This is a genomic window from Streptacidiphilus sp. EB129 (assembly GCF_041262645.1).
Lineage (GTDB): Bacteria > Actinomycetota > Actinomycetes > Streptomycetales > Streptomycetaceae > Streptacidiphilus.
In genome coordinates this window covers 1-56,201 of the sequence record NZ_JBGCCS010000040.1, presented here as the reverse complement: position 1 = coordinate 56,201, position 56,201 = coordinate 1, and the positions used below count along the sequence as shown (strand labels likewise).

Sequence of the window (56,201 nt, the reverse complement as noted above, 5' to 3'; positions counted from 1 at the left end):
GGGCGGGGGGCGCGGGGCCGGGCCCCCCCGGGGGGCGGGGGGGGGGGGGGGGGGGGCCCCCGGGGGGCCCCCCCCCCCCCCCCCCGGGGGGCGCCCCCCCCCGGGGGGGGGGGGGGGCCCCCCCCCCCCCCCCCCCACCACGGTGTGTCTGGATCGGCCTGCGCGCGAGCGCGAGCGGCAGGTTCTACGTTGGCGTTCGAACGGAATTCACTGAGACCCGTCCCCAGCCGACAGGGCGAAGGCGGCGTTGATCAGCGCGACGTGGGTGAACGCCTGCGGAGTGTTGCCGAGCTGACGCTGTGTCACCGGGTCCCACTGCTCCGACAGCAACCCCAGGTCGTTGCCGGTGGCCACGGTGCGGGCGAAGAGGTCCCCGGCTTCCTCGGGGCGGCCGATCGCGACCAGTGCCTCGGCGAGCCAGAACGAGCAGGCCAGGAACGCGCCCTCACCGCCGCGTAGCCCGTCACACTGCGCTCCGGCGTCGGGCGAAAGGGCGTAACGGCGGACTTGCCCGCCGTGGTCCAAGCCGCTGAAGACCGCCTCCACGGTGCGGACCACCCGGGGATCGTCAGGCGGCAGAAAGCCGGTCTTGGCGATGAAAAGCGTGGCCGCGTCCAGCTCCCGTCCCCCGTAGTGCTGGACGAACACGCCGAGCCCGGCATCGTAGCCGTGGGCGCACACGTCCGCATGGACGGCGTCGCGCAGCGCCCGCCAGCGGCCCAGCGGCGCAGGAAGACCAGTGGCCTCGGCCATCCGCACCGCGCGGTCCGCGGCGACCCAGCACATCACCTTCGAGTGAACGTAGTGACGCCGCCCGGCGCGGACCTCCCACAGGCCTTCGTCCGGCTGCTGCCAGTGCTGCTCCACGAAGGACATCAAGCTGCGGAACAGGCTCCAGACCTGACGCTCCATCGGAACACCGGCCAGCAGCGCCAGATAGAGGGTGTCGGCCACCTCGCCATAGACGTCCAGCTGCAGCTGGTCGACCGCGGCATTGCCGATGCGCACCGGACTGGAGCCCTGGTAACCGGAGAACCAGTCGGCGACCGTCTCGGTGAGGACCCGCTCCCCGGCAAGCCCGTACAGGGACTGGAGCTTGCCCGGGTCTCCCGCGATGGCCCGCAGCAGCCACTTGTGCCAGGCCGTCGCCTCCTCACGGAAGCCGCCCCTCAGCAGGGCGGAGAGCGTCATGCTGGAGTCCCTGAGCCAGCAGAAGCGGTAGTCCCAGTTGCGCTCGCCGCCGATGCGTTCGGGCAGTGAGGTGGTGGGGGCCGCGACGATGCCCCCGGTGGGTGCGTAGGCGAGGGCCTTGAGGGTGAGCAGTGAGCGCAGTACGGATGCGCGCCACCGGCCCTGGTAGCCGCAGTTGGCTGCCCAGCCCTCCCATCGCTCTTCGGTCTGCCGCAGCGCCGCCTCCGGGTCGAAGCGGGAGGTGGACTGCTGGTGCGAGGGCTGCCAGCTGAGCACGAACGGGATGCGTTCACCCGCGCCGACGGTGAAGTCCGAGCGGGTGCACTCGTCCGCGCCGTAGGTGTGCACGCCGGCCGGCACGCGCAGCCACGCGGAGTCCGGTCCGGCTACCGCGACCCGATGGCGCTCGGTGCGGCGCACCCAGGGCATGATCCGGCCGTAGTTGAACCTGAGCCGCAGTTCGGCGCGCATCTCGACGCTGCCGCGCAGGCCTTCGACGATGCGGATCAGCCGGGGTGTCCGGTCCCGATGCGGCATGAAATCGGTGACCAGCACTGCGCCGTCGGGGGTCTCCCAGCGCGATTCCAGCACGAGCGTGTCGCCTCGATACCTGCGTGAGGTGCAGTCCCTGGCGCCGACCGGTGCCAGCCGCCAGTGGCCGTGCCGGTCCTCGCCGAGGAGGCCGGCGAAGCAGGCGGGAGAGTCGAAGCGGGGCAAGCAGAGCCAGTCGACCGAGCCGTCCCGGCCGACCAGCGCCGCGGTCCCCAGATCGCCGATGAGCGCGTAGTCCTCGATGCGTCCCGCCATGTGCGTCGGCTCCCCGCCCACCGGTGTCCGCCGTATTTCGGCCTGCGTCCCTAGGAAGGCAGGTATGTCACCTCGTCGATCCTCACAGTGCCCTACCGCCTTGTTCGAGCCGGAAGGGGCGCGCCGTGCGGAGGTGGGTGCCGCGTGCTGATCGCGCGTTCGCAGCCCGTGGCGTCCGGGAGGTCAGGTCCGGTGCCGTGCGTCGAGGACCTGGACGGTGCGCAGGGCGGCATCGCGCAGCGCTGGGTGGCCGGCGGTGAAGTCCCGTGCCAGGTCGACCGACCGGGACCGGTATCGGTGCAGCGCTGCTCGTGCGGCCCGGCGCTCCACCCGGCCCTCGCCGACGGTGAGTTCAGCCGTCTTGAGGGACTTCTTCGTCTGGTCCTCGCCCCGGCCGAGGTTGATGAGCCGGATGCCCTGCCCGGCTGCGGCCTCGCAGATCTTCAAGGACAGCAGCACGCCCGGTGAGAACCGCGCGAACCGCACGTCGTATGCGGTGAACCAGAAGGCCAGGACGCGTGGCGATCGCAGGCTGTACTGGCAGGCGACCGGCTGCCCACCTGCATACAGGACGGAGAGCATGCCCTCGGCGCCATCGCCCGGCGAATGGAGCATCTCGCGCAGCAGCGCCGCCGTGAAGGGGTGGGCGAAATGGTCGCGATACCCTTTCGCGTGGTACTGGGCGGACTTCCACCGGATCAGCGTGTCCAGGAGGTCCGGGCTGGTTTCGTAGCTGAGATGGAGGTCGCCGGCCTCGCTGGTCAGGCGGCGTTCCTTGGCCCGCAGCTTGCGCAGGAAGTCCGGTGATCTCCGCTGCAGTGTGTGCTGGTAGGCGTCGTAGCCGGCGTCGAGTCCGATGACGGGTGAGGCGGCGTACCGTTCCGTGCCGCCTTCAAAGGGGGCCTGGCCTGCTGTCAGGTGGTTGAACTCCCATACGACCAGGCCACAGGCACGCAGCAGTTCGGTCGCGTCCCACTGCAGGCCGGACGCGTGGACGAGACCCTGGCAGTCGCAGAATCCCGACCCGATGGGTCGGCCCGCGCCGAGGGCATGGCGCTCGAAGGGGAAGAAGCCGACGGGGTCCGATCCGTCCGAGAGTACGGCCACCCGGGCGGCGGGCCGCAGGCGTCCGACGGCTCTCGTGAAGCGGGGCGACAGGAAGGGGTTGCCCTGTTCGGGATCCGCGGCCTGGAACTGCTGCCACGTCCCGCGGTCGGCGACGCTCAGTTCGCTGGGCCTGATGACCGTGATGTCCATATGAACCATCTCATCCATAGGCGGTGATGGCGGTTGCGTAGTCGGCGAGTGATGATCCAGACGTCCCGTTGTAGAGATCGGCGTCGAAGGCCCACATGAGGTCGGCGAGGCCGCAGCTGGCCATCTGGTGGGCTGCATCGGCCATGACGCCTGGATAGTAGGGATAGATCTGGTTTCCCGCGCTCTCACCACCGACGAGGGTGAAGCCGTCCCTCCGGGCGATGTCGGTGATCCACCGCACGGACGACCAGGTGTAGATCTCGTGACTGGCGGACGCCATGATGTCGACCTGGCCATCCAGGGTGCCGCATCCGTTGTTGCGCGGAGTTCCGGTCCCGTTGACCAGCGATGTGGGGACGATTTCCACCCGGTCACGATCGGTGATCTGCCCCAGCGTGATGAAGAATCCGACTCCTTGCGCCAGGAGGCTCGGTGCGGTCGTACCGTCCAGGTGACGCCGAACGGCCGAGCGGTAGTCGTCGGGGTAGAAGCCGGTGCCGGGTACGAGTACCCGCAGGAGGCCTTGGTATCCCGTGGCCCTGAAGGTGGCGATCTGCCAGTTCACGGCGTCGGCGAGGGACGCGAGGTACCAGCTGTACCAGGTGCCCACCTCGGCGGTGGTGAAGGCCCGACCGTCGTACTGCGTCTGTCCCGGTCGCCATCCGGGGAAGGGGTCGGCGCCGATCGTGGGCGGCCGTCCGGAATCCGGCCCGCTTGACTGGGCGTTCGGGCCGAAGGCCCAGTAGGTGTTGCTGTGGCCGTTGTAGGAGGCCGGTGGATAGCTGTACTCACCTGTGCTGTCGACACCGATCCGGATGGCCCAGAAGTTGGCCAGCCCGATGTCGTGGCCGACCTGGGCGGCGAATCCCTGGACGTCGTTGCGGACGACCTGACTGAACACCAGGTCGGCGGTCGCCGTGTACTGGTCGCCGTACTGATCGGTGTATCTGGTGCCAGGCTGGTCATCGGTGACCCACGAGGGCGGGCTCTCGATGCCGATACTGGCCTCGACCAGCATCCCGGCTGCCTGGAAGCTCGCCAGCTCGCTCTTGACCGAGGCGATGTACGCGGAGTCGAACACTCCCTCTGCCGGTTCGTACCGGTCCCAGTAGATCGGCAGGCTGGCGACTCTGATCCCTGCCGCGTGCTCGGTCACGGCTTTCGAGGGGTCGCTCTGCAGTGTGCCGAAAAGGCGGGAATTCGGCGGCTGGGCGGACAGGTCCCCGATCGCGGCCAGGCACAGGAGGGCGGCGACGAGGATGCGACACAGCATCCTCGGTCGGCTGAGGCGAGCCCTACCCGGCATGAGAGGCAGCCGAGGAAGCGGGGGCGAGCCGGCCGGGGGCGGCACCGGGCAGCGGCAGTGCATAGAGTGCCAAGGTGCCGTAGGTGCTTCCCGCGGTGGAGAACAGCAGCCGCCCCTGCCCGGCCAGAGCCTGTGCCTGGGCGGGGCCGATGTCCCCGTAACCCTGGGAGATCACCTTCCAGGGAATGACGAGATAGTGCACGCCTTCCTGGACACGCTGCCCGTCGGTCACCCAGATGCCCACCCGGTACTGGCCCCTGAGCGCCCAGTAAGTGATTCCCGGTTGCGAGCCGCCGTCGAAGGCCGTCACCGCGCTGCCGCGCGGAACGTGCACCGCCATGTAGGCGAGCAGCCTGGCGTATCCGCTGTCCGTCTGGGACCGGATCGTGGCGTAGGAGACGCAGGAAGTGAGCAGACTGACCGTGAGGAGGACGGCTCCGACGGTTCGCATCCGCCGCGACATGGCAGGGCGGCCGGCAAGGCCGGCCGCAGCCAGCGGCAGCGCCACGGCCAGCGCGATCATGGTGGGCACCACCAGCAGGTACAGGGCCTGCTCCTCCAGCGTGCCGCCCGCCAGTGCGTAGGCGAGGGTCAGCGCGGCGCAGCCGTACAGCAGCCCCAGCAGACGCTCCGCCGGGCCGCCGCGGCGCAGCAGCAGCCACAGCGCCACCGGACCGAAGGCCAGCAGGGCATAGGTCGGCCCGAAGTCCGACATCTCGGCAGTCAGCCGGGAGGACAGCGGCGGGGCACCCGGTGCGTTGAAGCCGCTGTCCTGGACCGCTCCGATCAGGCGGCCGAATCCGGAAGTCTTGGCCTCCCAGAACGCCGCGAAGTGGCCGGTGGCGGCCACCACCACGGCGTAGCCGAGATACGGGGCGACGGCGGCGGCGGACGTCTGGAGCAGTAGTCGTCGTCCGGGCGCCCAGTTCAGGACGAAGGCGATCGCCAGCGGCAGCAGGGTGAGCAGGGCGGCCTGGTCCTTCGTCAGCACCGCGAGGCCGAACAGCAGTCCGGCGCAGCACGCACGGATGCGGGCGCGGGCCGGTGGCGGGCGCCGGGTCAACGGCACCAGCACCAGGAACCCGGCGACCACCCAGAACATGACCGAGGTTTCGAGCATCACGCGATCGTTCTGCCGGATGCTGTACGGATCCAGAGCGAACAGGGCCACCGCGACCACCGCCGCCACCCGCGACCGGGTCACCCGCATGACCAGTACCACCAGCAGCGCCGCCGTACCGGCCGCGAGCAGCACGTTCAGGATCCGCATGCTGTCGACATCGGCCACCGGGTCGGAGCGGTAGCGGAACACCTGCTCCCAACCCGCTTCCAGGTAGAAGAACGCGGGCGGGTGCAGAAAGAAGGGTCCGTTGTCGGCCTGCGGAAATCCGCCCAGCGCGGCGCTGTGGCCCACGTCCCGGTAGATGATCTCGTCGACGAAGACATCCGCCGACGGGCCCAGGCGCACCAGCCGCAGCCCGGCCGTGACCATGAAGGCCACTGCCGCGAGGATCGCGGTGAACCGCACGTGAGGCGGGCTGTCCATGCGCGTGAGCCCCTTGCGGGCTTGGTCCATTCGAGTGGCGAGGGCCATAACGATCTCCGGACCGTCGTGACGCCGTCGGAACACGCCGCGGCGGGAACGAGGTAGCGCTCGGGGACAGTCGGCACCTGCCCGCCGGGGAACAGGGCGGATGTCTGCGTCCGGTAGCCCTGGATCAGCGAGGACTTCGCCGGACCCGCACAGGCCCAGGATGTCTCGACGAGCTCGTGGGCGCGGACGAAGTCCGGATCGGCCGAGTGGCGTTGGTTGTACGGGAAGTCGCTGTAGTAGATCACCGGTCCCGCGGCGGACTCGGCGGCGCGGCGCACCACGAGGTGATCAGCGTGTCCTCCCACACCCAGGGGAGCCAGCAGCACCGCGGATCTGGGCGATGCCAGTGCCGAGACGGCGATCAGGGCCCGGGACATGGTGGGTTCGTCCCGCGCCGAGACATGTCCGCGGGCCAGGTGCAGTCGGTAGGTCGGGTAGATATGAGCTGCCTCGGGCAGCAGCCGTCGCACCCACTCCGGGCTCCTGTGCGGCTCCGCGGGCCTGCGGCGGAACAGTCCTTCGGTCATGCCGAGATGAAGCCAGCCGACACCCAGCCGCTCCAGCACCTCCTGGTCCTCCGCCCGTCTGGCCGCGTACAGCTCCTCGGCGTCGGAGGCCCCTACCTGCCGTAGGTACCGCCGGGCGGAGAGGGTGTACGGCGGCGGGCCGGCTTCGGTGAAGAAGGTGACCACGGTGACCGGCATGCTGCGGCTGGCCCTGAGCATGAGGGCGCCGCAGGACAACACCGCGTCATCAAGGTGCGGGGACAGCACGATCAGCGCGGCGCCGTCGAACTGGTCCTGGGTCAGTGGGTCAGGTTTCATCGTGCGCCCCCAGCGTCGTCCGGGCGAGGTCCAGGTAGCGGCTGGTCATCGTCTCCCAGCTGTAGCGCTGCGAGGTCAGGTACGCCTCGCGGCCCAGCTTTCTGCGCGCTGTGTCGTCATCGGCCAGCCAACGGATGCGGGAGGCCAGGGCATCGACGTCGAACGGCGTCACGTCGACACTGCCGCCGCCCTCCATCCAGCGCAGGCAGGAGAGGTCGAAGTGAAGCACGGGCTTGCCGTGGGCCATGCCTTCCAGCGCGACCAGGCCGAACGTCTCGTGGCGGGACGGCATGACCACGAACGCGCTGTCGCGCAGTAGCGCATCCTTGTCCTCGCCGCTGACGTGGCCCAGCCATCGCACGTCCGGCCCGGCCTGCGCGAGGATTTCCCTCAGGCGCTGCTCCTCGCTCCTGGTGCCGGCGCCGGCCAGCACCAGCGGCAGCCCGGGCGTGGCCTGGGCGTAGGCGGCGAGCAGCAGATCCAGGCCCTTCTGCCACATCTCGATCCGGCCGAGGTACAGAATGTGCCGGCCCTCCCCGAACCGTTCCGCGTCGACGGGACGTGTCTCGACCCCGTTGGGGATCACGTGGACGCACGCCCTGGGGCTGTAACGCCGCAGGTCGGTTCGGTCCGCTTCGTTGAGGACGACGAGGTCGCGGTAGAGCCGGAAGCCGAGCCGTTCGATCAGGAAGAACGGGAGACGGTACTTCTGCCACATCGCTTTGCCGCTGCGTATCTGATCGATCCCGATCACGGGCGTGGGGGAGAAGAGCGGCAGGAAGCCAGTGGAGAAGGGAGGGGTGAAGCTCTCCAGCCACAGGTGCTGTCCCATCCTGCGTACCATCAGCGGCAGCAGCGCCTGGAAGAGCAGTTGCCCCGCGCGGGGGCCCGCCCAGCAGACGGGCAGCCGCCGGTACTCCACGCCGTCCTGGACGCAGGTGCCGCCACGACGCCCCGCGGTGACCACGGTCACCGCGTACTCCTGCGACAGGCGCCTGGCGATCCGGTCGATGACGACAGCACCACCGCCCCGGTAATTCGGGTTCTGGGAACTGTCGTAGCCGGAGATCACGACGCGCTTTCTCGTGGCCCCCTCGCTTGCCTGGGGCATGACGCGCTGTCGCAGGAACCGCCAGATCGCGCGCACCCCGACAGCGAAGGCGCCCACCAGCCACAGCAGCGGGTAGGGACGCAGCAGGATCAGCGCGCCGGCCAGCAGCAGCGGCTCCAGCAGCGGTACACGTGAAAGTATGCCTATTCCCTGACGCCTGACCAGCGTGGTGAGGACGACGGCGAGGGCTGCCAGGGACCCGTAGGCAGCGCCTGCCGCCAGCCCCTGCACGCCGCCGGCACGCCATCCCACCATCAGGGCGGTGGCATACAGCAGGATCCCCACGGCCTGCGCGTGGCGGATCGAATAGTCGTCCACCGCCTGGAAGAAGAGCACCGCCAGACTGATACCGCCGATGGCGAATCCGGAGACCGCGGTGTAGGCCATCAGGTCGGTCATCGTCGCGTAGCCGCGGGGGAAGGCCGCGGTGATCAGCGCCGCCGGGACCGTCGCGCACACGGCGGTGACGGGCAGCGAGACGGTGGTGTACATCCGGACCGCGGCGGCAGCCAGAGGTGTTCCCGTCCGGCGCCTGGACAGCGCGGGGAAGAATGCCATCGCGACTGCGGCCGCCAGGAACAGCGGGGTCCTGCCTATGGTCACGCTCGCCTGGTAGCCGGCGGCGTCAGTGGCTCGCGCGGGCAGGATCGCGACCAGGACCAGATCCAGCGCGGCCATGACCGCCACCAGCCCTTGGAGTGATGCGATACGCAGTGCCCGTCGCCACAGATCGTGGTGGGCCGTCAGTGCGTGCGACCATCTGGCGCTGCCGCGGCCTCGCCGGGGCCAGTAGAGCAGGTAGGGCAGCACGCCCACACCGAAGGCGGCGAGCGCTCCGGCGTCCCCCAGACCGGCTCCGATGACAAGGAGCACTCCGACGGCGACCTTCACAGCGGCTTCGCTCACGGCGACGCCCGCCAGCAGCCGCATCCTCTCGTTGCCTTGGAGCCAGCCGACGGTGACCCGGGTCACGTAGATCAGCAGGGTGCTGACGGCCATGACCAAGGCGGTTGCCAGGTTGGCGAACTGCGCCGCGATGGCACCGATCGCCGCTCCGGCGATGACACCGCCCACGGTGCTGGTGACGATGGCGAAACGGACTGCGTCGTCGCGCTCGCGCTCGCTGCTCGCCCTGGCCAGAGCCTGGGCGAGCACCCAGGGCACCGCGACCACCGACACCGCGGACGCGCAGAGGATGAGGCTTTGACCGGCAGCGAACCGCGCGAACATGGCAGGGCTGAGGAGCCGGGTGAGGACCAGCGCGTACCCGTAGTTGAGCGCCCCGACAGCCACATAGGCCGTCGCGAACCAACGGGCCCCGTGCACGGCTGTGACGTCGTCGGAGCGATGCGCTGCCGAGGCGGAAACCGGGGCGGCCGCCTGGGAGCCTGTCACGGTGCCGCCGACCCGGGAGGGACCAGTTGGTCAACATGGCTTGCCAGCGCCAGCGTCGCTTCGGTCACCCCGAGGCGCCGCAGCGCCAGGGAGGCGCGAACCTCGTCGCAGCCGCGCAGCAGGAGACGGAAGGTGTCGTCGCGGCGGACCCATCTGTCGCTTCGCCGCAGCGAGCCGGTGACGGCGTGCTCCGCAGCGACGGCACCACCCGGAACCTGAAACTGGGCGATGACCGCCAGATCACTGGGTCCGCGGCGCGAGTGACGATGACGGTGGGTACGGTGGCACTCCTCGAGCACCACCTGCGCCAGCCGTTCCGCGCTGTCGTCCCAGGAGAAGCCGGCTGCCCAGGACCGGCAGCGCTCCGCGACGCGTCCACGAGCACCGCGTTCACCGAGCAGGTCGAGGGCGGTGACGACGCCGCTCACGAGATCCTCTCCGGGCGCCAGGAGCCAGCCGTTGCGGCCGTTGTGGATGGCATCGCGCAGACCGGGGACGTCGTAGGCCAGTGCCGGCGTACCCACGGCGTTCGCTTCGATCACCGTCAGACCCCAGCCCTCGGCAGCCGAGGGCACCACCGCGAGCCAGGCCTGCGCCAGCAGTTCGCGCTTGCGCCCTTCGTCGACATGGCCGTGGAAGGTGACGCGCCCCTCGACGCCGAGTTCGGTGGCGAGTTCGCGCAGCCTCGGCAGCTCAGGACCGTCGCCGGCGATGTCGACACGCAACTCGGGCAGCTGGGCCGCGATGCGGGGCACGGACCGCACCAGCCAGTCGACGCGCTTTTGCGGAACCAGTCGGCTGACGACCACGAGGGAAGGCACGTCGCTGCGCGGCGCGGCCTGGGGCCGAAGGCCTGGCCCACCGTTCGGAACGATGTGGACCGGGTTGCGGAAGCACAGATCGCGGCGCATCCCCTCGCGGGTGGAGGGTGAGACGGCCACGATCGGCCACCCCCTGTACACCATCCGGCTGGCTTGCTTCTCCAGCAGTCGCCCGATGGAGTTGAGGGGGAAACGGAAGCGGACGTCGAACTGCTTCTGGTGGATGTGGTGGATGACGCACACACCGGCCGTCCACCGCGAGGTGAACAGTGGGGAGAAGAACGGGATCCCGTTCTGGAAGTCCACCACCGCATCGTAGGAATGACGGTGGGTGAGCAGGTGGAGAGCCGCCGCAGCGTAAACGGTGTAGGTGTCGCCGGAGCGCAGGATTCGCACCCCGCAGACGTCCTCCTGGGCTGCCGCCCCCGCATGCCGGGCGGTGAACAGGGTCACCCGTACGCCGGCGGCGGCCAGCCGGCGGGCGATCTCGAAGCAGTACGTCTCGGCTCCCCCGGCCTGGGGGTGCGCGGGGTCGCGCCAGTTCAGAAAGAGGACGTCGGCTCTGGCAAGTTGGGGCAAAGCGTTCATGGGGTCACCGGGAGAGGGAGATCCGAACAAGATCGGACATGGATCGCAGGCCGTGGCGCCGTGCGGAGAAGGTTGATCCGGGGACGTCGGTCCACACCACGGGGACTTCTGCGATGCGTCGTCCGGCCCGGTCGATCTGGGCGAGGAGCTCGACGTCAAAGGCGAAACCCTTGATGTGGCAGTTCCCGGCGACGGCGCGTACCAGCGGCCCGTCGAAGAATTTGAAGCCGCACTGGGTGTCCGCGATGTCCGGCAGGAGAAGGTGCGCGGCAGCGCGGAACATCCACCCTCCGCCGCGCCGCACCAGGGACTGTTCAACCTCGTAGCGGGCGCCGACGGCGCGCCGGGAAGCGATGACCGCGGGGTATCCCTGCCGCAGCAGCGCCATGACCTGGTCGAGGCTGGCGATGGGAGTGGCATTGTCGGCGTCGATGAAGCCGGTGTAGCGGGCGGTGGAAGTGACGACGCCGCGCCGTACTGCGGCCCCTTTGCCGTGCTCGCTGCAGCCGATCGCGTAGGTCTTCACCGGAGAATGTGCGAACCGCCCGACCGCTTCCAGCGTGCCGTCCACGCTGTCGTTGTCGACCACGACAATCGCGGAGGACCAGGGCCGGGATTCAAGGTAGCCGACGACCTCCGTGAGCGTGCCAGGAAGACGGCTTTCCTCATTGAAGGCGGGAACGACAATCTCCAGATCAACCGGAGGACGCCGCAGCATGCGGGGGATGTTTCCGGGTGCTTCCCCACGCGTTGACAGCATGAACACCACCTGTCGGCGATGAGCGCGCACCCGCGAAATATGTCGCGGATACGGGCGAGGGATGCGCGAGTAACGTATCCTGACGGTGTAAGTTTCTCGCGTATACGTACGACACCAGGGTGCACCCGTGTGCAAGTACGGTCAACAGCTGGAGGGCGGACATGACGAAGCAGTCGGACAGCGGCAGTGGGCGGCGCGCGAGCGACAAGGGCCGGTACGGCAGGCTGAGCCGGGAACGTGTGCTGGCCACCGCCCTGGATTTGGTGGACGACGAGGGGCTCTCCGCACTGAGCATGCGCAGAGTGGGTTCCATGCTGGGCGTGGAGGCCATGGCCCTGTACCGCTATGCGTCGAGCAAGGACGCCTTGCTGGACGGGCTGGTGGAAACCCTCTACATCGAACTGGGCGATGCCCTGGCCGCCGGCCCCGACGGCCCCGAGCCCAAGGAGGCCCACCCCTCCCGGGCGCGCCCCCGATGGCGCAGTGAACTGCACCGTCTCGCCAACGCGACCTACCAGGTGACCATGGCGCACCCCAATGTCGCTCCACTGCTGGCCACCCGCATGATGATGGTGCCGCTCACCCGCCGTCCGTCGGCAGTCCTGCAGGACTCCGAGCGTCTGGTGGCCCTGCTCAGCGACGCCGGACTGGACGAGCGCGACACCGCGATCGTGTATCGCGCGGTCACCGCTTGGGTCCTCGGCTACACCCTCACCGAACTGCGGGCCACGGTGGATGACCCCGACGAGACCGACCCCGCATTCCGGCTCGGCCTGCACCACATGTCCGCCCAGGAGTTCCCGCGACTCCGGGCAGTGACCCCGGCTCTCGCCGAACACGGCGGGCCAGAAGGACTCGCGGACGGACTCGACGCGCTGCTCGACCACTTCATCCCGCGCCCCCCGGTCGCCGTTCCCGAGGACGAAGACTGTTCGCAGGCGACCACCGCTGAAATGGCGGATAAAAGATCCGAAATCCATTGACTTCACGCATGTACCCGCAAGAAGATATTAGTCAGGCATCACCACGGGCGGACAGCACATTGCCGGCGTGGTGGTCGACGCTTCGGCGTCCGAGATTCACCAGCAGCTCGGGGTTGGCAAGAGGCAATGCCGCCACCCATGCCGATTTCATCGCGCTCCGGAGCTGTGTCGCGTTTCTTCCAGGACGCGGCTCACATTCCTTGACCGGAGAGGTTCTCCGATGAGCACCACCGTGCCCTCAGCACGTCTGCCCGAAGCCTCGGGTCCAGCATCACCTGCGCCGCACTCCGCTCAGGCCCACGCCCCGCGCATCCGACTCATCATCAGTCGATGGGCGCGGCCGTGGTGCCGATCCTTGAACTTCCCCGCCGCAACCGGCACTTGCAGCCGAGGCTGCGGGGGAGGAGTAGGTAGATGATGAAGGGCTCCGACCGGCGCACCGCAGCAGCCTGCCCCTGCCTTGCCGCCCGCAACTCGCTCTACACCGCCGTCCGGGTCGTCGACCCGGACGGACGCGTGTTGGCGTTGGTGCGACCGCACGGGCACCCGCTCGGCCTGGTCACAGCCACCGGCACGCCGGGCGACCTCGCCGGACGACGCGGGGCGCCGGTCGATGCCTCCTGCCGGGGACTGTGCCTCCCCACCCGCGTCTCCGCGACGCCCCCGGTACCCGGACGCCGGATCGGCGGCACCGGGCCGGCCGCCATCCTGTCGGGCCGCGCACTCGAGCGGATGCGCGCACGGGCAACGACGGGAGGCCAGGTGCCGTGACCACCGTCCCGGTCTTCCTCTACCACTCGGTGTCGGACGACCCCCCGTCCTGGATCGCTCCCTTCACCGTGACCCCGGCGACCTTCGTCGAGCAGCTCGACCGGATCGCCGACAGCGGCCGGTCCATAGTGCCGCTGGGCCGACTGGTCTCGGCGCTGCGCGGCGGCAGGCCAGTGCCGCCCAGGTGCGCCGTACTCACCTTCGACGAAGGTTTCGCGGACTTCTACTGGACCGTGGCCCCCCTGCTCACCGCCCGCGAACTGCCGGCCACCCTCTTCGTGACCACCGGCGCGATACACCCGCCCGGCGGCACGCGCGCGGGGAGCCGGCTTCCGCCCGCCCCCATGCTGAACTGGCGTCAGATCGCAGGCCTGCACACGGTCGGGTTCGAGATCGGCGGCCACTCACGAACACACCCTCAACTCGACACGCTGCCCGGACGCCGGCTGTGGGACGAGATCGCGCTCTGCAAACGCGAGCTGGAGGAGGTGGTCAGCCGACCGGTGACCGCCTTCGCCTACCCGCACGGCTACTCCAGCGCCGTGGTGCGCCGCAAGGTGCAGAAGGCGGGCTGGTCATCGGCCTGCGCAGGGGGCGAGGCCTTCAGCTCCGGAGCGGATGACCCGCTGCGGATCCCGCGGCTGACCGTGCGCTCCGACACCTCCTCAGAGACCTTCCAGGACTGGGCCGACGGACGCGGCGCCCCGGCGACCCCGATCGCCGAGCGTTTCCGGACCCTGGGCTGGCGTGCCTACCGCCGCTCCCGCGCCCGGCTCGGCCACCCGTTCAGCTGCCCCCCCGGAATCCGATACCCCGAGCCCTGGAGACCCGAACGCTGAACGCCCGAATCTCGTCAAGCTGGCCCAATGGGGGCAAAAAGACCGGCCCTCCGTGATTCGTGCCATGAAAGATGCAGTGGACGGGTTAGCGTCCGATCGAGTTGTCGTGATCTTCGGGCCGCTACGCGCGCCGTTTCCCCGGCAGTTGGGCGCCCATGGCCGAACAGGGACGCCTATGCAATTGATTTCCACTCGCACTCGCCGGGCCGTCCTGGCGATGTGCGGAGCATCCGCACTCCTTGTGCCATCCGCGATCAACGCCGTCGCCTCCGAGCTACGACCCCCCACCAACGTCGCCGCTCCCAGTAGAGGCGCCGTGATCACAGTGACGACCGCCAAAATCGGCGCTCCTGGCAATCCCTCAGTGGGCATCACCCCGTTCAAAGACGCCATCTACCAGTCGTGCGCCGATGCCCCCAAGCCCTCACGTGGATGCCTGATGGTCGGCGGTGTCAACTACCGCTACGAAATCGGCCAGCTCGAGGTGACCGTAGGCCAGTGGGTGGCATTCCTCAACACGGCCGACCCGCGGGGCGTCGATCACCATCATCTCTATGACGCCACAGAGAGTTCGTCGATGTGGCCCAAGTACGGGCAGATCAACTTCTCTGCCACCGCGCGTAGCGGCTCCCACTACTCCGTCGCGTATCCGGAGTGGGCGGACAAGCCGTACGCTGCCGCGAACTTCCTGAGGGCGGCGCGGTTCGTCAACTCGCTCTACAACGGTCGACTGATCTCCAAACGAGACAGCAACGACGGCCGCTTCCACTACGTCACCTACACGATTGAACTGTCCAGGCAGACCGAACGCGGGATGTACGACCTCACCCGGCCGGACGCCACCCGAGCCCACAACTCCGGCTTCGTCGTGCCGAGCCAGGACGAGTGGATCAAGGCGGCCTACTACGACCCGAGCGGGGGCGGAACCTACTCCTACTGGAAGTACCCGACCAACCCCGGGGTGTTCGGCGACGGCGAACAGACCGCCCCCAACCCCACCACCCTCAACCCCACCACCGGTGACGTCACCAACGTGGCGGACCAACCACTCGCCTCCTACCACGCCTCCGGCCTGCCGGCACCGAGTTGGTGCCCGGGACAGGTGCAGCCAGTCGACTGCACCACCGTCAACCCGTTCGGACTGGACCCGAGTTCCTACGCCTCGCTCTTCCAGGGCAGCCTCAGCACAGTCGGCCAGGCCGGTACCCGCTCTCCCTGGGGCACTCTTGACCAGGGCGGCAACGCGGTCGAGTGGACCGACACCATCACCGCGGCTCCGGCAGGAGGGGACTCCGGGCGGGTCTGGCGGCGATTGCACGGTGGGATCTCCAACGCGAGCGCCTATCAGATGTGGCTTTCCGCTGTCGGACTGCAACCGCAGGACAATCCGTTCTTCACCCTCACCTATCCGTGGCTCGGCATCAGGATCGGGGTGATGGGTGACGTGAAGGTCGGCCAGCACTGATCGCGGTCAGTCACGCCAGGCCCCCGACACTTCGGGCCCGGCCCGCCGGCAGGCTTCATGATCGTTCGGAGGGCAGCAGGGCCAGCATGTTGAGGGGGCTGTCTTCCAGCACATCCGACTGCTCGGTGACCACTGGCAAGTGCGCCACCACATTGGCGTCAAGAAGCAGCGTCTGCGCCAGGACAGCGGCCTGATCCCAGTAGATGTGCTCGCTGTCGATCGCAGCGCCGCGAAACCCCACGATGGCAACGAGGGGAATTCTGACCGGTCGGCCCGTCGGGGCGACACCCGGCAGAATCCACGGGACGTCGAGGTCATGCGTGAACGACACGACCATCTCGTCGACGATGCGGTCGTCTCCGACGGTTCGTGAGACCGACCGCAACGTGAAATCCTGCGGGTTGCGGCCCAGGAACCAGCGCTCGTAGAAGTCCCTGACTCCGTCGCGACCCCTTCCGCCCATCGCCGTGGGGACATGGAGCACCGTGGGATTGTCCGTCATGGTGGCCATGGTCGCGTCCACGTCGGGATGCACGAATTCACTGTCGGTATGCGCCTGCCACGTGTCTTCCATCGCCGTGCGGTCAGCTGCCACTGATCTCTCCTCTTTCGAGGCGTCGTCGCCGACGCGACGCGCATGCCGGCTCCTGGCGTTGGCTGCTGGCTCCACCTTCACCTCAACCAGGCCCTTTGGCCACCGGCGTGTGCCGCAGGAGTGGCGAAGGGAGCAGCAGCGCCCGACCGCGACCACGGGCTCTCCGGCGCTGCCGGTACCCGCCCGTACCGCGCAGACCGGCGTGCGAGGGACATGCCGAGATGAGGGATAAAAATATGGTTAATTTGAGAGGAAAATCCATGCTAGAATAGCGCGAGGAGGTGAGGCCTCGTGCCTACGGAGGAAGAGCTTTTCGGCGCGGTCGACGCGTTGCTGGAGGACGCCGGGCCACAGCTGCCCCAGCCCACTGAGCGCGCCCGGCTGCGTGAGGCCGCAGGCATCACGCAGGCCCGCCTGGCTCAGGTACTGCAGTCCACGACGCAGACCGTGAAGAACTGGGAGAGTGGCCGCTCCGAGCCGCGGCCGCCGCGCCTGCAGGCGTACGCACGCTTGTTGGAGGGGTGGGCCGCCCGGCATCCCGCTCCCGAGCCGGTTCTGCCCGCGACATCCGCACCCAGCGCGCCCGCAGTCGCCTCTGCGCCGGAGCCTCCGGCGGATGCACCGCCGGCCCCCGCCCCGGCCACGAGCACTGCCCCGGCCGCTTCGCCCCCGAGCACGATGCGGCGAACCCCTCCGGGCCTTCACAAGCCCGCTGCGGCGAAGGCGGCCCCGGTGGCCGTCGACGCCAGGTTCCCGCACGGTCCGCTGGCAGTGCTGGACGGTGAGGGTGCCGCCTACGCGGTCGGCGGTCTTGTCCTGGAGTGCCCGGCCGCCACGCTGCCGCAGCTGGTCGACTGGGCGCTGTCGACCTCCGGGCTGGGCGCGCCGCGGCTGCACCGAAACGGCCGCGACTCCGACCCGCTGATCGTCCTGACCGCCGCGGCAGTGGAGCGGTTCGGGCTGCCGCTGAGCCTGCGGGACGACGACGAGATGAAGCGTTCGCTGCGGCTGCCGGAGGACCACAAGGTCGTCAAGCAGATCATCCGCGCGAAATGGAAGCTCACCCAGCGCGGCTTCGGCCCCTGGGCGCGGATCTACCGCCCGGCCACCGGCGGCCAGCGTCAGTGCGTGCAGCTGGCGATCCTGCCCTGGGACGCCCTGGACGAACGCGCCTGGGGCGACACCGCCCAGCTGCCCGCCCCGGACCTGGCCCGGGTCCTCGGCGTCTACGCGACCCGGGTGATCACCCCGCGCGGCTCCACCGCCGTGTCCGGCCTGGAGCTGATGACCGCGCTGCGCCCACCGACCCGCGCCGCCAAGGACGATGGCGGCACCTGGGTCTCCGCCCCCAACCCCGGCGCGTTGATCGGTCCGGTGGACCCCGCGCCGCCGGAGGCGACCCTGGAGCACCCCGTCGCCCAGGGCTGGACCAAGGGTTTCCTGGACGAGGAGGCCTACCAGTGGGTACGCCCCCTGGACACTCTGACGGACGCGGAGATGCTGCTGCCGTGGGCGGTGGGCATCGACATCAACACCGCGTTCCTCGCCGCCGCCGCCAGGCTCACCGTCGGCCTGGCCGAACCCGTCCAGGTCGACCACCCGCTGTTCGACAAGAAGATCCCCGGCAGCTGGTTCGTCGACCTCTCCCACATCGGCACCGACCCGCGCCTGCCTTCGCCGTTCACCCCGTCGGGCAAGCGCCCGACGGGCCCGGCCTGGTACGCCACGCCGACCGTGGCCTACGCGGTCGAGCTGGGAGCGGACGTGGAGCCCATCGAGGCCTACCTGCGGTACGAGACCGGCCCGTACCTGGACCCGTGGCACGACCGGCTCAAGGACGCCTATGTGAGCCTGATGGCCGACGCCGGCATTCCTGTGGACAAGGACACCGACGAACGGCGCTTCCTCGCTGCGATGGCCGCCCACCAGGTGCTCAAGACCAGCGACACCTCGCTCGCCAAGGTCCGCCAGGCCCTGGACGCGGGAGCGGACGACGCCTCCGCGCTGCGGCACCTGCTGCTGGAGGCCGGCCTGGCCCACCAGTCGCTCCCGGCCGACCTGGAGGCCGCGCGGCTGCGGCACCGTCAGATCGCCATGGTGCTGTCGGCGGTGAAGTCGACCGTCAAGGGCGGAATCGGCAAGCTGCGCGAGCGCCCGCAGGGCCGCCTATACGTCGAAGGCGAGCGCTGGCCCGCGCTGGAACGCCCGACCTGGCGCCCGGACATCCGCGCCGCAGTGATCGCGAAGGCAAGGGTGAACATGCACCGGAAGATGGCGAACGTCGCGAAGGCATCCGCCCGCTACCCGCTGGCGGTGCTGTCGGACTGCGTCGTCTACGCCAGCCAGACCCCGGACCCGCTGGGCTTCCTGCCGCTGACCGGTGCGGGCAAGGTCCTGCCGGGCACGTTCCGGTTGGGCGCGACCCCGGGGCTGGCCAAGCTGGAGGGTGTCCAGGAGATGCTCTGGGCCGTGGACCTGATGGAACGCAAGCTCAACCCCGCCCGGCACATCAAGGGCGGCGACGCAGTGATGGACGAGGGGGAGTAAACGGTGGCAGGCGACATCGACAACGCACTGGAGCGCGCCGACACCGAGCAGTTCACCCGCCGGCCCCCCGTCACCCCGCTCGCCCAGATGAGGCTGCTCATGAAGGCCGAGAAGGGCTCGACCAAAGCCGTGGCGGGCCGCCTGGGCGTCACCCAGCGCACCGTGGAGCGCTACCTCACCGGACAGCGCAAGCGCCCCAGGGCAGCCCTGCGCGACGCCCTGGTCCGCGAGGCCGCGAAGGTCTGGCAGCCCGGGGTGCGCCGGCAGGCTCGCAAGCGCGCGGCCACCAGCACCGGGATCACCATCGAGACCCGGGCCAGGTTCGGCTACACCGCCCCGGTCGGCACCAGCGACGATCCGCGCGAACGCCGGCTGACCGTGCACCTCCCCCCGGCCTACGCCGCACGCCTCTTCGAGGCGCAGCAGCAGGGCGCAGGCGACCAGCAGCTCCGCGGGATCGTCGCCGAAGGCCTGCAGGACGTCTACTTCCAGGACAACGGACAGCGCGCCCAGGGTCTCGAGGTCGAGATCACCGACATCGCGTACTTCGACGTGAAGTTCTGAGCGGTCCGGCTTCCGGCGGCCTGCGCGGCCGGATGCGACCGGGCCACAGGCGATCATTGTCGACAGCGCAATGAGGAACGATCCGAAGCGGTCACTCATGCGCAGGAGGGCAATGAGCAACGCTCCGTGGAACGTGGGCGCGCGTCGCAATCGCGGAGAGGATCCCGTCCCCTCATTGTCGACAGCGCAATGAGGGGCGCTTGGAAGGACGTGACTCATGCGCTGGAGCGCAATGAGCAGGAGCCACGGACAGATGTGCCCACTGTCCGGTACCGGAGGGCGGGCACAGCTGGAAGGTCCGGACGGTGGGGCCTACATCGCAGGCCGCATCTGAACGACGGTGGACTCGCCGAGGGCACGGGGGGCCAGTCGGTAGTAGGCGATGTGGGCGAACTTCTCCGACAGTTCCAGCCAGCCCGCGTCGACCAGCTGCTTGCGGGTGCGGCTGAAAGTGCTCGGGGTCATGCCGAGTTCTGCGGCCAGGTCCTGGCCGGTCTTCCTGACCACGCCGCCCCGGTCGGTGGAGGAAAGGGCGTAGAGCACGACGACCAGCCGCTGAACCGGCGTCAGGTCGGAGCTGCGTCCCAGTACCGACACGATGATGTTCTTCTCCGTGTCTGTCATTACCCCTGAACCTCCCAGGCCTGGTGGAGCGGCACGTCGGTGAATCCGGGGATCTCCGGCGGATTCCAGTTTTTCACAGCTCTGGACTGATCGTGCCCACTGCCGTGGTAAGCGATGTACGGACTGATGCTGTACATGGAGATGTTCCCGATGGCGCCGGTCTTGTTGAGGATCCGGTGCTTGGCCAGCTTGCGGAGCATCCTGTTGACGGCGTCTGCCGTCATGCCGACCTCGTCGGCGATGTCCTTGCCGGTCTTGTTGACAGGCAGGCCGCCTTCGGGGGTCGCGCCGATGAACCAGAGCACGAGGAACTTCTCTGCGGGGGAGAACTGCTTGGACGCGCAGATGGCACGGACGCGCCGCTTGTCCACGCTCGCGTGACGGCCGCTGAAGGCATAGGGGGTGGTGGGGACGAGCACGCCGTCCTCGTCCACCAGCACCCTGCCGCGGCGTGCGCTGCTGGTCAACGTTCCTCCGTGCATCGCTGATTGACGGATTGCGCATCAGGACAGTCCCAAAGCGGGATCAGATGCGCTGAGCGTACATGAGCGTGAGAACAATGAGGGCGCTGGCGCCCGCGTGTCGCATGCGACTGGTGACCGGTGACTGCTCGTCTGATTCGGCCTGATTCTTCCGAGTTGTATCGCTTCACACTCATGCGCACCAGAGCAATGAGCCACGTTCCTCTGAGCTGTTTACCCCGATCCTCAGAGCTGTTCAGTACGGCCACAGGAACGCCGGCACGGATCGCCAGAACTGCATAGACGGATCTACGATCTGATGGGAAGAGGGCATTTCCGCTGGTCAGGGCCGTATTCTGGGCGGGCTGCTCTTATTGCTCGTACAGGAGGGTGCTCACGATCCGGCCAGTGCCGTTCTTCACCACAACGAGTACTCACATCCACGACCCCGTTTGCCGGTTGTCCACCCCGGCCATTGACGGGCGGCCAACCACACAGCCTCGGCCTTGATCCGGGGGTTCGCTGGTCGAGGTAGCTCCCGGCCGGCTTGGTGACGCTGACTGATGGGCAACTGCCCAGTAAGGGCCGCCAGGCCCGCACGGTGCCCGACGCGAGCTTGCGAGTGTCGGGCAGGGCAGGCGGCAGGGGCGGTCCAGCGCGCCCTTGGCGCTGGCGCGGGTCTGGGCCGCGTAGGCCCAGGGACGGAGGACGGGGAAGCGGGATTGTCGGGTGCGGGGGCCGGCAGTGCAGTACAGGTTCCGGCCGATGCATCTCGGACCAGACCGGCGTCAGGTCAACCGTGATCACATCTGGAGGCCCGGAAGAACTGCCTGAAGAGCCGCTCCTGGTCCTTCGCCCCAGGAGGCACGCCGCGCCGTCAGCGGTACCAAGTGCGGATGACCTCGGCGCACTGGCGGACATCCGCTTCGCCATCACGGATTCGCAAGGCCAAGTCCACCGCCTGTCCGGCCTCAGCGATCACTACCTCCCCGGAGGCGGTGAGGTAGGAGGCCGCCACCACAGCGGCGAACTGCTCGTTGGCGAACTCCAGCGCCGGAACGCGCACCAACTGGTGCATGAGAGCGGCCGCGCGGTGATGGACTTCCGCATAGACGGGCACCTCCATCACCGCATCCGAGTGTCGGGCCACGCCCGCCGCCAGCGTGCCGAAATCCGTGACGTCGGGATCCCCCGGCAGAAACTGGTGCGCGAGGTCCAGCAACCAGCCACGGTCGACATGAAGAATCACGCGGCGCTCCGCCCGTCCTTCTCCCTGACCGGGTAGGGGCCGAACTCAGCCTCGAAGGCAGGCCCCCAGTGCTGAGCGAAGTGCGCGGCCGCAGTGAGGAACCGGGCCCGCTGCTCGTCCGCGTCCTCGGTGAGGACCTTGCGCGCGTACTCGGGCAACGTCATCCCCATCGCCGCGGCACGCTGCTCCAAGCCGACCGCAACCTCATCATCCAGACGTACGTTCAGCTGCCTCATGCGGTCAGCGTAGCGACGCCTACAGGACGCTACAACCTCTTGAATGAACATCGCCCGCGTGCACGGCGCTGCGCACGCCTCAGCAAGGACACGCCGGGCCGGACTGCCCGGTACTTCAGTCGCTGACGTCCCTCGGGGGTGAGTACCTGCTGGTCAAGCCGCATTCACCAGCAGTCGGAGCGACTGAAGCGACTCAAGGCAGCAGTCGGACTCAGCGGCGCCCTGGGTGCGGACAGGCTCTGAAGCGGGCAGGCAGCGACTCAATCCGTTCAGTCGCTGCCAAGTATTCCAGGGAAAAACCGCAGGTCAGAGCCATTTCACATCGCGAACAGCGACTGAAGCGACTCAAGGTCGGCATTACAAGGACATTCCCGCGTGCGTGTGCGCGTCATATATGTCGGGCTTCAGTCGCTTCAGTCGCTGTTTGGGCGTGGAAACTCCTCTCACCTGCTGGTTTAAGGTCCAGGCAGTGGCAGCGACTCAAACTGGTGAGTCGCTGCCACTCGCCACCGCGAATCGCGTGGCTGTCGGGAGCGGGAGCCTCCGCGATCCGTCCCAGACCCTCCGCTAGGCTGTCCGAGCACATAGTTGAACTTCAGTCGCTTGAGTCGCTAATTGCGATGTGGATGGGCTCTGACCTGCAGCTTTACCCATTCGCCCTGGCAGTGACCCAACTCTAAGGACCCAGTGACCCGGTAGTGACCGCGAGCCTCGTCCCGACCCAGGCCGTGCGACCAGCCCCCGTGGCAGTCGCACGCTGGTGCGCAGGCCACGGCTGGCCGGTTCATCCGCTCGCAGCCGGACGCAAGACTCCCGCGGGGAACTGCATTTCGTGCCAGACCCCCGGCCACACCGCCACCGACTGCCCCTGTCTGACCGCCGGGCGCTGGTGCCACGGATTCCACGCCGCCACCACCGACCCTGATCTGATCACTGCCTGGTGGAACCTCAAACCGTCCTTCGGCGTCGGCGTTGCCTGCGGCCCGGCCAACCTGGTGGTGATCGACATCGACGCCCACCCCCACGCGCTGCCCACGCGCGACCGGCTGCTGCCCGGCATCGCCATCCCCGAGAGCATCAACCTGACCGGTCTGGCCAATGGCTTCCACACGCTGGCCCTGCTCGCCGCCCTGCGCAGAGTCCTCGACCCGGCCGAGGACGAGAACACCCTGCGCGTCCGCACCCCCTCCGGGGGCCTCCATGTCTGGTACCGGGTTCCGGCAGGGCAGACCTGGCTGTGCTCGACCGGTACGGGCAAAGGCCGAGCCCTCGCCTGGCAGGTCGACGTCCGCGCCACCGGTGGCTACATCATCGCCCCCGGAACCACGACGCAGGCCGGCACCTACGCCCCCGTCGGCACCTGCCGGACCCCGGCCCTGCTCCCGGAATGGCTTGCCATCGAACTCTCCCGTACCGGGCACCGTCAGGACCCGCACCGTCACCACGAGCGGACCCAGCCCGCCTCGGTGATCCCTCAACGTGCCCGTGAAGCCGTCATCGCCGCAGGCGGCGGCCGCGACGCGGCCAGCCGAACCCTGCTCGCCGCGCTCCAGGAAGTCGCCGACTGCGCGCACACACCGCAGGGCGCTGGATTCTCGGACAAGCTCAACCGTGCGGCCTTCACCCTCGGCGGACTGGCGGCCGCGGGACACCTTCCCAGTGCCGACGCCGAACGCCGGCTCCTGGCCGCCGCCGTCCAGGCGCGACCAGCCCAGGAACAACGCTGCGCCCAGATCATCCGCAGCGGTATGGCCGCAGGGGCCCGGCGGCCCCTGCACCTCGGAGGCCGGCCATGAGTCCATCCGCGTCCGGGGTCGGGGAGTTCGATCCCAAGGCCACCGCCGAACAGCTGCGACTCCTGCTGGAGGTTCCCGACGCTCCTCAGGTGCCGGTCCCCGCGCAGGGTTCCCCCGTCGACACCGTCAGCAGCCATGGCCTGCTGCCCGACTCGCTGAGTGACCGCGGCAACGCCAAGCTGTTCGCCGACCTCTACCGGCGCGACTACCACCATGTCCCGGGCCTGGGGTGGTACCGCTGGCGGGGCCACCGCTGGCAGCTCGACGAGGACGACACCGTGCTGTGGGCGGCCGGCGACCTGGCCGAGTCCATCGCCACCACCGACCCGAGGGGCCTGTACTCGAATCAGGACCTTGGGCGCCACCGCCGGCGGTCGCTGTCCACATCCGGTATGAACGCGATGCTGCAGCAGGCCAAGACCGCACCGGGGATGGTTCTGAACGCGGCGCTGCTGGACGCGGACCCCTACACCCTGTGCACTCCGGGCGGCGTCGTCGACCTGCGTACCGGATACATCACCGCGCCGGACCCCGCGAAGCACTACCACTCGCGCTCCACCACCCTGGCCCCCGCCGCGATGCCGACTCCGCGCTGGCAGCGGTTCCTCGACGACACCTTCGGTTCGAATGAGGAGGGTCGGCAGGTCGTCGGGTTCCTGCACCTGCTGCTCGGCTACTCGGTCACCGGTGACGTCGGCGCGCAGGTGATGCCATTCCTGTACGGGCACGGGAAGAACGGCAAATCGGTCCTGCTCGATGTGATGATCCAACTGCTGGGCGACTACGCCGATGCCGCGCCCCCGGGGTTCTTGATGGCCAAGGCGTTCGAGGGCCATCCCACCGATCTGGCGGAACTGCACGGTCGGCGCATCATCGTGTGCAGTGAGCTCAAGCCGGGGGATCGTTTCGACGAGGCACGGGTGAAGCTGCTGACGGGTGGTGACCGGATCAAAGCGCGGCGGATGAGGCAGGACTTCTTCTCGTTCGAGCCCACACACAAGCTGTGGCTGCTGGGCAACCACCGTCCCGAGGTCGGCACGGGCGGTTTCGCGTTCTGGCGCAGGATCCGGCTGATCCCGTTCGAACGTGTCGTACCCGAGGCCCATAAGATCGACAACCTGGCCAACGTCCTGGTCACCGAGGAAGGCCCGGGCATCCTGGCCTGGCTGATCGAAGGAGCACGCCGCTACCTGGCCGGAGACCGGGACCTGCAGGGCCCGCAGCGTGTCCAGGTCGCCACGACCGCGTACGCGGAGACCGAGGACCACGTGGGGCGGTTCATCGCGGAGTGCTGCAAGCTCGACCCGGCCATGCGGGCCGAGCAGGCACCCCTGTACAGCGCCTACACCCGGTGGTGCGGATTCGAGGGAGCTAACCCGGTCTCAGCCCGGGCCCTGGCCACCCGCGTTCGCGAAGCTGTCGGAATCGCCTCGCCCAAGGAGATGATCCTCTCCAACCAGCGCAAGTACTACCCAGGCATCGGACTGATCGCCTCCGACCAAACCGAGGAGCCGACGTGAGCGCGTTGATCGACTCTGGCCAGCTCGCCCACGAAACCGACCTGGTATGGCTCGAGGACATCACCGACCTCGAGTACGTCCGGCAGTCCCTGGACCGCCTCCCCTCCCGCCGCGGCAAGCCTTCCTTCCACCGCGACGGACGTATGGTCGGCTACGCGATCCTGGGCTCCACCGCCAAACCGTCGCGCCAATCCGGCACCCACCTGCGCCGCGTCTTCTGGCTAGCACCCCACGACCGCGACACCCAGCCCCGAGGCCTGTACGCCACCGGTGCCCCCTCGGAGTCCGTCGACCCCCGTACGCTGGCCCCCACCCAGACGGGCTACAAGACCGAACGCTCGGAAGGCGGACCGGCGTCACCGGCGATGCTGGAACTGGGAATAACCCTTCCCAAGGCGTAGCCACGCGCTGACGCCAGCTACGTGCAGGTGGAGCGACATCGAAGGCCCGGTCGCGCGGTACGCGCAGGCATGCAACTGCGGCGCGCTGGGGTTGGCATTCCCATATCTGGGCATTTCGTGACGTATCGTCAGTTTGCGTACGCCGACACGCCTCGCCTGAACCAGTGATGGCACCGGCGCATGCGTGACCGCAGCAGTCCGGGTCCCCGTGCATGACGCCAGGTCAGCCGAGCAAGCGCGTCCGAGGGCCAGCCCCGTCCAGACCACGCCCCAGAGAGGCTTTCATGATGCCCGTCGTCACCCGCCGTCTAGGTGTGATCATCGCCACGGCTCTTGCCACGGCAGCGGCGCTGGCCACGTCCGCGCCCAGTGCTCCCGCTGCCGACCGTCAGGCTCCGCGCCACGGCGACGCCTGGCACGCGGTTTTCGCCCAGACCAACAACCTGTTGGGTAATCAGATCGTCGCCTACCACCGTGACCGGCAGGGACGGCTGAGCCAGGCCGACACCTACGACACCGGCGGCCTGGGCGGCATGCTGACGGGTTCGGTCGCCGACCATCTGGCCTCCCAGGGCTCGCTGACCTACGACCGGCACCGCGGCCTGCTCTACGCGGTGAACGCGGGCAGCAACACCGTCTCCGTCTTCACCGTTGAGGGCGACCACCTGGATTTGCGCCAGGTCGTCGACTCTGGTGGTCAGTTTCCGGTGAGCGTCGCCGTCCACGACGATGTCGTCTATGTGCTCAACGCCCTGGACGGCGGCTCGATCCAGGGCTACACCATCGAGGGCGACCATCTGCACAAGCGCGACCGCTGGCACCGCAGCCTCGGACTCGACCCGAACGCCACCCCGCAGTTCACCAACACCCCGGGCCAGGTCGGCTTCGTACGCGACGGCTCGCAGCTCGTGGTGACCACCAAGGCCAACGGTAACAACCTCGACGTCTTCGCCATCGACGACTCGGGAGCACCCTCGGACACACCTGTGGTGACCAACCTGCCCGGCGCGGTTCCCTTCGGATTCGTCCCCAACGGCCATCGCGGCATCTTCCTGACCGAGGCCGGCCCCAACGCGCTGGCGACCTTCGACATCCACCACGACGGGACGGCGCAGCAGAAGGCCTTCGCGGCCACCGGCCAGTCGGCCACCTGCTGGGTGGTGTCCATCGGCGACCTGCTCTACACCTCCAATGCCGGCAGCGCCACCATTAGCGGCTTCCGCGCCGCTGACCGCGGCCGCCAGCTCACCGCTCTGGGTAACACCGGCACGGACCCGGGCACCATCGATGCCACGGCCTCCTCCAGCGGACGCTTCCTCTACGTCCAGACCGGCGTCAACGGCATCATCGACGAATTCACCGTCAACGACGACGGCACCCTGACCCCACTGGGCACCGCGGCCATCCCCAACGGCGCTGGCAGCGAAGGTATCGCCGCATCCTGACCCCCGCAACCGGTCGCACCGCGCGCCGCCGCACAGCAGCCGCGGACCCGGGATACGGATGACGACCCCACATCAGCAGCCGCTGGCTTCCCGGTGCACGTGTCGGTGGGCGGGATATGCCCGCCGACACGATCCGCCTCCGGCATCGCTCACGGGCACGAGGCGGGGCATGGCGGCGACCTACCGCACAGACCCGCGCTGGTGGCGGTGCGCACGAGCCCGCAAGCGGTCGGCGGGCTGCCCGCGGTATCCGGACGACCGTCATGGCGACCCGCACTCTCCGGCGGTCTACGGCACTGGTGGGCGGGCCGGGAATCCGAGCGTCTGGGCCGTCCCGGTTCAGCACCGGGCCCCACGGGGAGCCCGGCGGCGACTCTGGTTTACCCCGCCCGCGGGAGCCCGAAGGCCGACCCAGCCGCCTTCGGTAGGCCGACGGCGGCGCCGGCCGGCCCGTCCGTGTCGGGCCACCTCGACAACACCATTACGGTCGAACTGCCGAAATTACGGTCGAACTGCCGAACCGATCACCGTATGCTGACGGCTGACGAATCGAAGTCAAGGCTTACGGTCGCCGGACTGAATACTGGCGAAAATACCTGATTTTCCCCAGCGCAAGAAGTTCCGGGAACTGATAATGAGCCCGAACGGTACTCGCCTTGACGCCAAAAGGGTTGTTTTGCGTGCCATGCGTATCAATGATCGCCTGATGGTAATGCATACCTGCACTGGATTGCGAATTGAATCCGATCCGAGCGAAACTCCCTTCAGCAACGTCCCATGGAGTGATGATGCGTATTAGGCTCCTGTTGAACACGGCCACGGCGGCCGCTCTCTTGGTCGCCCTTTCCACAGGCACTACCACGGGCGCGGAGGCGGCCAGCACCGCCACTACGTTCTCCGTCGGCGGTGCCGCCCTGACCGTCACGGCACCCGCGACCGCGGACCTTGGAAGCGGGACATTGGGAGGCACGGTGAGTGGACAGATCGGCGTGGTGACGGTCAACGACGCCCGGGGCGCCAATCCCGCCGCGTGGAGTGCGGACGTGTCATCCACCGCCTTCACCACAGGCAGCGGTGGGCCCTCAGCCACGGTCCCGAACAGCGACGTCAGCTACTGGTCAGGACCGAGCACGGCGACGTCCGGCAGCGGGACGTTCACTCCGGGTGAGGCGAACGCCGCTGCCGCAGTGACGTTGACCACCTCTCAAGAGGCCTTCAGCATGACCGGCGGCGCCGGCGGCAACAGCTGCAGCTGGAACCCAACGGTCATCGTCGCCCTGCCCTCCACGCTCCAAACCGGTTCATACACCGGAACCGTCACCCACTCGGTGGCCTGACGGATGCTTCGCCGCTGGATGGTGCCGCTGTTGATCGCCGTGCTGTTCACCGGCGTGGGAGCGGCACCGGCCGGCGCGCACGGCGCCGGGGGCCACGGCGCCGCACCTGCCGCCGGGATCGGGATCAAACTGCTCGAGGCCCCCGTCAGTCGCCGCGATGACCCGAGAGCGCACACCTACATCGTTGACCACCTCGCGCCCGGCAGCGTCATCAAGCGGCGGGTGGAGGTCACCAACGAGTCCGCGACCCTGCGGCATATCGACCTCTACGCGGCAGCGGCCTCCATTGACGACAACGCATTCGCGTTCGCTCCCGAGCACACGCCCAACGAATTGAGCACCTGGACGTCATTGGACCGCACAGGGGTGGACGTACCGGCGTGGGGCAGTTCACCCGTTCAGGTTTCCCTCCACGTGCCAAACGATGCGTCAACCGGTGAACGCTACGCGGTGATCTGGGCGCAGGGGGCCGTAGCGCCCGACCAATCGCACAGTGTGACGCTGGTCAACCGGGTCGGAGTGCGCATGTACATCGACGTCGGTCCCGGCGGCGAGCCGCCTTCGGACTTCCGGATCGATAAGGTGACCCCGGCGAGAACCCGGGACGGTCGGCCGGAGTTGTGGGCACAGGTCCGCAATACCGGCGGGCGTGCCGTTGACCTCAGTGGAACGCTGTCCCTCAGCGGCGGTCCAGGAGGTTTGCGCGCCGGCCCGTTCACGGCCGAGACGGGTACCACACTGCTCCCCGGCGGTCATGCGCCGGTCACGGTGCTGTTGGACAAGCAACTGCCTGATGGTCCCTGGGCCGTGGACCTCACCCTCAAAAGTGGCCTTGTCGTACGCGAGGTCAATGCCGTCGTCACGTTTCCCCACACGCCCGGGGCTACGGGCAACGCCGTCGAACTGGGACTGGCCCGGTGGCGTACGCGCCTGGCGCTGGCTGCCGTCGCGGCGCTCGTACTCGCGGGTGTGGCTGGGTATCAATTTCGTCGGGTCCGGCAACGGGCGTGAGGGACGCTCTGGGGCCATGGGATTCACCCGGTCCGTTTCCACCGTCATGGTCGTTTGTTCTGTGCTGCGGCGTGAACTGCCGCAAACGGGGCTGCAACGGGATTCCGACCGGCTGAACCGCCGTCAGGGCCAGCCACAGCCTGCCTTCGGCTAATTCACCGTGCGTGGCAGGCTTGTCCGCCATTTCGGCGTGAGCAGCCCCAAGCGCGTAACGACCCTGTCGATCGTGAGCTGTGGAACGGGGACAGCGCGGTGGCCGAAGTCTGGCGCGTGCCCTTGAACGAATCGGATTGTGCGGCCCGGGCGAGCGGCCTTTGGTGTGACTTTCATCGGTTGATGGCGTGGATACTCAGTGGTATTCGGCGTGTCCCCCCGGGCTCGGCTTCACCGGCGCGAGCGACTCGGCTTGATGAGTAGCCAGAGCAGCATGTGAGGGTCAGTCGGGTGTGCCGGGTGGCTGGTGCGGGTGAAACAGGGCGGCGCTCAACGCCTGCCCGGCAACCTCGGACGACTCGGGACCGGCGCCGCCGAGTTCGCTGGCGAGGATCTGCCAGGAGGCATGGCTGGTCATCGTGAAGGCGAGGGCGACCGCGGTGGATTCGGGCACGGCGAGCACCCCCTGCTGGCGGGCTCGCGCGATGATCTGGCCGAGCACCCCGCGGCGCCAGGCTCGGATGGCGCGCACCTGTTCGTCTAGGTCGGGGAAGCCGCGCAGGGACAACAACACTGTCAGGCGCGGCCCCATCACCGCATAGCGCGAGTAGTAGGCGCGTACCGCATGGCGAAGCTGTTCTTCAGGCTCGGCGTCGGGGAGGCTCATCGCCTCGACGGCGGCCCGGGTCTGGGCCGTGTGGTGCACGAACGCGGCGCTCAGGAGGGCGTCACGATTGGGAAAGTGGTTGTAGAGCGTCCTTAGGGCCAGATCGGCACGGTCGGCGACTCCTTGGAGGGTGATCGCGCCACCTCCGACGGCGACCAGCTCAGCGAGGGTGGCGTCGATGAGCTGCTGGCGTACGGCCGCTGTGGCGGGCGCCCGTTTCTCCATCGAGTAGCGGCGAGGCATGCGTCCAGGGTACCTATTTACATGCACATCTGCACGCACTAAAATTGGTTCTGCGCCACCGCGGACGGTCCGGGCACCCGCCCAGGAGCCGACATCTGAGCCGAGTGGCAGCGTTGGCGCTGGAACCGCTGCATGTGGCGGTCGCTGATCATCGAAGGAGGATCGGTGATGACAGACCAACGAGCTGCAGACGTGGTCGACGCGCTGGTGGAGAGCATCCGGTGCGTGATCCGGGACAAGAACGTCGACTACGACGAGTTCCACGCCGCAGTCGCCTTCCTGGTGCGGCTGGCCCAAGCAGGCGAGATCCCGTTGCTGTTCGCGGTCATGCTCGAGGCAACGGTTGACGAGGTCACCCACGCCGCCAGCACGGGCTCGACCACGACCATTCAGGGCCCGTTCTACGTTCCCGGCGCCCCGCTCCTTGCTCCCCCCTGCAAACTGCCCCGCCGAAGCGACGAACCGGGCGACCGGCTGGTGGTGTCGGGAACGGTCAAAGGCACCGACGGTACGCCCCTGCCAGGAGCGGAACTGGACATGTGGCAGGCAACAGGGGAGATCCCAGGGCGGTACTCCAACGTCCACCCCGGCCTTCCCGACTACAACCTGCGCGGACGGCTCCGGACCGACGATCGCGGAACCTTCGAGGTGGAGACGGTGGTCCCGGCCCAGTACGAGATCCCCAAAGACGGCCCCACCGGGGAACTGTTCCAGCTCGCCGGTCGAAGCGCCTGGCGACCGGCACACCTGCACTTCAAGGTCAGCCGGCCCGGATACCGAACCCTCACCACCCAGCTCTTCTTCAGCGGAGACCCCTACCTCGACCAGGACGCCGGCAACGCTGTCAAACCAGACCTGATCATCCCTCTGGAAAAGATCACGACAGAGGACGCAGTCGGCTTCCGGGCAACGTATGACTTCGTGATCGAACCGCAGGTCTCGGCCTGAGCCGAGAGACTGTCGGGAAGGAGGCACGGGGTGCGGCCCGGTCTGGCCGCGCCCGGGAAACGTCGCGTCGCGAGCGCAAGGGGTTCGCGGCCGACACCAGGCCCGGGTATCGCGCCCGGCGACGCAATGCCCGGAGCCGCCCCTGCATCCAGGGTCCCCTGCAGTCCACCGCCGGGCCTCGTTTCCCGGGGCTGCTGACGCGGCCCCCGCCGGGACGGGGAATCCTCCCATGATCGGCATCACCCACCGGTCCCGCCGGACCGGCAGCAGACTCCTCACCGTCGGCGCGCTGCTCGCCCTGGCCATGCCGGCCCTGGCGACCACTGCGTCGGCCCAGCCCCCGCAACTGCTGGGGTTCCACAGCGAGGCCGAACATCAGGCAATCCTCGGTGTCGTGCAGCACCGCCACCGAGCTGCACTCATCGGCTGCATCCGGGACGGTGACACATTCGGTGGCGTAGCCGGCTGTGCCTGCTCGGTGCGGTGCCCATGCTCGGCACCCTCCTGTACGCCCCAGGCGCAGCAGCCGGAAACTCACTTGCGCCGGGGAGGACGTCAGGCGACGGAATGTGTGATTGTTCCGGTGTAGGTGCCTGCGACGGCCGCGGCGGGCACCGCGACGACGAGGGTCGGATTCCAGCTCGCACTGGTGCTCAGGACGCCGACGGTCATACTGAACGCGGTCCGGGAGACCGCGAGGGTCTGTTCGTTCGCGGCGGTGGCCTGCCCGGGGGTGAAAGTGCCCAGCCCGGTGGTGGCGGTGGCCGGGCCGGACCAGTAGGAGAGGGACGATTTCGCAACTGTCTCGGGGGCGGTGCCGCCGCCGGTGGTGAAGTTCGTCGCCGAGACGGTGGCCGTCCAGGATGCGGCGACGTTGCCGTCGGTTACTTGCACGGTGCCGAGATGGACGCTGATCGTGCCCGAAGGGGCGCCAGAGCCCAGGTTCGCGCTGGAGGGCACACTGATCGAGAGCGAGGTGATGACCCTCAGGGTGAAGCTCTGGGTGGCGTTGGGTCCAGTGCTGTTGCTGGCGGTGATGGTCAGCGGGTAGTTGCCGACGGTGCTGATGGAGGCGGGCGTGCCGGACAGGGTGGCGGTGCCGTTTGTGTGGCCGGTGAAGCTGACTCCGAGGGGCAGCGATCCGGTTTTCGAGAGGGTGGCCAGCGGGGTGCCCGTCGTGGTGACGGTAAACGTTCCGAGCACGCCGACGGTGAAGGTGACCGTGTTCGCGCTGGTGATCGCCGGTGGCTCCGGAGTGCTGTTGAGTAGCACCGACACCTTGCTCGAGTCGTAGTCGGCAGTGACGAGATCGAGGTAGCCGTCGCCATTGAAGTCGCCCATCGCGACCCAGGCCGGGCCGCCGCCCGTGGTGAAGTCGGATTTCGCCGCGAAGGTGCCGTTCCCGTTGCCCGTGAGGACCGACACCGTGCCCCCGAGGTAGTCAGCCACGGCCAGGTCGAGGTGGCCGTCACCGTTGAGGTCACCCACCGCAATCGACTCCGGGCCGCTGCCGGTCGCGTAGTCGACCTTGGTCGCGAACGTGCCGTCCCCGTTGCTCAGCAGTACCGAGACCGTATTGTCGTTGTAGTTGGCAACGGCGAGGTCCTTGCGGCCGTCGCCCCGAAAGTCCCCGACCGCCACTGACCATGGGGCGTTGCCGGTGGCGTAGTCGACCTTCGCCGCGAACGTGCCTGTCCCGCTGCCCAGCAGCACCGACACGCTGGCCGCGTTGTGATCGGCGACGACCAGATCGAGGTGGCCGTCGCCGTTGAAGTCGGCGACGGCGACGGACTGCGGGGTGGAGCCGGTGGCATAGTCGACCTTGGTCGCGAACGTGCCGTCCCCGTTGTTCAGGAGCACCGACACGGTGTCCGAGGCGTGGTTGACGACAGCCAGGTCATTGCGGCCTGTCCCCCGAAAATCCCCGACCGCCACCGCTTCCGGGTTGGTACCGGTGGCGTAGTCGACCTTTGCTGCGAACGTACCGGTCCCGCTACCCAACAGCACTGACACCGTGTTCGAACCGTAGTTGGTGGTGATCAGGTCGAGGTGGCCGTCGCCGTTGAGGTCGGCGACTGCGACCGACTGCGGGTTGGCGCCGGTCGCGTAGTCGACCTTGGCCGCGAACGTGCCGTCCCCGTTGCCCAGGAACACCGACACGGTGTTCGAGGCGTAGTTGACGACGGCGAGGTCCTTGCGGCCGATCCCCCGAAAATCCCCGACCGCCACGGAGAACGGGGTCGTCCCGGTGGTGTAGTCGACATGCGCAGCGAAGGCCAGTGTCCCGGCCGCCTCCGCGATATGGGGTGAAGTGATCGACAGCAGCGCTGCCAGCAGGACCATGACCAGCGAATCCGCTCCACGCCGAAGCTTTGTCATATGCACACGATAGGGAGGCTTCTGTCCGATGCGGATCCGACGCGCACGACTGAGGAAATCACCCCATTTCTGCTGTAACCTACGCGCGCGAGTGACCGATTACGTGAGCAGTCGACCTTTCCATCTGATCAGCTCAGCCACTAATGGAAGACCAAAAGAGGTAATCCCTCCTAGCATGGAATATGCCATCTACGTGCTGAAGGTTTTGCGAAGTGAGTTTGGCGCTAATGTGTCGGTGATAGTGCGTGTGCTATGTGGTGGCGTGAGCGATCTCGGCCCGAGTCGGCCGTGTCGCGATGCGGGCAGCCGTCGCTGTCGCTCCCTTGCTGGGGAGACCCAGCGACGGTGTTTGCTGCCAGCGCTCCACCCCGTCCGCCTCTCTTGGAAGGTGCTCATGTGTCACCGTTTTAGCCTGCTGCGGCGGCTTTCGCTCGGCCTCGCCGTCCTGGTCCTGATGACCCTGGTCGGCGCTCCTGGTACCGCCGCCTCCGCCGCTACCGCGAATCACCCCGGCTCCGCACGCCCGTGGACGAAGTCCTGTCAACGGCACCAGGACCCGCAGCGGCTCGTACGCTGCCTGCGCAAGCACATCCGGCACGAGCCGACATCCCGATCGGGCACGTCGAAGCGTCGCCAGAGCCCGACCATCAGCGAACTGGCGACCCCCACTGACGCGGCGGGCCCGTGGGGCATGACCAGCGGCCCGGACAGCGCGCTGTGGTTCACCGAGAACTCCGCGAGCGCCGTGGGGCGCGTCACCACGGCGGGCGCGTTCACCGAGTACCCGACGCCCACCACGGGCTCGGGGCCGGGGGAGATCGCCGCCGGCCCGGACGGCGCGCTGTGGTTCACCGAGTCGAACAGCAACAACATCGGCCGGATCTCCACCAGCGGTTCGATCACCGAGTACGCGGTCCCGACCTCGGGCGCGTTCCCGTGGGGTATCGCCGCCGGGTCGGACGGCGCACTGTGGTTCACCGAGCCGGACGGCAACAACATCGGCCGGATCTCCACCAGCGGTTCGATCACCGAGTACGCGGTCCCGACCTCGGACGCGTACCCGTTGAACATCACCGCCGGGCCGGACGGCGCACTGTGGTTCACCGAACTGCTCTCCGGCAGCATCGGCCGGATCACCACCAGCGGTTCGGTCACGGAAACCGCAGTCCCCTCGCCCAGTTCGCTGCCCATCGGCATCACCGCCGGGCCGGATGGCGCCCTGTGGTACACGGACGGTGGCACCTCGCAGATCGGAACGCTTACCACGGCAGGTGTGTTCACCGCGTACGCGCTCCCGGATGTGTTCCCGCTCCCGTGGGGCATCACCACCGGCCCGGACGGCGCCCTGTGGTACACCGCGTCGTACGACAACAACATCGGCCGGATCACCACGTCAGGGACGATCTCCGAGGTGCCGGTCCCGACCTCCAACGCGGACCCGCTCGACATCAGCACCGGGAGCGACGGCAAACTCTGGTTCGCCGAGAACGGCCCGAGTCAGATCGGAACGTTGACGCCCTGAGAGGGCGAGCCCAGGGCGCGTTGTCCCCGTAGCCCGCGGTGGTCTCGGCGTCCGGCGTGGTCGGGTCCCGAGTACTGAGCTCGTCGAGCATCTCCAGGGCGGGGCGCCAGCCCGGCCGGTGGGCCTCGCCCTGGGGTATGCGGTACCGGGTTCTGCGGCGTTCGACGTAGCGCCTCGGCCAGGTCGTCGGCGTGCTCAGGGTTCCAGGAGGCCGCGCGCAGCTGAGCCCTTGTCAGGGCTCCACGGTGAGGAAGTTCGCGCGGCCGGAGCCGCTGGAGGTGTTCGCCGACCTGGTCGAGGGCTGCTGTCGGACCTGCGCCGGAAGACCAGCACCACTGCGGTGACCCCTCCCGCCCATCTCCAAACGACCGGTCAGAAACAGTCACAAGAAGGTTGATCTGCTGCTCTAGTGCACGGTCCGCGAGATCTGCGCACGGGGGAATCGGTCCGCGATTTGAGGAGCGGGCAGCACGTCCGGATTCCACTTGTGGGGCATGTGCAGGGTGGGGAATTTCGGGATCGTGGCCTGGTTATCTCCGGTGAATATATGAGTACTCCTGCGGGGCGCGTCGAACAGGCAAATTGAATGGTTTCTCGCTGTGGTTCGGTAGAAGATGCGGATCAAATGACTGGATTCGGTATCCCTGATCCGAGGAGAGCGCGTTCATGCAGCTGAGGTATGCACTGCCTGTGACGGCCGTCTTGATGACTGCGGTGGTTACCGCGCCGGCGTACGCCGCGCCGGGTGACACCACCACGACGTTCATTGTCTCTGGAGGGTCTCTGGGGATCACGGTGCCGGGTACGGCGAGTCTTGGCAGTGGTACGCCGGGTACCTCGATCTCGGGGCAGTTGGGTGCGGTGCAGGTGACGGACAACCGTGCCCTGCTCACGGCCGCGTGGACGGCATCGGTTACCTCCACAAGCTTCAAAACGGGTGGGGGCACCGCAGCGGAGACCGTTCCCACTACTGATGTGTCGTACTGGTCGGGGGCGGCGACGGCCACCACCGGGCTGGGCACTTTCACCCCCGGGCAGGCCACCGCGCCTGCGGCGCAGAACCTCAGTGTCTCGCGCACGGCGTTCACGCTGACCGCGGGCACCGGGGACGACTCCGCGACATGGAACCCCACCATCGTGGTCACGCTGCCGGCGGCCGCGGTCGCCGGCACGTACACCGGGACGGTGACTCATTCGGTGGCGTAGCCGGCTGTGCCTGCTCGGTGCGGTGCCCGTGCTCGGCACCCTCCTGTACGCCCCAGGCGCAGCGGCCGGAAGCGAGAAGCCAGCGGGCACGATTCTTATCCGGTTGCTGGAAGCGCCTGTCAACCGGCAGGCGGACCCGCGTGCGCACACATACATCATCGACCACCTCGCGCCCGGTACGGTCATCCACCGCGGACTTGAGGTCGCCAACACCTCAGACACAGTGCAGCATGTCGAGTTGTACGCGGGTGCGGCCACGGTCGGAAACGGCACGTTCACGTTCGCGCCTGACCACACCACGAATGAGCTGACCGGCTGGGTGCGTCTGGACGGCACCGGGCGCGAGGTCCCCGCGCACGGCAGCGTGCGGGTCGAAGCCACGATCACCGTGCCGCGGACCGCCTCGCGCGGCGAGCGGTACGCGGTCATCTGGGCGTCGGACAGCGGTGCGTCGGACGCGGCGGCCAGCGTCCGGATGGTGAACCGGGTTGGGGTACGCGTCTACCTCGACGTGGGACCCGGCGGCGAGCCCCCCTCCGATTTCCGAATCGACAACGTGACCGCCGCGCGTACCGCTGACGGCACACCCGAGGTCCTCGCCAAGGTCCGCAACACCGGTGGGCGCGCTCTGGACATGAGCGGATCCCTGGAACTGACCGACAGTCCTGGATTCTTCAACGCCGGCCCATTCCCCGCCAACCGGGGCACGACACTGGCCGTGAACGAAACCGAAGCCATCACCGTGCCCGTGGACAAGAACCTGCCGGACGGGCCATGGACGGCCGACCTCACTCTCGCCAGCGGACTGGTCCAGCACGCCGTCACCGACAGGCTGACCTTCCCGCACGCTGCCGGCACCAGCGGACCGATCAAACCACTCCCGGCCGACAGCCTTACCCCGCTGCTGGAAAGGGTAGCTGCCGCGGCCGTCGCGACCTCCGTTGTGCTCGTCGGCTCCGTCGCCTACCGCAGGGGGCGCCGCAGACCGGCCCGCACGCCGTAGGCCCGGCTGTCCACCAGAACTCGTCAGGATCCAAGTGAAGTTGCCGGAGTTCGGTGGACGGCTGCGGGACAGGCGAAGGGGTGGCCGCCGTGCCGTTTCGGGGTCTGTCGTCGCGGTCACTCGGGTTCGAGGACGATCCACACCTGGCCGGGATGAAAGGTCATGGGCTGGCCGGCGAAGTCGAACGCGGTACCGCTGGTGGCGTCGGGGCGCGACCAGGTGCCGTCGTAGGCCTTTCCGTCGCGCAGCACGATGGCCTGACCGCTGCCGATGGTCGGCGCGTAGGGGGACAGTACGCCCGGGGAGTCCATGAACCCCCTTGGGGACGTGGTCTCGGCCACTTTCTGCACCACGATGGTCGGTGCGCCCATCTGTCCCGCGTCGGTGGTGCCCGCGGGTGCGCCGTCCATGGCCACGAGGTACTTGTCCTGTCCGGCGGACCAGTTGAAGGTGAAGGACGCCGCCGGCATCGTGGCCGTGAAGGTGGCGGTGGGGACGCCGCCCGAGGGCGCGTTGCCGAAACGGAAGCCGACATCGGTGGCGGTCGCCGAGTCGGGGAAGTCTCGAAGGATGTCCGACGGCACCAGGTACTGGTTGTAGGGCGGCACGTTGTTCTGACCCCGGAAGAAGGAGGGGCTGTCCTGCAGCGGCGAGCAGTTGAACACGTTCGCCGCGGCGAGGACCGGCAGGAACCGGGTCAGCGCCCCCGAGTAGGCGAAGTCGACCTTTCCGTACTGCTGCAGGACCGGTAGATCACTCTCCCGGGCGCTGCGCACCGGGCCGATGCGGTTGCCGGGTGGCAGATGGTTGGAGTCGAAGACGGCGAGGAAGCGTGACAGGCCTCCCTCGGCCTCGATCGCGTAGACGACGTCGGCCGAGTCGATGCCGGTCTGCGGACGGGCGTCGACGATGTTGTCGATCTTCACGGCGAGGATGCGCCCGGCCTGGCCGGGCAGGCCGGTGAGGGGCGACACCGGTGCTGCCGGCAGGGTGGTCGCACCGGGCGCCGGTACCGGCGGTCGCGGCGATCCCGACTCCGAGGAAGTCGCGGCGACGCGCGACGAGGTGAGCGTGATCTGCGCCGGTACCGGCGGTCGCCGCGATGCCGGCGCCGGGGGAGACGAGGAACGCGTTCCGGGCATGCTGAGCACCACGCCGATCACTGCGGCGACGACGGGAACGGCGGCCACGGCCACCCTCGCCGGCAGGGGCAGGGACCTCCAACGCGCGCGCATGCGTCCGAGTATGTTTCCTGGTCCCGCCGGTCACCCCCCTGCCACCCCGGGACCACATTTTGGGCCGGAGCACAGGGCAACGATCTCGCCGCAATGCTGAACCGGATCACTGGCAGTGCCCGGCTACCGGCGACAATCCCGTCCCGCCGGTCCGCCGGGTTGACTCGCCAAAGCCGCTGAACCGGCTCAGGGCTGCCCCATATAGTTGAGGATTCAACTGCAGCAGAAGTCGGCCCACCGTGAAGGGTGCGGGCCCCGAGGGACCGCGGGGACCGGGCTGGCGCTGCACCGCGGGTCCGGCGTGCGGCCCGGGTGTGCGCGGTGGGGCTGCAAAAACCTTGCCCTCGGAGCCCTGAAACCGGCAGGAGTCGCCCAACACGCGGGTTCCGCCTCTGCTGGCGGCCGAGAAGCCGGAATCGGCCAGGGTGTTGACGAGGCGCCAATCGGCGAGACGGGAATGTCGGCTCGATTCCGGCGGGACCGGGCAAGCCCGGGCGGGCTTCTTGTGTCCGTCTCAGAATTCGTTCATGACCGAGCGTGACCCGTGTCTGCCAGCGGAGATCCCGGGGACCCCACATCGGGGCGCATCCTCCGGCCCGTTGCCGGTTCACTCGTCCTGTCTAATTTCCCGTCTTCCTTCCTGTAATTGGTTCAGTGGAATCTCATGTGTCTTTCAGTGGCATGCTCAGTTTTCCGCGCCTGGCGCTGCGTAATGTCGTCCACGTCGCAGACGAAACGGCTGGGGCATCAAAATCGCAGTGCCTTTCGAAAGAGGAGAAGAACATGAGCTTTCGCTTCGTTCCGGTCAGGATGAGCAACTGGCACCGCCGCCCCGAGCGGCACGAGGAGCAAGGCCGCCACGGGCGGGACGACCGCCGAGGCCGCCGTAGCGGCCGGCGCTGACAGCAGCCGCAACTCGGGGAAGCGTGACCAGAAGCAGAGGCGGGTCCGCGGCGCAGACGCCCGCGGACCCGCCTCGTCGTTGAGGAGCTGCGTTGAGCACATACACAGGGGCACGGGTCGGCGGCATCGGCGGCGCAGTGTCCGGTCCGGCTGACGGCGCAGCCGCCGTCCCCGGAACCTCCGGGATCGCGACGGCGGCCCAGCCCCGCGCGGGCGGAGGCCTGCGGGCGCTGGCCCGATTTTGGCCGCTGACCGGGGGCGACCGGTTCCGGCTGCTGCTGGTGAGCCTGTCCGTGGTACTGGCAGCGGTGGGTGAGACAGCCGCCGTGGTGCTCTTCGGGGAGCTGACCGATGGCGCGCTGCGCACCGGATCGGTCGCGGCGTTCTGGCAGCCGGCGGGTGCATGGCTGGCCATCAGTGTGGCGACCGCGGTCGTCGGGTTCTTCGGAAACTGCCTGGGAGCGCAGGTCGCCGAACGGTTCGTCATGCGCCTGCGCGCTCGCGTCTTCGCCCATCTTCAGTCGCTGGCACCGGACTTCTTCCAACGCCACCGGAACGGGGACCTGGTTGAGCGGCTCACCGGCGATATCGGGGCGGTCGAGCAGCTGATGGTCTCGGGCCTGATCGGCGGCGTCTCGGCGGTGTGCAGTATCGGCCTGTTCACGGCAGCACTGTTCTGGCTGCGCTGGGACATGGCGCTGGTCGTGCTCTCGCTCGCGCCGCTGTTCTGGCTGGCGGCCCGGTACTTCTCCCGGCGGGTCCAGGATGTGTCGCGGCGCGAGCGGGCCGCCGACGGTGCGATCACCGCGGTCATCGAGGAGTCGCTGAGCGCCATCGAGCTCACCCAGGCGTTCGGCCGCGAGCGTGTCGAAGAACAGCGGCTGGAGCGCGAGGCCTGGGAATGGCTGCGCGCCTCGCTCGCGGCGGTGCGGCTGTGCGAGCTGTATCACCAGCTGGTGACGGTGCTCGAATCCGCGTGTGTGCTCGCGGTGATCGGGCTCGGCGCGTGGGAGGTGGGGCAGCACCGGATGACGATCGGTCAGCTGCTGTCCTTCGCAGCATTCCTGGGCTGCCTGTACCCGCCGGTGCAGTCCCTGGGCCAGCTGGCACTGACGCTGACCGCGGCCGGTGCTGGCGCGGAACGCGTCGCGCAGGTCTGGGACGCGCGACCTGCGGCCAGCGAGCGCCCGGGGCTGTGCGCACCCGGTCGACCGCGCGGCGAGCTGGCGTTCGTGCACGTCGGCTTCCGCTACCCGGGCGCCGTCCGCAACAGCTTGCAGGATGTCTCGTTCAGCGTGCGGCCCAACGAGATCGTCGCGATCACCGGGCCCAGCGGGTCGGGGAAGTCGACCCTCACCACACTCCTCCTGCGCTTCTTCGACCCCCACACAGGTTGCATCACCCTGGACGGCCACCGCCTCGACGAACTGCCGCAGGCCTTCCTCCGCCGGCACGTCACAGTGGTGCCGCAGCGCACCCAGGTACTGCCCGCCACGATCGCCGACAACATCGGCTGCGCCCGCCAGGACGCTACCCGGCCCGATATCATCGCCGCGTCCCGGGACGCAGGGCTGCACGAGGTGATCCTTCGACTCCCGGACGGCTACGACACGCTCCTGGACCCGCACGCGCCCCAGCTCTCCGGCGGTCAGCTGCGCCGCCTGGCCATCGCCCGGGCCCTGCTCCGCGACACACCGGTCCTCGTCCTGGACGAACCCACCGCCGGACTGGACGCCCTGGCGTCGGCCGAGGTCCTCGGCCCGCTGCAGCACCTGATGGTCGGGCGCACGGCTCTGGTGATCACCCACGACCTCGCCCTGACCCGCGCCGCCGACCGCAGGCTCGTCCTCGATGGCGGACGCCTCACCTCGCCAAGGGGATAACGGACCAGACCACACCCCACCCGGCCGCCGGCATCCCTCCGCAGGACGTGTTTCCGTCTGCTGGCGCCGGTGAACAGAACGCTCCTGCCGGCCGACGAGACGGAGCTGCGGGCCGACATCCCTCCTTGTCGCCCAGGCACGACACGACAGCGCCGCAGACACTCGCGACCGGGATCACTGCCGTCAGGGCGCCGGAGGCGACACCGATCGCCGACGCTTGTCGGGGCGGGGTTGTGCGGTTGGCCACCAATTCCGAAATCAACTGAAAATCGACCAAATGCCTCTATGGTGGCCGCATCCGTACTCGTCGGCCCTGGGTAGGGGTGCGGCCTGAAGGACGTGAACTGATGTCGCAGACCTCCGCCTCCGTGCCGGGGCCGTCGGGTGCCCCGGCCAAGGGCATGGCATGGGTGGCGGGCGGCGCCTTCCGGATGGGCTCGGAGGACTTCTATCCCGAGGAGCGGCCGGTTCATCCGGTGTCCGTGGACGGCTTCTGGATGGACGCTGCGCCGGTGACGGTTGCTCAGTTCCGCAGATTCGCCAAGGCGACCGGCTATGTCACCGTCGCGGAGCGCCCCTTGGACCCGTCTGCCTACCCGCAGGTCGACCCCCGGCTGCTCGTGCCTGGAGCCCTGGTGTTCCGTCCTACCCCGGGCCCGGTTCCCTTGGATGATTTCCACCGTTGGTGGGAGTACATGCCAGGGGCCTGCTGGCGGCACCCCGAGGGGCCAGGGAGCACTCTGCACGGCCGGGAAGTGCACCCGGTGACCCAGGTGTCGTTCGAGGACGCGCAGGCGTACGCCGCGTGGGTGGGCAAGCGGCTGCCGAGCGAGGCGGAGTGGGAGTGGGCCGCCCGTGGCGGACTGGAGGGGGCGACGTTCTGCTGGGGCGAGGATTTCACCCGCAAGGCCCGGTACCTGGCCAACACCTGGCATGGACGGTTCCCGTGGGAGAACCTCGCCCTGGACGGCTTCGCCGGCACCTCGCCGGTCGGCTCGTTTCCACCCAACGGCTACGGCCTGCGCGACATGGCCGGCAACGTCTGGGAGTGGACTGCCGACTTCTACGATGACCGCCACCGGGACCCGGCTCCCCGCCCCTGTTGCACGCCGCACAACCCACGGTCGGCGCTTCCGGTGCAGCGCCTGAGCGAGAACGGCTTCCACCGGCGCGTGGTGAAGGGTGGGTCGTTCCTGTGCGCCCCGAACTACTGCCTGCGCTATCGGCCGGCGGCCAGGCAGGGGCAGACCGAGGACACCGCGACCTGCCACCTGGGGTTCCGCTGTGTCCTCAGTCCGAGGGAGGCGGCTACTGGCTGACCGACCGCGGGGGCCGGGCCGGGCTCGGGTCCCGCACCGTCCGCATCACCCGAGGTTGACGACATGTGACTGGTGATCATTGGACTGGAGCAGGACCGAGTTGGAGCATCGCTCGCGCGTCGGGCGCGTTCGGCGCGGTCCGGCGGGCGAGCATGGCGGCATGTCAGAGGCCTTGGATGTCTCCCGGGCCGGAGGGCAGGCGCCACCAGGCAAGGGCCGGAGAAGTGAGGCGGGTCGTTGACCGAGGAGTCCCGTCCGAAGCAGCTTACCGAGCGGTTGCGTCGGCTGTCGTGGCAGACCCTGCTGCCCGGGGTTGCGGTGCTGGCCGATTACCAGACCGCCAGGCTCAGGACCGACCTCCTCGCGGGAGCGAGTGTCGCGGCCGTCGCGATCCCGGCGTCCCTGGGGATGGCACAGCTTGCGGGGGTGCCGGCCACGGCGGGTCTGTACGCGACGCTGCTGCCGCTGGTGGGATATGCGCTGTTCACCTCCTCGCGGCATGTGGTGGTCGGCCCTGACGGCACGACCTCGGCGCTGGTCGCGATCACACTGACACCGCTGGCAGCGGGGGACGCATCCCGCTATGCGGCGCTGGCCGGGCTGCTCGCGATCATGGTCGGCGTGATCCTGCTGGCGGCCGGCGCGCTGCGGCTGGGCTTCATGGCCGACTTCCTGTCCAAACCGGTGCTGATCGGCTATATCAACGGGACAGCGCTGACCATCATCGCCAGTCAGCTCGGCAAGATACTCGGCGTCAAGATCACTGCCTCCCGGTTCTTCCCTGTCCTGGCTGAACTCGTCCGCGAGCTGGACCAGGTCCACTGGGCGACGGTGGCGCTCAGCACGGTCGTCCTCGTGCTGCTGCTCGCGGCGCGCCGCTGGGCACCGACCGTCCCTGCGGCTCTGCTGGTGGTCGTCGCCGCCGACGCCGCCTCGAAACTGTTCCATTTCTCCGACCACGGCATCGCGGTGATCGGGCACGTCGCCCGCGGCCTTCCGCATCTGGGCCTGCCGCACGCCGGTCTCAAGGACGTGTCCACGCTGGTGCTGCCCGCAGGCGGTATGGCGCTGATCGCCTTCTGCGACACCATGGCGACCGCCCGCACGTACGCTGTCAAACACCGCTACGAGGTGGCCGGCGAGCGGGAGATGACTGGGATCGGGGCGGCCGACCTCCTCGCGGGTCTGTCACAGGCCTTTCCCGTCTCCAGCAGCGGGTCCCGCACGGCGGTGGCCGAGGCAGCCGGTGGCGGCTCCCAGGTCGTCGGACTGACCGTGGCTGCCCTGGTGGCGCTGGTTGCCGGCGTCGCCACCCCGCTGATCCAGCCCCTGCCCACAGCGGTGCTGGGGGCCGTCGTGGTGGCCGCGGCGGTGAACCAGCTCAGTGCGCGCGGTGTCGTCCGCCTGCGAAAGGTGCATGACACGGAGGCTGCCCTGGCCGTGGCGGCCATGCTCGCAGTCCTGACACTGGGCGTCCTGGGTGGGCTCGCCGTGGCAGTCCTGTTGTCCATCGGGGTGTTCGTCTATCGGTCCATCCGGCCCCACGACGCCGTGCTCGGTGCGGTGGAGGACGTCGACGGCTATCACGACATCGAGGTCCACCGGGGGGCCGAGACCGTCCCCGGGCTGATCGTGTACCGCTTCGATGCCTCGCTGTTCTTCCCCAATGTGCCGTTCTTCCTCGACCGCGTGCGCACCTTGGTGGCGGAGGCCGGGCACGGGCTCCGCTGGCTGATGGTCGACGTGGAGGCAGTGACCTACCTCGACGCCACCGCGATCGACGCGCTGAACACGCTGTACAGAGAACTGGCCGCTGTGCACGCCCGGCTCACCGTGGCCCGGGCCAAGCAGCCGATCCGCACGGTGTTCGATTCCAGCGGCATCACCGCCCTGCTCGGTGCCGACAGCTTCTTTCCCACCGTCAGAACCGGTGTCGAGGCGTTCCGGCAGCAGGAGTTCGACGCAGACTGACGATCGCTCACACGTGGGCGCCATGCCCCGCCATCCGGTGTGGCCTGAGCGGCCGTATCGGCGGCTTGTCCGCGGTTCGACCGATCAGGTGGCAAGAGATCACAGGGCGAGCCCCGGGTGGACCTGGGCCTTGCGAAGCAAGAACGTCAGACCAGCGCGCCCTTCAGGACGAACAGGCCGACCGTGATCAGGCACGCCGGGAAGACCGTGTCGCGCATCGCCCCCAGGCGGGCGGCTGAGCCCAACCGCGCGGCGCGCCAGGAACACGGCCAGCCCGCACATCACCGGCACCAGGGCGGCGAAGACCGCGACGACCACCAACCCTCCGGGAAACCAGGCCTGGGCGAGCAACGGGCTGTAGAGGGCGACGTTGTCGCCACCGCAGGTGACGGACAGCAGTGCCACCGCCCAGGTACCGGACTGCCGGCCGCCGCGTCCGACCGGTGCGTGTGTCCGGTGCCGGGAGTGGGCGCGAACGAGCGCCCCGATCCCCATCGTGAGCGGCAGGACACCGGCCAGGGCGGCGCCGCGGGCCGGCAGGAGCAGCAGGCCCGCAGCGCCCAGGATGCTCAGCGCCAGCAGGATCAGCAAGGCCAGATACTGGCCGCGCAGTGCGAGCCGCAGTACCGGCGCCTACCCGTCGCCAACCGTCCACCCGGACAGCTGCGCCGTCAGCGCCAGCAGGTTGTCGATATTGGCGGCACTGAACGCCCCTGCCGCCGCCACCGCCCAGCCGACCGTGTCCAGCATGGCTCGTCCATTCCGGGGAGGGCCGGTCCCACCGCGGTGCCGTCCCTCTCCTGGTCACTGCCCCAGCGACATCACAGGTGCTCCTGACTTCGGCTCCCGCAGTGCCGGCTGATTCACAGCGCGCCGCGATCCGCCGCGGCGCAACGCCGCCGCACCTTCCGCCGCTGGAGGCTGGCGGCCCTGAGCCTTGGCAGCGGTGGCCCAGGCTGCGGAGCCTCGCGGGCGGACTGCGCTGCGCCGCTCAGTTCCTGGCCCTGACCCGTTGGCCCCAGCAGGAACAGCTCGTCCATTGCGCCTCCAGCGTTCGGTGGGCTGCTGTCGCCTCCCACGGTGCGGCTCCGGCACCGGGCGCAGGCCACCCCTGGCGGGTGAATCGGCAGGCGGTCTCACGGTGCTGCGCCGGGGACCGTCGCGGACGTTCTGCTGACCCGGACTACGTACGGGGGTGGCCGCGCGGTCTCGTGGCTTCCGTTCGTCGGTTCGCCCGGGCTGTCCCTGGAGTGGGATCACCCCGCGCGGGTGATCCGGCGAGTCTGCGCAGTCGCGCAGACTCGCCGTGGCAGGGCTGCCGCCGCAGTGAGATTTGCGGTGCGCGGAGCCAGAGCTCGCCGAGGGAGTCGTGATGACCGAACCGCGTGTGCCGCAGCAGGCGGATCCGCAGGAGATCCTGGCCACGGTGGGAAGCTCGTGGGCCTGGGCAGTCGGCTTCGGTGTGGCCACTGTGGTCCCGGGCGTGGTGGCGCTCGTCTGGCCGCATGAAACCCTGCACGTTCTGGCGGTCATCACCGGCATCTACCTGATGCTGGCGGGCCTGTTCTGGTTCGTGACGGCCTTCGGCCGACGGGAGGCGGGCACCGGTGGTCGAGTGCTGCTGATGCTCATCGCCCTGGCTGCCGTTCTGGCCGGCGTCCTGTGCCTGCGGCACCCGCTCCAGACGATCGCTGCGCTCTCGTTGATCGTCGGTGCCTACTGGCTGCTTCTGGGTCTGATGGTGATGTTCTGGGCGATCGGCGGGCCGGGCCTTCGGCACCGCGGGCTGTGGTTCGTGGTCGGCGTGCTCGGTTTTGTCGCCGGAATTGTCGTGCTCAGCTATCCCGTTGCATCGGCGGTCGCCGTCGCACGTCTGCTTGGCCTGTGGCTGGTCCTGCTCGGTGTTGCCCAGCTGGCGATCGGGGTTGCCATGTTCGCCGGCAGGCGCGTCGCCGATCCGCCGCCCGGTGAGGGCGAGGCAGCCCGTTGATCATTGCGCTGGCAGTGGTGCTCGCGCTGGCATGACCGGGGGCGTTCCAGTCGCTTGGCCCGGGATCTGCACGCTCGATCGGCGAGCCGGGGATCCGTGATGTCGGGCGCGCTCATTCGGGCAGTTGGCGCATCTCGACCACGCGCAGTCCCAGGGACTGGAAGCGGTTCAGCAGACCGTACAGGTGGGCCTCGTCAGTGATCGGGCCGTAGAGGATGGTCTGGTGAGGCGCGAAGAAGCTGTCCAGTTCGGGGAACGCCTCGTTGAGCGTTGTCTCCGACATGATTCCGGCGACCCGGATCTCGTAGCGCATCAGCTGCTCTCTCCGCAGGCCCTGCGATCCATCCCCTCATCCATGCTGCGCGGTCCGATCACGGGGGACCTCACCCGGACGAGGTGACCTTGGCGACCCGCCGAGGTGCCTGTCAGAGCAGGTGGAGCTCTTTCGCGCGCCGGACCGCTTGGCCGCGACGGGTGGCGCAGAGTTTGCGGTTGATGCTCTTGAGGTGGGTCTTGACGGTGTTCACCGACAGGCAGAGGTCGGCCGCGATCTCTTGGGTCGACATCATCTGTGCCGTCCGCGCGAGGACGTCGAGCTCGCGCTCGCTGAGCGGTTCGGCCACAGGGGACGCCATCGTGGCGTCCGACTCGGGCCGGTGAGGACCGGTCAGGAGGCCGGGTGGGAGCCAGTCGTGCGCCTGCGTGAGCTCGGGGTGGCTGTGGAGCAGCCGACGCAGCCAGGGGCCGGATTCGAGGAACGGAAGCCGAAGGTGCTCGGGGCGGGCGCAGGAGAGGGCGCGGGCGAGCAGTCGTCGGCCCGTGGGTTCGTCGCCGAGGGCCAGGGCTGTCTGCGCTCTGGCCAGCAGTGCACGAACGGTGACGGCGGGGCCGCTCCCGATGTCGCCCGGGATCGAGTCGAGGATCTGCCGGGCGGTCTCGCTCTCGCCACAGGCCAGACGGGCCCGGGCAGCCGCAGTGGCGCACTGCGGTGCGTCCGACCCCTTCTCCAGCGCTGCCATCGCGGCCCGCGGATCGCCCTCGGCCAGATGCGCGGCCGCCGCGGCAAGCGCCAGAGCGTCGTTCACCCAGGGCGAAGGCGCCGCCGTCGGCGTCGGCTTGTCCGTGTCCAGGACATCGAGTGCCCCTTGAGGATCGCCCCGGGCCAGCAGCAGTCGTGAGCGCAGGATGGTCAGACCCATGGCCACGATCGGGTCGTGGTGGGCGGCGGACGACTGCGCGGCGATCTTGAGAGCGGTCCGTGCGGTGCGCAGGTTGTCGCGGTCGATGGCGACGGCGGCCAGGACGAGCTGGCCCACACCGGTCCGCGACGATGGTGGCAGCCCGCGGCACTCGGCCTGGGACAGTGCCGCTTGTGCGTGGGACTCGGCTTTGGCGAGCCATCCCCGCAGCACTTCGATCAAGGCCAGTCGGCTGAGTGACTCGTGCCGCGGGTAGGCCGTGGTGGGTCCTTCGGCGGTGCGTGCCGCGGTGGAGAGCACGGCTTGGGCGGCTTCGAAGCGGCCTGCCCACAGCAGGGCGGACCCGAGGTCGGTCTGCAGCAGCGCGGGCAGTTCCGGGTGATCGTCGAGCAGTTTCGCGGGGACTTCCCGTTCGAGCCTCTCGGCAGTGTCAGCGGCGGCCTGTGCCATGTCGGCCGATCCGAGAAGCCTGCCCTCGAGGGCCAGGAGGAAGGCGTAGCTCAGTTGGACGGTGGAGGTGCCGACGGGACTGTCATCGTGCAGGTGTTTCCCGGCTTTGCGCAGATGGTCGAGGCCGCTGTCGAGATCGTAGTGGGCGAGCTCGCATGCTGCACGGATGAGTTCCGGGGCGGGACCCGCAGTCTCCGGCGGCATGGTGGCGAAGAGGTCCGAGAGCCGAAGCGCATCCAGGCCGGTGAAGAGCCGGCCGATCGCCAGGTTGTCGACGAACTGGGAAGCGGCGAACTCCCAGTCGCCGGCGGCGGCGTGCGGGAGGGCGTCGGCGAGCCGCCCGGCTGTGCACAGCCATCGGGCGGCTCGGCGGTGCAGTTCGGTTTCGAGCCCCGGGTGGCGGGCGCGCAGATGGACTTGGAGGATTTCGGCGAAGAGCGGGTGATGCCGGTACCAGGAGTGCCCCATGGGCTCGATGAACGCGTTCGCGCGTTGCAGCCGGAACAGAAGGGGTGCCGCGTCCTGCCGTCCGGTCAGGGCGTTTGCCAGGTCGGGGTGGGTTTGGTCCAGGATGCTCGTCCGCAGCAGGAGATCCTGGGTTTCGACGCTCTGGGTGTCGAGCACTTCGGCCAGGAGGAAATCCGCCACGGTGCTCTGGCCCGCCTCGAACTCTTTGAGGAAGGACTCCGGGTCGGCGGCCCGCTGTGTGGCAAGCGCCGACAGCCGGATTCCGGCTGCCCATCCCTGGGTCCGCTCGGTCAGCGCGCGGGCGCCCTCCGCGGACAACGACAGGCCGTGCCGGCACAGTAGGTCGGCCGTTTCCTGTTGTGTGAAAGCCAGGTCGGCGGCGCGGATTTCGGTGATCTCGCCGGCGGCGCGGTAGCGATGGAGGGGGAGCAGTGGTTCGGTGCGGCTGATCAGCGCGAGCCGCAGCCCTGGCCTTGCGTGGCGGAGCAGGAACTGCACCTGGGAGGCGATCTCGGCCGAGGTCACCCGCTCGAATTCGTCGAGCACGAGCAGCAAGGGCTCGCCCAGACTGCTTAGATGCACCGACAGGCGCGCCAGCAGGTGCGAGTCGACCTCATTCGCGCGCGCGGGGGTGCCAATGTTCTCGGGCAGCACGAGGCCGTGGCGCCGCAGGGCTGCGAGCACGTAGGCCCAGAAGACGCCGGGTGCGTCGTCCCCGTGCTCCAGCGTCAGCCAGGCTGCGGGCCCTGGAGCGGGAGCCGAGCGGATCCAGTCCGCAGCGAGCAAGGTCTTGCCCGCGCCGGCCGGACCGTTCACCAGTGTCAGGGGGCACAGCATGTTCTCGGACAGCTGCTGGATCAGGCGCGGCCTGCGGACATAGGTCTTCGGGATCGGCGGGACGGCGAACCGGGCCGCGAGAATCGGGTCGCCGTTGGGCATCAGCGCCGGTGGCGGCACGGTGGACTGCCGCTGCCTGGACGCCAACTGGTCAGCTGAGATGTGTGGCATGGCTGCCCCGGGACGATTCGCGACACGTTCATTTCGATGATCCCCGTGGCCGTCGAGCGCGGCAAGGCGGGCTGAAGTGAGAAAGTGCCGCCCGGCGACGACACCGTCCATCGTCCGGATCTTCACCCTGTGGGGGTGAGGCTGCAGGGCAGGACCCCGCTGCACGGTGGACGTACCAATGGCGGCCGGCGCCCAATGATCGTGGGCGTTTGCAGTGGCCCTGAGGCAGAGTCCCCCGGGGCGGGCGGAGCGCGAGGGAAGGAATTTCACGGACGACATCCAGCGTCAGATCCTGCCCATCCCGGACGTGCCGCGGCCGGGCACCATCACCTACGACGCCAGGGACCCGGACACCTCGTTCCCGCCGATCGTGCCCCTGCGGCCCCCGCGAGGTGCGCCCAACGTGATGGTGATCCTGCTCGACGACGTCGGCTTCGGCGCGCCCAGCGCATTCGGCGGGCCGTGCCGGACCCCGGTCTTCGAGCGCCTGGCCGACGGCGGTCTGCGCTTCACCCGCTTCCACACCACCGCACTGTGCTCACCGACCCGCCAGGCGCTGCTGACCGGACGCAACCACCACTCCGTGGGCATGGGGGGCATCACCGAGATCGCCACCTCGGCCCCCCGGCTACAGCTCGATCCGGCCCAACACCAAGGCGACGCTGCCCGAGATTCTCAGGCTCAACGGCTACTCGACGGCGCAGTTCGGCAAGTGCCACGAGGTTCCGGTGTGGCAGACCAGCCCGGCCGGTCCGTTCGACGCCTGGCCGACCGGCGGAGGCGGCTTCGAGCACTTCTACGGATTCATCGGCGGGGAGACCAACCAGTACGACCCGGCCCTGTACGACGCGACGACCCCGGTCGACCCGCCGAAGACGGCCGAGGAGGGCTACCACCTCACCGAAGACCTCGCCGACCGGGCCATTCTCTGGATCCGCCAGCAGAAGACGCTGATGCCGGACAAGCCGTTCTTCTGCTATTTCGCGCCGGGCGCCGTGCACGCGCCGCACCACGTCCCCAAGGAGTGGTCCGACCACTACCGCGGCAGGTTCGACCAGGGCTGGGACGCCGTCCGCCAGGAGACCCTGGCCCGCCAGAAGGAACTGGGCGTCGTGCCTGAGAACGCCGAACTGACCCGGCGCCACCCGGAGATCCCAGCGTGGGACGAGATCGATCCTGCGCTGCGGCCCGTGATCGCCCGGCAGATGGAGGTCTACGCCGGCTTCCTCGAACACACCGACCACCACATCGGCCGGGTCGTCGACGCCCTGGAAGACCTCGGGATCCTCGACGACACCCTGCTGATCGTGATCACCGGCGACAACGGCGCCTCCGCCGAGGGCGGGCTGCACGGCAGCTTCAACGAGATGCTCCTGTTCAACGGCATGTCCCAGATCGAGACGCCGGAGTTCCTGACCGCGCACATCGACCAGTTCGGCACCCCGGATGCCTACAACCACTACGCGGTGGGCTGGGCGCACGCCATGGACACCCCGTACCAGTGGACCAAGCAGATCGCCTCGCACTGGGGCGGCACCCGCAACGGCACCATCGTCCACTGGCCGGGCCGACTGCGGGCAGCAGGTGAGATCCGCAGCCAGTTCACCCACGTCATCGACGTCGCCCCCACCGTCCTCGAAGCCGCCGGACTGCCCGAGCCCACGACGGTCCACGGGGTGCTGCAGTCGCCGATGGAGGGTGTCTCCCTGCTCTACTGCCTCGACGACGTCGGCGCCCCGAGCGCCACGACCAGCAGTACTTCGAGATGCTCGGCAACCGCGGCATCTACCACAAGGGCTGGTCCGCCGTCACCAAGCACCGCACCCCGTGGCTGATCGGACAGGGTGGACACCTGTCCTTCGACGACGACGTGTGGGAGCTCTACGACGGCACCACCGACCCGACACAAGCCCATGACCTGGCCGCCGAGATGCCGGACAAACTGCACGAACTACAGCGCCTGTGGCTGATCGAGGCCACCCGGTACAACGTCCTTCCCATGGACGACCGCACGCTCGAGCGGTTCAACTCCGACCTCGCCGGACGGCCCGAACTGATCCGCGGCGACGCCCAACTGCTGTACGACGGCATGGGCCGGCTCACCGAGAACAGCCTGGTGAACATCAAGAACAAGTCCTTCTCGGTGACCGCCGAAATCGCCTCCACCGACGGCCCGGTCTCAGGCGTCATCCTCGCCCAGGGCGGAACCTTCGGCGGCTGGAGCCTGTACGCCAGGGAAGGCCACGCCAAGTTCACCTACAACCTGTGCGCCATGGAACTGGCCGAGATCGAGGCCGACCGCCCGGTCCCGCCCGGGGAACACCAGGTACGGATGGAATTCGACTACGACGGCGGAGGCGTCGCCAAGGGCGGCACCGTCTCCCTGTTCTACGACGGGGACAAGGTCGGCGGGGGACGGGTGGAACACACCGTTCCCTTCATCTTCTCCGGGGATGAGACCGCCAATGTGGGAGTGGACAAGGGCACCCCGGTCGCTCCCGACTACGAGCAGCTGAACGGCCAGTTCACCGGTGACATCCACTGGATCCAGGTCACCACCGGAAGCAACGACGCAGACCGCTACATCGAACCCGAGGAGCGCATCCGCATCGCTATGGCCCGCCAGTAACCGTCGGGCACTGCAGGGCCGGGTCGAAGCCCAGCCGATGCCTCGGCGCTGCGGTCGGTGTCCGGTGCGGGCGGGGCGTCAGCTGCCGAGGATCTTCGCCTTCTGGGCCTCGAACTCGGCCTCGGTGAGAATGCCCTGTTCCTTGAGTGCGCCGAGGTCCTTCAGCTGGTCGATCTTGCTGCTCATGTCGGCCGTCGGCGCGGCGGGAGCGGGCGCGGCCTGCACGGGAGGCTCGGGCGCTGCCTGCTGGACGTCCTGCTCGGCCCAGCGCCCGGCCTGGCGCCGGGAAACGCGGTTGGAGACCGCGGTGGCGGTCCCGGCGACGACGGCGGTGCGCGCGACACCGCGAAGCAGACCTGGCATGGTGCATCTCCTCTGCTGACGGGAACCGGGTCAGGACGCGGATTCGGCCGCGTCGAGTGCGGCCAGGATCTCCTGGACCGGGATACGGCCGTTGGCGACCAGCCGGCCCCCGCCACGGCGCAGGGCTGCCGCGAAGGGTCCGGCCCATACGTTCTCGTAGACCAGGATCCCCGCGGAGCTGCCGGGCTCCAGGACCCCGCTCACGTCGTCGATCTCGTCCTGGCCGAGCAGGCCCGAGGAGACGCCCTCGAAGACGGCCAGGTCCAGCTGCCTGTCACCGGTCAGGTCGGCCAGCTCGACGCCGCGGACGGTTCCGTCCAGATCCTTCGTGACGAAGATCAGGTCCAGGATCCGGATGATGCCCCGATCGACCAGGTCGACCAGCAGGGGCAGTCCCTCGCCGGTCATCCGGCTTCCCGGGAACTCCACCACCAGGTAGTCGATCGGCCCCGGCTCGTCTGTCTGGGTTGGCTCGTTGCTCACGTCGGCTCCTCACCGGGTCGGACCTCGACGCAGTCCCCACACTCGTGCATGCGCCGAGCGGTTCGGCCGTCCTTGCTCGGCGGGCGGTCCTGCCATCGCCGATGCGGGATCGGGTGTGTATCGCGTCGTCTCCGTCATTGCAGCAGCGGAAGGATCACACCGCATCTCGGCCGTGGACGACCCTGTCCACGGCCTCGCCGACGGCACGGCTCACCGCGCGTGTCGGCGACAGCAGCGCCGTGTCGCAAGGAGACCGGCGCGGACTCCGTCAGGGCCAGTCAGCCCGTCACCGGGTCCGCGGTGCCGACCGGTGGGTCGACCTGGCCGCCCTGGTCGAGGAACTCCACGACGGCGACGGCTCCCTGGTCGGGTGGTTACGACGCGCCATGAAAGCCGCGCGGGGCCGGGTGGTTGCTGCGCGCGAGGAGATCTGGACGGCCGTCGCGGGCCTCGATCGTGTGTGCGTACCGGGAACGGGCCTGCCCGCGGTCTTGAGGCCCGCACTCGCGCGGACCGGGCACCGCATTCGTGTCCGGAACCTGCGTGGGCCCCCGCTCATGGGGTGCGGGGGCCACGCGGGTCCGGGCGGGACTCCGGGTCTCCGCGGTTGGTACGGGGGCTCGCCAGCCCCGTCCGTGCGTCTATCCTCGCCCGGCGGCTGGTGCGGGGGTGCTGGCGACACGCGGCGAACGGGTGAGAGGTGTGCTGCGCGGCGGGGTGCCTGCAGACGGTGCGCTGGGCCGCTCCCGGGCCGGCAAGGAAGTCGCGCATCAGCATCGTGGGACCAGTGCGGCCGGGTGACTCCAGCTACCGTTGAAACCGCAACCATGTGGGGCAGTGCCCCATCAACTCCGGGTTCCTGGGGTGCGGCGCCGCACGGCACCGGGCTGGTGCTGCACCGCGGGGGCCCGGCGTGCGGCCCGGGCTGCGCGCGGTGGGGCTGCTGTGAGCCGCCGTGGACGCGGTCGCGGTGCGGGGCGAGGCTGGCAGGGTTCCACAGCGGTGGCGGGCCGGACACGGGGGACAGTCGGCGGGACGGTTCCCGGCCGGGCCACCGCTGTGGTTCACCGCGCGGACGGTCCTGGGGACGCAGGGCCGTCCGCGCGATGCCTGCCATGGGCCGCGCGGGTCTGCGTGGGGTCACCGGACGCCATCGCCAGGGGGCGGTCCCACTGCCTGGTGCTGTGACCGGGATGGTTCCCCGGGTTGCCGCCCGGGGTGCTGGCAGTGGGACGAAGGCGGATGACGGGCGAGCAAAACCGGTTGTGAGCGCAGCCAGCGCCTGACACCGTGCGGGTTCCCGCAACTGCCATGAGGCTCGGATGACGATCTACTTCTACGGTGCCGAGGAAGTCCCCTACGGCTGCTTCTCCAACTTCTCTGCGCACAGTCTGGACCTCGACGGGCACGTGTGGCCGACCTCGGAGCACTACTTCCAGGCCCAGAAGTTCTTCGACACCCGCCATGCTGATCTCATCCGTCGGGCCCGCACGCCGTTGCGCGCCGCCGAGTTGGGCCGTGACCCGTCCAAACCGCTGCGGCGGGACTGGGACCGGGTCAAGGACGACGTGATGCGTCGTGCCGTGGCGGCCAAGTTCCGAGCGCACGCGGATATCCGCGACATCCTGTTGTCCACTGCCGACGAAGCGATCGTCGAGGACACCAGCGCCGACCACTACGGGGGCCGCGGCAGGACCGGCACTGGCAAGAACATGCTCGGCCGGATCCTGATGCGCACTCGAAGTCAACTCCGCAGCGAAGTCCAAGGACGTCACGATCGCTCCGGATAGTGACATGTGAAGTGATCGATCAAGCCGTGGCCGGGTCGGCGGGCTGGTCAGGCCGTTGAATCAGACCTGACGCCGCTCCATCGCGGCCGCCCCGATCGTGAGCCCCTCCTCTGCGCTTACGGCCGGATGCGTCGTGATCTGGAAGACGTCGCCCCAGGCCAGCCCGACCTCCATGAGCGGCGCGAACTGCTCCGCCCGGAAGACCACCACGACCGCCGGACTCTCGGTCGAGGTCCAGTACTCGCCCAGCACGTCGAGCCCCTCGGGATACTGCCACTGCGCTCTGCGGCCCAGCGCGCCGTCGCGCTGCTCCCGGCTGAGCCCGGGCTGCCAGTCAAGTGTCATGACGTACAGCACGATGCCTCCTGCGGTACGAGGAGAACCCCTACCCCACCCACGCTAGGAGCGCGTACTCAGACCCGCACCCCGGGGAGCGGGAGCGGGTCCTTGGCAGCCAACCGTCCTCGCCGTCGGCTCCTCTGCCGCCGACACGGCTGTAGACGGCGGAGTTCTCCGAGCGCGGTCCACTGCCGTTCGGTCAGGTCCGGTGCGGTGGTGTGGTCGTCGGGCACTGGCCGATTTTACGAGCGGCCCTGTCCCTGCGTGACGTCGACCCGGTCCACTCGTTGGTCCCGGGGAGACCACCCCCATGGTCCACTTGCCGGGGCGGCGCACCGTGTCATGACCGCGCGTCGCCCCGGCCCCCACGGGGTGGTTTGCCAGTAAGGGCTTGCGGGAAAACTAAGCGTTGCTTCCCTTGCTGGCGTTCGTTGTTGTGGTATGGACGAGATAGATGTGTCGCTGGCTGCGAAGTTCGGTGCACTCCTGCCGCATCTGGACGAGCGGCAGCGGCGTCTGCTGCTGGGAGCCGAGGCGCGGACCCTTGGGCAT

The 56,201-nt window shown here is 68.9% G+C and carries 47 protein-coding genes and 2 pseudogenes; 25 read left to right on the top strand and 24 right to left on the bottom strand.

Annotated elements, in window-relative coordinates; translation table 11 throughout:
- Positions 1 to 207: 207 nt before the first annotated feature.
- The 8 genes and pseudogenes from ABH925_RS32305 to ABH925_RS32270 all read right to left on the bottom strand — a co-directional run bounded on the left by ABH925_RS32305 (position 208) and on the right by ABH925_RS32270 (position 11,612).
- Entirely contained in the window at positions 208 to 2,019 is a 1,812-nt protein-coding gene (locus ABH925_RS32305) for a glycoside hydrolase family 15 protein (protein ID WP_370153809.1), read from the bottom strand.
- 162 nt (positions 2,020 to 2,181) lie between these two features.
- Positions 2,182 to 3,255 carry a GNAT family N-acetyltransferase gene (locus ABH925_RS32300; protein WP_370153808.1) on the bottom strand — a complete coding sequence of 358 codons (1,074 nt, stop codon included), beginning with the start codon at positions 3,253 to 3,255 and terminating at the stop codon, positions 2,182 to 2,184.
- A 10-nt stretch (positions 3,256 to 3,265) separates the two neighbouring features.
- Positions 3,266 to 4,528, bottom strand: a complete 1,263-nt coding sequence (locus ABH925_RS32295; RefSeq protein ID WP_370153806.1) for a hypothetical protein — start codon at positions 4,526 to 4,528, stop codon at positions 3,266 to 3,268.
- Positions 4,529 to 4,550: 22 nt separating this feature from the next.
- Positions 4,551 to 6,107 carry a phospholipid carrier-dependent glycosyltransferase gene (locus ABH925_RS32290; protein ID WP_370153804.1) on the bottom strand — a complete coding sequence of 519 codons (1,557 nt, stop codon included), beginning with the start codon at positions 6,105 to 6,107 and terminating at the stop codon, positions 4,551 to 4,553.
- A 314-nt stretch (positions 6,108 to 6,421) separates the two neighbouring features.
- Positions 6,422 to 6,979 (bottom strand): annotated as a pseudogene (locus ABH925_RS32285) (PIG-L deacetylase family protein); the annotation flags it as partial.
- Entirely contained in the window at positions 6,969 to 9,416 is a 2,448-nt protein-coding gene (locus ABH925_RS32280; protein ID WP_370153802.1) for a glycosyltransferase, read from the bottom strand. The gene ABH925_RS32280 and the pseudogene ABH925_RS32285, both read right to left, overlap by 11 nt.
- Before the next feature lie 65 nt (positions 9,417 to 9,481).
- A complete protein-coding gene (locus ABH925_RS32275) occupies positions 9,482 to 10,894 on the bottom strand; it encodes a glycosyltransferase family 4 protein (protein ID WP_370153800.1) in 1,413 nt (470 codons plus the stop codon).
- Positions 10,895 to 10,898: 4 nt separating this feature from the next.
- Positions 10,899 to 11,612 carry a glycosyltransferase gene (locus ABH925_RS32270; protein ID WP_370153799.1) on the bottom strand — a complete coding sequence of 238 codons (714 nt, stop codon included), beginning with the start codon at positions 11,610 to 11,612 and terminating at the stop codon, positions 10,899 to 10,901.
- Between the two features lie 203 nt (positions 11,613 to 11,815).
- Here ABH925_RS32270 and ABH925_RS32265 point away from each other — a divergent pair, with 203 nt between their 5' ends.
- The 5 genes from ABH925_RS32265 (at position 11,816) to ABH925_RS32245 (ending at position 15,712) form a co-directional block, all read left to right on the top strand.
- A complete protein-coding gene (locus ABH925_RS32265; RefSeq protein ID WP_370153797.1) occupies positions 11,816 to 12,637 on the top strand; it encodes a TetR/AcrR family transcriptional regulator in 822 nt (273 codons plus the stop codon).
- 220 nt (positions 12,638 to 12,857) lie between these two features.
- On the top strand, positions 12,858 to 13,055 hold the full coding sequence (locus ABH925_RS32260) for a hypothetical protein (protein WP_370153796.1): 198 nt from the start codon (positions 12,858 to 12,860) through the stop codon (positions 13,053 to 13,055).
- Complete coding sequence (locus tag ABH925_RS32255; protein ID WP_370153794.1) at positions 13,052 to 13,408, top strand: hypothetical protein; 357 nt, start codon at positions 13,052 to 13,054, stop codon at positions 13,406 to 13,408. The genes ABH925_RS32260 and ABH925_RS32255 overlap by 4 nt, the downstream gene beginning before the upstream one ends.
- Positions 13,405 to 14,247 (top strand): polysaccharide deacetylase family protein, encoded by an 843-nt coding sequence (locus ABH925_RS32250; protein ID WP_370153793.1) that lies wholly within the window; start codon positions 13,405 to 13,407, stop codon positions 14,245 to 14,247. Before ABH925_RS32255 ends, ABH925_RS32250 begins: the two co-directional genes overlap by 4 nt.
- A 439-nt stretch (positions 14,248 to 14,686) precedes the next feature.
- Positions 14,687 to 15,712 carry a hypothetical protein gene (locus ABH925_RS32245; protein WP_370153791.1) on the top strand — a complete coding sequence of 342 codons (1,026 nt, stop codon included), beginning with the start codon at positions 14,687 to 14,689 and terminating at the stop codon, positions 15,710 to 15,712.
- A 55-nt stretch (positions 15,713 to 15,767) separates the two neighbouring features.
- On the opposite strand, the gene ABH925_RS32240 is transcribed toward ABH925_RS32245, so the two are convergent.
- Complete coding sequence (locus ABH925_RS32240) at positions 15,768 to 16,307, bottom strand: nuclear transport factor 2 family protein (protein ID WP_370153789.1); 540 nt, start codon at positions 16,305 to 16,307, stop codon at positions 15,768 to 15,770.
- Between the two features lie 291 nt (positions 16,308 to 16,598).
- On the opposite strand from ABH925_RS32240, the gene ABH925_RS32235 reads away from it, so the two are divergent.
- Together ABH925_RS32235 and ABH925_RS32230 are read left to right on the top strand one after the other, a co-directional pair.
- The gene (locus ABH925_RS32235; RefSeq protein ID WP_370153788.1) at positions 16,599 to 18,854 is read left to right on the top strand and encodes a helix-turn-helix domain-containing protein; all 2,256 of its coding nucleotides are present in this window, start codon (positions 16,599 to 16,601) and stop codon (positions 18,852 to 18,854) included.
- 3 nt (positions 18,855 to 18,857) lie between these two features.
- On the top strand, positions 18,858 to 19,418 hold the full coding sequence (locus ABH925_RS32230; RefSeq protein WP_370153786.1) for an XRE family transcriptional regulator: 561 nt from the start codon (positions 18,858 to 18,860) through the stop codon (positions 19,416 to 19,418).
- A gap of 312 nt (positions 19,419 to 19,730) precedes the next feature.
- Here ABH925_RS32230 and ABH925_RS32225 read toward each other — a convergent pair whose 3' ends face one another.
- From ABH925_RS32225 to ABH925_RS32210, 4 genes are all read right to left on the bottom strand, one after another.
- On the bottom strand, positions 19,731 to 20,042 hold the full coding sequence (locus ABH925_RS32225; protein WP_370153784.1) for a helix-turn-helix domain-containing protein: 312 nt from the start codon (positions 20,040 to 20,042) through the stop codon (positions 19,731 to 19,733).
- Positions 20,042 to 20,509, bottom strand: coding sequence for a MarR family transcriptional regulator (locus tag ABH925_RS32220; protein WP_370153782.1), 468 nt, complete (start codon positions 20,507 to 20,509; stop codon positions 20,042 to 20,044). The genes ABH925_RS32225 and ABH925_RS32220 overlap by 1 nt, the downstream gene beginning before the upstream one ends.
- Positions 20,510 to 21,380: 871 nt before the next feature.
- Complete coding sequence (locus tag ABH925_RS32215) at positions 21,381 to 21,752, bottom strand: fic family toxin-antitoxin system, toxin component (protein ID WP_370153781.1); 372 nt, start codon at positions 21,750 to 21,752, stop codon at positions 21,381 to 21,383.
- Positions 21,749 to 21,988, bottom strand: a complete 240-nt coding sequence (locus ABH925_RS32210; protein WP_370153779.1) for a hypothetical protein — start codon at positions 21,986 to 21,988, stop codon at positions 21,749 to 21,751. Before ABH925_RS32210 ends, ABH925_RS32215 begins: the two co-directional genes overlap by 4 nt.
- A gap of 743 nt (positions 21,989 to 22,731) precedes the next feature.
- Between ABH925_RS32210 and ABH925_RS32205 the strand changes: the two genes are divergently transcribed.
- The 4 genes from ABH925_RS32205 (at position 22,732) to ABH925_RS32190 (ending at position 27,150) form a co-directional block, all read left to right on the top strand.
- Positions 22,732 to 23,784, top strand: coding sequence for a bifunctional DNA primase/polymerase (locus ABH925_RS32205; protein WP_370153777.1), 1,053 nt, complete (start codon positions 22,732 to 22,734; stop codon positions 23,782 to 23,784).
- Positions 23,781 to 25,304, top strand: coding sequence for a phage/plasmid primase, P4 family (locus ABH925_RS32200; RefSeq protein ID WP_370153775.1), 1,524 nt, complete (start codon positions 23,781 to 23,783; stop codon positions 25,302 to 25,304). The genes ABH925_RS32205 and ABH925_RS32200 overlap by 4 nt, the downstream gene beginning before the upstream one ends.
- On the top strand, positions 25,301 to 25,705 hold the full coding sequence (locus ABH925_RS32195) for a DUF6009 family protein (RefSeq protein ID WP_370153773.1): 405 nt from the start codon (positions 25,301 to 25,303) through the stop codon (positions 25,703 to 25,705). The genes ABH925_RS32200 and ABH925_RS32195 overlap by 4 nt, the downstream gene beginning before the upstream one ends.
- Before the next feature lie 287 nt (positions 25,706 to 25,992).
- Positions 25,993 to 27,150, top strand: coding sequence for a lactonase family protein (locus ABH925_RS32190; protein ID WP_370153771.1), 1,158 nt, complete (start codon positions 25,993 to 25,995; stop codon positions 27,148 to 27,150).
- 562 nt (positions 27,151 to 27,712) lie between these two features.
- Here the strand turns inward: ABH925_RS32190 and ABH925_RS32185 are convergent.
- Positions 27,713 to 28,039 carry a hypothetical protein gene (locus ABH925_RS32185; protein WP_370153769.1) on the bottom strand — a complete coding sequence of 109 codons (327 nt, stop codon included), beginning with the start codon at positions 28,037 to 28,039 and terminating at the stop codon, positions 27,713 to 27,715.
- A gap of 82 nt (positions 28,040 to 28,121) precedes the next feature.
- On the opposite strand from ABH925_RS32185, the gene ABH925_RS32180 reads away from it, so the two are divergent.
- Together ABH925_RS32180 and ABH925_RS32175 are read left to right on the top strand one after the other, a co-directional pair.
- Complete coding sequence (locus ABH925_RS32180; RefSeq protein WP_370153767.1) at positions 28,122 to 28,487, top strand: hypothetical protein; 366 nt, start codon at positions 28,122 to 28,124, stop codon at positions 28,485 to 28,487.
- Positions 28,488 to 28,505: 18 nt separating this feature from the next.
- Positions 28,506 to 29,498 carry a peptidase gene (locus ABH925_RS32175; RefSeq protein ID WP_370153765.1) on the top strand — a complete coding sequence of 331 codons (993 nt, stop codon included), beginning with the start codon at positions 28,506 to 28,508 and terminating at the stop codon, positions 29,496 to 29,498.
- Positions 29,499 to 29,934: 436 nt separating this feature from the next.
- On the opposite strand, the gene ABH925_RS32170 is transcribed toward ABH925_RS32175, so the two are convergent.
- Positions 29,935 to 30,561 carry a TetR/AcrR family transcriptional regulator gene (locus ABH925_RS32170; RefSeq protein ID WP_370153763.1) on the bottom strand — a complete coding sequence of 209 codons (627 nt, stop codon included), beginning with the start codon at positions 30,559 to 30,561 and terminating at the stop codon, positions 29,935 to 29,937.
- A 132-nt stretch (positions 30,562 to 30,693) separates the two neighbouring features.
- On the opposite strand from ABH925_RS32170, the gene ABH925_RS32165 reads away from it, so the two are divergent.
- The gene (locus ABH925_RS32165) at positions 30,694 to 31,509 is read left to right on the top strand and encodes a dioxygenase (RefSeq protein ID WP_370153761.1); all 816 of its coding nucleotides are present in this window, start codon (positions 30,694 to 30,696) and stop codon (positions 31,507 to 31,509) included.
- Between the two features lie 555 nt (positions 31,510 to 32,064).
- Here the strand turns inward: ABH925_RS32165 and ABH925_RS32160 are convergent.
- Positions 32,065 to 33,888, bottom strand: coding sequence for an FG-GAP-like repeat-containing protein (locus ABH925_RS32160; protein WP_370153759.1), 1,824 nt, complete (start codon positions 33,886 to 33,888; stop codon positions 32,065 to 32,067).
- 394 nt (positions 33,889 to 34,282) lie between these two features.
- Here ABH925_RS32160 and ABH925_RS32155 point away from each other — a divergent pair, with 394 nt between their 5' ends.
- Positions 34,283 to 35,410 (top strand): hypothetical protein, encoded by a 1,128-nt coding sequence (locus ABH925_RS32155; protein ID WP_370153758.1) that lies wholly within the window; start codon positions 34,283 to 34,285, stop codon positions 35,408 to 35,410.
- Here the strand turns inward: ABH925_RS32155 and ABH925_RS32150 are convergent.
- On the bottom strand, positions 35,337 to 35,609 hold the full coding sequence (locus ABH925_RS32150; RefSeq protein ID WP_370153814.1) for a hypothetical protein: 273 nt from the start codon (positions 35,607 to 35,609) through the stop codon (positions 35,337 to 35,339). The two genes, ABH925_RS32155 and ABH925_RS32150, sit on opposite strands and share 74 nt — an antisense overlap.
- Positions 35,610 to 36,100: 491 nt before the next feature.
- Between ABH925_RS32150 and ABH925_RS32145 the strand changes: the two genes are divergently transcribed.
- Entirely contained in the window at positions 36,101 to 36,616 is a 516-nt protein-coding gene (locus ABH925_RS32145; protein ID WP_370153756.1) for a hypothetical protein, read from the top strand.
- Between the two features lie 22 nt (positions 36,617 to 36,638).
- A complete protein-coding gene (locus ABH925_RS32140; protein WP_370153754.1) occupies positions 36,639 to 37,619 on the top strand; it encodes a peptidase in 981 nt (326 codons plus the stop codon).
- A 116-nt stretch (positions 37,620 to 37,735) separates the two neighbouring features.
- Here ABH925_RS32140 and ABH925_RS32135 read toward each other — a convergent pair whose 3' ends face one another.
- Complete coding sequence (locus ABH925_RS32135) at positions 37,736 to 38,593, bottom strand: DUF3048 domain-containing protein (protein ID WP_370153752.1); 858 nt, start codon at positions 38,591 to 38,593, stop codon at positions 37,736 to 37,738.
- Between the two features lie 1,256 nt (positions 38,594 to 39,849).
- Between ABH925_RS32135 and ABH925_RS32130 the strand changes: the two genes are divergently transcribed.
- The 3 genes from ABH925_RS32130 (at position 39,850) to ABH925_RS32120 (ending at position 44,930) form a co-directional block, all read left to right on the top strand.
- Positions 39,850 to 41,640: an ABC transporter ATP-binding protein gene (locus ABH925_RS32130; protein WP_370153750.1), complete on the top strand. Its 1,791-nt coding sequence runs from the start codon at positions 39,850 to 39,852 to the stop codon at positions 41,638 to 41,640.
- Between the two features lie 347 nt (positions 41,641 to 41,987).
- Complete coding sequence (locus ABH925_RS32125) at positions 41,988 to 42,959, top strand: formylglycine-generating enzyme family protein (RefSeq protein WP_370153748.1); 972 nt, start codon at positions 41,988 to 41,990, stop codon at positions 42,957 to 42,959.
- A gap of 237 nt (positions 42,960 to 43,196) precedes the next feature.
- Positions 43,197 to 44,930: a SulP family inorganic anion transporter gene (locus ABH925_RS32120; RefSeq protein WP_370153746.1), complete on the top strand. Its 1,734-nt coding sequence runs from the start codon at positions 43,197 to 43,199 to the stop codon at positions 44,928 to 44,930.
- A gap of 99 nt (positions 44,931 to 45,029) precedes the next feature.
- Here ABH925_RS32120 and ABH925_RS32115 read toward each other — a convergent pair whose 3' ends face one another.
- Positions 45,030 to 45,527, bottom strand: coding sequence for a cadmium resistance transporter (locus tag ABH925_RS32115; RefSeq protein ID WP_370153813.1), 498 nt, complete (start codon positions 45,525 to 45,527; stop codon positions 45,030 to 45,032).
- Between the two features lie 775 nt (positions 45,528 to 46,302).
- On the opposite strand from ABH925_RS32115, the gene ABH925_RS32110 reads away from it, so the two are divergent.
- Entirely contained in the window at positions 46,303 to 46,920 is a 618-nt protein-coding gene (locus ABH925_RS32110) for an HdeD family acid-resistance protein (protein ID WP_370153744.1), read from the top strand.
- A 112-nt stretch (positions 46,921 to 47,032) separates the two neighbouring features.
- Here the strand turns inward: ABH925_RS32110 and ABH925_RS32105 are convergent, their stop codons facing one another.
- Together ABH925_RS32105 and ABH925_RS32100 are read right to left on the bottom strand one after the other, a co-directional pair.
- Positions 47,033 to 47,233 carry a hypothetical protein gene (locus ABH925_RS32105; RefSeq protein WP_370153742.1) on the bottom strand — a complete coding sequence of 67 codons (201 nt, stop codon included), beginning with the start codon at positions 47,231 to 47,233 and terminating at the stop codon, positions 47,033 to 47,035.
- A 112-nt stretch (positions 47,234 to 47,345) separates the two neighbouring features.
- Positions 47,346 to 50,156 carry a LuxR C-terminal-related transcriptional regulator gene (locus tag ABH925_RS32100; RefSeq protein ID WP_370153740.1) on the bottom strand — a complete coding sequence of 937 codons (2,811 nt, stop codon included), beginning with the start codon at positions 50,154 to 50,156 and terminating at the stop codon, positions 47,346 to 47,348.
- Between the two features lie 295 nt (positions 50,157 to 50,451).
- Between ABH925_RS32100 and ABH925_RS32095 the strand changes: the two are divergent.
- The 3 genes and pseudogenes from ABH925_RS32095 to ABH925_RS32085 all read left to right on the top strand — a co-directional run.
- Positions 50,452 to 50,658, top strand: a pseudogene (locus ABH925_RS32095) (sulfatase-like hydrolase/transferase); the annotation flags it as partial.
- 25 nt (positions 50,659 to 50,683) lie between these two features.
- Positions 50,684 to 51,880 (top strand): sulfatase-like hydrolase/transferase, encoded by a 1,197-nt coding sequence (locus ABH925_RS32090; RefSeq protein WP_370153811.1) that lies wholly within the window; start codon positions 50,684 to 50,686, stop codon positions 51,878 to 51,880.
- Positions 51,811 to 52,674: a hypothetical protein gene (locus tag ABH925_RS32085; RefSeq protein ID WP_370153738.1), complete on the top strand. Its 864-nt coding sequence runs from the start codon at positions 51,811 to 51,813 to the stop codon at positions 52,672 to 52,674. Before ABH925_RS32090 ends, ABH925_RS32085 begins: the two co-directional genes overlap by 70 nt.
- Positions 52,675 to 52,752: 78 nt before the next feature.
- On the opposite strand, the gene ABH925_RS32080 is transcribed toward ABH925_RS32085, so the two are convergent.
- The gene (locus ABH925_RS32080; protein ID WP_370153736.1) at positions 52,753 to 53,037 is read right to left on the bottom strand and encodes an SHOCT domain-containing protein; all 285 of its coding nucleotides are present in this window, start codon (positions 53,035 to 53,037) and stop codon (positions 52,753 to 52,755) included.
- Between the two features lie 30 nt (positions 53,038 to 53,067).
- On the bottom strand, positions 53,068 to 53,520 hold the full coding sequence (locus ABH925_RS32075; RefSeq protein WP_370153734.1) for a DUF6325 family protein: 453 nt from the start codon (positions 53,518 to 53,520) through the stop codon (positions 53,068 to 53,070).
- A 1,322-nt stretch (positions 53,521 to 54,842) separates the two neighbouring features.
- On the opposite strand from ABH925_RS32075, the gene ABH925_RS32070 reads away from it, so the two are divergent.
- Positions 54,843 to 55,310: an NADAR family protein gene (locus ABH925_RS32070; RefSeq protein ID WP_370153732.1), complete on the top strand. Its 468-nt coding sequence runs from the start codon at positions 54,843 to 54,845 to the stop codon at positions 55,308 to 55,310.
- A 60-nt stretch (positions 55,311 to 55,370) separates the two neighbouring features.
- Here the strand turns inward: ABH925_RS32070 and ABH925_RS32065 are convergent, their stop codons facing one another.
- A complete protein-coding gene (locus ABH925_RS32065; RefSeq protein ID WP_370153730.1) occupies positions 55,371 to 55,667 on the bottom strand; it encodes a DUF3303 domain-containing protein in 297 nt (98 codons plus the stop codon).
- Positions 55,668 to 56,201 lie beyond the last annotated feature (534 nt).

Excerpts from the sequence above, each read along its gene's own strand:
- ABH925_RS32160 (WP_370153759.1), bottom strand. The coding sequence starts at position 33,888 with ATGACAAAGCTTCGGCGTGGAGCGGATTCGCTGGTCATGGTCCTGCTG.
- ABH925_RS32190 (WP_370153771.1), top strand. The coding sequence starts at position 25,993 with ATGCCCGTCGTCACCCGCCGTCTAGGTGTGATCATCGCCACGGCTCTT.
- ABH925_RS32110 (WP_370153744.1), top strand. The coding sequence starts at position 46,303 with ATGACCGAACCGCGTGTGCCGCAGCAGGCGGATCCGCAGGAGATCCTG.
- ABH925_RS32165 (WP_370153761.1), top strand. The coding sequence starts at position 30,694 with ATGTGGCGGTCGCTGATCATCGAAGGAGGATCGGTGATGACAGACCAA.
- ABH925_RS32275 (WP_370153800.1), bottom strand. The coding sequence starts at position 10,894 with ATGAACGCTTTGCCCCAACTTGCCAGAGCCGACGTCCTCTTTCTGAAC.
- ABH925_RS32245 (WP_370153791.1), top strand. The coding sequence starts at position 14,687 with ATGGTCGGCGGTGTCAACTACCGCTACGAAATCGGCCAGCTCGAGGTG.
- ABH925_RS32295 (WP_370153806.1), bottom strand. The coding sequence starts at position 4,528 with ATGCTGTGTCGCATCCTCGTCGCCGCCCTCCTGTGCCTGGCCGCGATC.
- ABH925_RS32255 (WP_370153794.1), top strand. The coding sequence starts at position 13,052 with ATGATGAAGGGCTCCGACCGGCGCACCGCAGCAGCCTGCCCCTGCCTT.
- ABH925_RS32100 (WP_370153740.1), bottom strand. The coding sequence starts at position 50,156 with ATGGACGGTGTCGTCGCCGGGCGGCACTTTCTCACTTCAGCCCGCCTT.
- ABH925_RS32270 (WP_370153799.1), bottom strand. The coding sequence starts at position 11,612 with ATGCTGCGGCGTCCTCCGGTTGATCTGGAGATTGTCGTTCCCGCCTTC.
- ABH925_RS32210 (WP_370153779.1), bottom strand. The coding sequence starts at position 21,988 with ATGAGGCAGCTGAACGTACGTCTGGATGATGAGGTTGCGGTCGGCTTG.
- ABH925_RS32260 (WP_370153796.1), top strand. The coding sequence starts at position 12,858 with ATGAGCACCACCGTGCCCTCAGCACGTCTGCCCGAAGCCTCGGGTCCA.
- ABH925_RS32300 (WP_370153808.1), bottom strand. The coding sequence starts at position 3,255 with ATGGACATCACGGTCATCAGGCCCAGCGAACTGAGCGTCGCCGACCGC.
- ABH925_RS32200 (WP_370153775.1), top strand. The coding sequence starts at position 23,781 with ATGAGTCCATCCGCGTCCGGGGTCGGGGAGTTCGATCCCAAGGCCACC.
- ABH925_RS32265 (WP_370153797.1), top strand. The coding sequence starts at position 11,816 with ATGACGAAGCAGTCGGACAGCGGCAGTGGGCGGCGCGCGAGCGACAAG.
- ABH925_RS32070 (WP_370153732.1), top strand. The coding sequence starts at position 54,843 with ATGACGATCTACTTCTACGGTGCCGAGGAAGTCCCCTACGGCTGCTTC.
- ABH925_RS32125 (WP_370153748.1), top strand. The coding sequence starts at position 41,988 with ATGTCGCAGACCTCCGCCTCCGTGCCGGGGCCGTCGGGTGCCCCGGCC.
- ABH925_RS32085 (WP_370153738.1), top strand. The coding sequence starts at position 51,811 with ATGCTCGGCAACCGCGGCATCTACCACAAGGGCTGGTCCGCCGTCACC.
- ABH925_RS32170 (WP_370153763.1), bottom strand. The coding sequence starts at position 30,561 with ATGCCTCGCCGCTACTCGATGGAGAAACGGGCGCCCGCCACAGCGGCC.
- ABH925_RS32080 (WP_370153736.1), bottom strand. The coding sequence starts at position 53,037 with ATGCCAGGTCTGCTTCGCGGTGTCGCGCGCACCGCCGTCGTCGCCGGG.
- ABH925_RS32155 (WP_370153758.1), top strand. The coding sequence starts at position 34,283 with ATGTGTCACCGTTTTAGCCTGCTGCGGCGGCTTTCGCTCGGCCTCGCC.
- ABH925_RS32175 (WP_370153765.1), top strand. The coding sequence starts at position 28,506 with ATGGTGCCGCTGTTGATCGCCGTGCTGTTCACCGGCGTGGGAGCGGCA.
- ABH925_RS32290 (WP_370153804.1), bottom strand. The coding sequence starts at position 6,107 with ATGGACAGCCCGCCTCACGTGCGGTTCACCGCGATCCTCGCGGCAGTG.
- ABH925_RS32105 (WP_370153742.1), bottom strand. The coding sequence starts at position 47,233 with ATGCGCTACGAGATCCGGGTCGCCGGAATCATGTCGGAGACAACGCTC.
- ABH925_RS32225 (WP_370153784.1), bottom strand. The coding sequence starts at position 20,042 with ATGACAGACACGGAGAAGAACATCATCGTGTCGGTACTGGGACGCAGC.